The 57,671-nt window shown below is 63.1% G+C and carries 47 protein-coding genes and 2 pseudogenes (1 of these 49 running past the window's edge); 28 read left to right on the top strand and 21 right to left on the bottom strand.

Annotated elements, in window-relative coordinates; all coding sequences use genetic code 11:
- A protein-coding gene (locus tag GC127_RS04735; protein ID WP_151976777.1) for an NAD-dependent epimerase/dehydratase family protein crosses the window boundary here: on the top strand, positions 1-679 show its 3' end. It extends 1,427 nt beyond the left edge of the window; only the last 679 of its 2,106 coding nucleotides appear in the window; the start codon falls outside the window, past its left edge; its stop codon occupies positions 677-679.
- A 166-nt stretch (positions 680-845) separates the two neighbouring features.
- Entirely contained in the window at positions 846-1,910 is a 1,065-nt protein-coding gene (locus GC127_RS04730; RefSeq protein ID WP_151992554.1) for a CpsD/CapB family tyrosine-protein kinase, read from the top strand.
- 22 nt (positions 1,911-1,932) lie between these two features.
- Here GC127_RS04730 and GC127_RS04725 read toward each other — a convergent pair whose 3' ends face one another.
- The 6 genes from GC127_RS04725 to hutG form a co-directional block, all read right to left on the bottom strand.
- The gene (locus GC127_RS04725; protein WP_151976775.1) at positions 1,933-2,853 is read right to left on the bottom strand and encodes a tyrosine recombinase XerC; all 921 of its coding nucleotides are present in this window, start codon (positions 2,851-2,853) and stop codon (positions 1,933-1,935) included.
- A complete protein-coding gene (locus tag GC127_RS04720) occupies positions 2,850-3,557 on the bottom strand; it encodes a DUF484 family protein (RefSeq protein ID WP_081507566.1) in 708 nt (235 codons plus the stop codon). The genes GC127_RS04725 and GC127_RS04720 overlap by 4 nt, the downstream gene beginning before the upstream one ends.
- A 76-nt stretch (positions 3,558-3,633) precedes the next feature.
- Positions 3,634-4,305, bottom strand: a complete 672-nt coding sequence (locus tag GC127_RS04715; RefSeq protein WP_151976774.1) for a class I SAM-dependent methyltransferase — start codon at positions 4,303-4,305, stop codon at positions 3,634-3,636.
- Positions 4,302-6,335 carry a TRAP transporter permease gene (locus GC127_RS04710; protein ID WP_151976772.1) on the bottom strand — a complete coding sequence of 678 codons (2,034 nt, stop codon included), beginning with the start codon at positions 6,333-6,335 and terminating at the stop codon, positions 4,302-4,304. The genes GC127_RS04715 and GC127_RS04710 overlap by 4 nt, the downstream gene beginning before the upstream one ends.
- A gap of 84 nt (positions 6,336-6,419) precedes the next feature.
- Positions 6,420-7,433 carry a TAXI family TRAP transporter solute-binding subunit gene (locus GC127_RS04705; RefSeq protein ID WP_151976770.1) on the bottom strand — a complete coding sequence of 338 codons (1,014 nt, stop codon included), beginning with the start codon at positions 7,431-7,433 and terminating at the stop codon, positions 6,420-6,422.
- A 128-nt stretch (positions 7,434-7,561) separates the two neighbouring features.
- Positions 7,562-8,374, bottom strand: a complete 813-nt coding sequence (gene hutG, locus GC127_RS04700; protein ID WP_151976769.1) for an N-formylglutamate deformylase — start codon at positions 8,372-8,374, stop codon at positions 7,562-7,564.
- Positions 8,375-8,630: 256 nt separating this feature from the next.
- Between hutG and GC127_RS04695 the strand changes: the two genes are divergently transcribed.
- Entirely contained in the window at positions 8,631-9,668 is a 1,038-nt protein-coding gene (locus GC127_RS04695) for a hypothetical protein (RefSeq protein ID WP_008279360.1), read from the top strand.
- 38 nt (positions 9,669-9,706) lie between these two features.
- On the opposite strand, the pseudogene uraD reads toward GC127_RS04695, so the two are convergent.
- A pseudogene (uraD, locus tag GC127_RS04690) lies at positions 9,707-10,213 on the bottom strand (2-oxo-4-hydroxy-4-carboxy-5-ureidoimidazoline decarboxylase); the annotation flags it as partial.
- Positions 10,214-10,325: 112 nt separating this feature from the next.
- On the opposite strand from uraD, the gene uraH reads away from it, so the two are divergent.
- The 3 genes from uraH to GC127_RS04675 all read left to right on the top strand — a co-directional run bounded on the left by uraH (position 10,326) and on the right by GC127_RS04675 (position 13,462).
- On the top strand, positions 10,326-10,670 hold the full coding sequence (gene uraH, locus GC127_RS04685) for a hydroxyisourate hydrolase (protein ID WP_151976765.1): 345 nt from the start codon (positions 10,326-10,328) through the stop codon (positions 10,668-10,670).
- 54 nt (positions 10,671-10,724) lie between these two features.
- Positions 10,725-11,537: a TIGR00282 family metallophosphoesterase gene (locus GC127_RS04680; protein ID WP_008279357.1), complete on the top strand. Its 813-nt coding sequence runs from the start codon at positions 10,725-10,727 to the stop codon at positions 11,535-11,537.
- Positions 11,538-11,683: 146 nt separating this feature from the next.
- Positions 11,684-13,462, top strand: a complete 1,779-nt coding sequence (locus GC127_RS04675) for an SLC13 family permease (protein WP_198133563.1) — start codon at positions 11,684-11,686, stop codon at positions 13,460-13,462.
- A 3-nt stretch (positions 13,463-13,465) separates the two neighbouring features.
- On the opposite strand, the gene bchJ is transcribed toward GC127_RS04675, so the two are convergent.
- Both bchJ and bchE read right to left on the bottom strand, forming a co-directional pair.
- Positions 13,466-14,062 carry a bacteriochlorophyll 4-vinyl reductase gene (gene bchJ, locus GC127_RS04670; protein WP_151976763.1) on the bottom strand — a complete coding sequence of 199 codons (597 nt, stop codon included), beginning with the start codon at positions 14,060-14,062 and terminating at the stop codon, positions 13,466-13,468.
- On the bottom strand, positions 14,055-15,716 hold the full coding sequence (gene bchE / locus GC127_RS04665) for a magnesium-protoporphyrin IX monomethyl ester anaerobic oxidative cyclase (protein ID WP_151976761.1): 1,662 nt from the start codon (positions 15,714-15,716) through the stop codon (positions 14,055-14,057). Before bchE ends, bchJ begins: the two co-directional genes overlap by 8 nt.
- Before the next feature lie 154 nt (positions 15,717-15,870).
- Here bchE and GC127_RS04660 point away from each other — a divergent pair, with 154 nt between their 5' ends.
- A complete protein-coding gene (locus GC127_RS04660; RefSeq protein ID WP_008279353.1) occupies positions 15,871-16,611 on the top strand; it encodes a YebC/PmpR family DNA-binding transcriptional regulator in 741 nt (246 codons plus the stop codon).
- 94 nt (positions 16,612-16,705) lie between these two features.
- Here GC127_RS04660 and GC127_RS04655 read toward each other — a convergent pair whose 3' ends face one another.
- Together GC127_RS04655 and uvrB are read right to left on the bottom strand one after the other, a co-directional pair.
- Complete coding sequence (locus tag GC127_RS04655; RefSeq protein WP_151976759.1) at positions 16,706-17,077, bottom strand: DUF305 domain-containing protein; 372 nt, start codon at positions 17,075-17,077, stop codon at positions 16,706-16,708.
- Positions 17,078-17,341: 264 nt separating this feature from the next.
- Positions 17,342-19,540 carry an excinuclease ABC subunit UvrB gene (uvrB, locus tag GC127_RS04650; RefSeq protein ID WP_037296948.1) on the bottom strand — a complete coding sequence of 733 codons (2,199 nt, stop codon included), beginning with the start codon at positions 19,538-19,540 and terminating at the stop codon, positions 17,342-17,344.
- 128 nt (positions 19,541-19,668) lie between these two features.
- Here uvrB and GC127_RS04645 point away from each other — a divergent pair, with 128 nt between their 5' ends.
- The 13 genes from GC127_RS04645 to GC127_RS04585 all read left to right on the top strand — a co-directional run bounded on the left by GC127_RS04645 (position 19,669) and on the right by GC127_RS04585 (position 32,849).
- Positions 19,669-20,886 carry a GTP-binding protein gene (locus GC127_RS04645; RefSeq protein WP_151976757.1) on the top strand — a complete coding sequence of 406 codons (1,218 nt, stop codon included), beginning with the start codon at positions 19,669-19,671 and terminating at the stop codon, positions 20,884-20,886.
- Positions 20,887-20,904: 18 nt separating this feature from the next.
- Positions 20,905-21,516 (top strand): DUF1826 domain-containing protein, encoded by a 612-nt coding sequence (locus GC127_RS04640; RefSeq protein ID WP_254699997.1) that lies wholly within the window; start codon positions 20,905-20,907, stop codon positions 21,514-21,516.
- Positions 21,506-21,796 carry a DUF6525 family protein gene (locus GC127_RS04635; RefSeq protein ID WP_151976753.1) on the top strand — a complete coding sequence of 97 codons (291 nt, stop codon included), beginning with the start codon at positions 21,506-21,508 and terminating at the stop codon, positions 21,794-21,796. The genes GC127_RS04640 and GC127_RS04635 overlap by 11 nt, the downstream gene beginning before the upstream one ends.
- 318 nt (positions 21,797-22,114) lie before the next feature.
- Positions 22,115-24,055, top strand: coding sequence for an acetate--CoA ligase (gene acs / locus GC127_RS04630; protein WP_151976751.1), 1,941 nt, complete (start codon positions 22,115-22,117; stop codon positions 24,053-24,055).
- 13 nt (positions 24,056-24,068) lie between these two features.
- On the top strand, positions 24,069-24,755 hold the full coding sequence (locus tag GC127_RS04625; protein WP_151976749.1) for an adenylate kinase: 687 nt from the start codon (positions 24,069-24,071) through the stop codon (positions 24,753-24,755).
- A gap of 68 nt (positions 24,756-24,823) precedes the next feature.
- Positions 24,824-25,084, top strand: a complete 261-nt coding sequence (locus tag GC127_RS04620) for a DUF4212 domain-containing protein (RefSeq protein ID WP_037296723.1) — start codon at positions 24,824-24,826, stop codon at positions 25,082-25,084.
- Between the two features lie 15 nt (positions 25,085-25,099).
- Complete coding sequence (locus tag GC127_RS04615) at positions 25,100-26,863, top strand: sodium:solute symporter family protein (RefSeq protein ID WP_151976747.1); 1,764 nt, start codon at positions 25,100-25,102, stop codon at positions 26,861-26,863.
- A gap of 118 nt (positions 26,864-26,981) precedes the next feature.
- On the top strand, positions 26,982-28,820 hold the full coding sequence (locus tag GC127_RS04610; protein WP_008279341.1) for a DUF294 nucleotidyltransferase-like domain-containing protein: 1,839 nt from the start codon (positions 26,982-26,984) through the stop codon (positions 28,818-28,820).
- 3 nt (positions 28,821-28,823) lie between these two features.
- Positions 28,824-29,330, top strand: a complete 507-nt coding sequence (locus GC127_RS04605; RefSeq protein ID WP_008279340.1) for a hypothetical protein — start codon at positions 28,824-28,826, stop codon at positions 29,328-29,330.
- A gap of 30 nt (positions 29,331-29,360) precedes the next feature.
- Positions 29,361-29,744, top strand: coding sequence for a response regulator transcription factor (locus GC127_RS04600; RefSeq protein WP_008279339.1), 384 nt, complete (start codon positions 29,361-29,363; stop codon positions 29,742-29,744).
- Positions 29,737-31,803 carry an exonuclease domain-containing protein gene (locus GC127_RS04595; RefSeq protein ID WP_151976745.1) on the top strand — a complete coding sequence of 689 codons (2,067 nt, stop codon included), beginning with the start codon at positions 29,737-29,739 and terminating at the stop codon, positions 31,801-31,803. The genes GC127_RS04600 and GC127_RS04595 overlap by 8 nt, the downstream gene beginning before the upstream one ends.
- Before the next feature lie 70 nt (positions 31,804-31,873).
- A complete protein-coding gene (locus tag GC127_RS04590; RefSeq protein ID WP_008279337.1) occupies positions 31,874-32,173 on the top strand; it encodes a hypothetical protein in 300 nt (99 codons plus the stop codon).
- Between the two features lie 202 nt (positions 32,174-32,375).
- A complete protein-coding gene (locus tag GC127_RS04585) occupies positions 32,376-32,849 on the top strand; it encodes a CoA-binding protein (RefSeq protein WP_151976743.1) in 474 nt (157 codons plus the stop codon).
- Between the two features lie 6 nt (positions 32,850-32,855).
- Here the strand turns inward: GC127_RS04585 and GC127_RS04580 are convergent, their stop codons facing one another.
- The 7 genes from GC127_RS04580 to GC127_RS04550 form a co-directional block, all read right to left on the bottom strand.
- Entirely contained in the window at positions 32,856-34,154 is a 1,299-nt protein-coding gene (locus tag GC127_RS04580) for a Wzz/FepE/Etk N-terminal domain-containing protein (protein ID WP_151976741.1), read from the bottom strand.
- Between the two features lie 227 nt (positions 34,155-34,381).
- A complete protein-coding gene (locus tag GC127_RS04575) occupies positions 34,382-35,041 on the bottom strand; it encodes a 4'-phosphopantetheinyl transferase (protein ID WP_151976739.1) in 660 nt (219 codons plus the stop codon).
- Positions 35,038-39,549, bottom strand: coding sequence for a MupA/Atu3671 family FMN-dependent luciferase-like monooxygenase (locus GC127_RS04570; RefSeq protein WP_151976737.1), 4,512 nt, complete (start codon positions 39,547-39,549; stop codon positions 35,038-35,040). Before GC127_RS04570 ends, GC127_RS04575 begins: the two co-directional genes overlap by 4 nt.
- Entirely contained in the window at positions 39,546-40,508 is a 963-nt protein-coding gene (locus GC127_RS04565; RefSeq protein WP_151976735.1) for a glycosyltransferase, read from the bottom strand. The genes GC127_RS04570 and GC127_RS04565 overlap by 4 nt, the downstream gene beginning before the upstream one ends.
- Positions 40,505-46,894, bottom strand: coding sequence for a type I polyketide synthase (locus GC127_RS04560; RefSeq protein WP_254699996.1), 6,390 nt, complete (start codon positions 46,892-46,894; stop codon positions 40,505-40,507). The genes GC127_RS04565 and GC127_RS04560 overlap by 4 nt, the downstream gene beginning before the upstream one ends.
- A gap of 104 nt (positions 46,895-46,998) precedes the next feature.
- Positions 46,999-48,366 (bottom strand): oligosaccharide flippase family protein, encoded by a 1,368-nt coding sequence (locus tag GC127_RS04555; protein WP_151976731.1) that lies wholly within the window; start codon positions 48,364-48,366, stop codon positions 46,999-47,001.
- 78 nt (positions 48,367-48,444) lie between these two features.
- On the bottom strand, positions 48,445-49,287 hold the full coding sequence (locus GC127_RS04550) for a glycosyltransferase family 2 protein (protein WP_151976729.1): 843 nt from the start codon (positions 49,285-49,287) through the stop codon (positions 48,445-48,447).
- Between the two features lie 92 nt (positions 49,288-49,379).
- Between GC127_RS04550 and epsE the strand changes: the two genes are divergently transcribed.
- A complete protein-coding gene (gene epsE / locus GC127_RS04545) occupies positions 49,380-50,597 on the top strand; it encodes an exopolysaccharide biosynthesis GT4 family glycosyltransferase EpsE (protein ID WP_151976727.1) in 1,218 nt (405 codons plus the stop codon).
- Here the strand turns inward: epsE and GC127_RS04540 are convergent.
- The gene (locus GC127_RS04540) at positions 50,582-50,839 is read right to left on the bottom strand and encodes an accessory factor UbiK family protein (RefSeq protein WP_008279327.1); all 258 of its coding nucleotides are present in this window, start codon (positions 50,837-50,839) and stop codon (positions 50,582-50,584) included. The two genes, epsE and GC127_RS04540, sit on opposite strands and share 16 nt — an antisense overlap.
- A 95-nt stretch (positions 50,840-50,934) precedes the next feature.
- Here GC127_RS04540 and lgt point away from each other — a divergent pair, with 95 nt between their 5' ends.
- The 4 genes from lgt (at position 50,935) to GC127_RS23230 (ending at position 54,012) form a co-directional block, all read left to right on the top strand.
- Positions 50,935-51,825 carry a prolipoprotein diacylglyceryl transferase gene (gene lgt / locus GC127_RS04535; RefSeq protein ID WP_151976725.1) on the top strand — a complete coding sequence of 297 codons (891 nt, stop codon included), beginning with the start codon at positions 50,935-50,937 and terminating at the stop codon, positions 51,823-51,825.
- Positions 51,822-52,883 (top strand): class I SAM-dependent methyltransferase, encoded by a 1,062-nt coding sequence (locus GC127_RS04530; protein WP_151976723.1) that lies wholly within the window; start codon positions 51,822-51,824, stop codon positions 52,881-52,883. The genes lgt and GC127_RS04530 overlap by 4 nt, the downstream gene beginning before the upstream one ends.
- Positions 52,880-53,635: a peptidoglycan editing factor PgeF gene (gene pgeF / locus GC127_RS04525; protein WP_008279324.1), complete on the top strand. Its 756-nt coding sequence runs from the start codon at positions 52,880-52,882 to the stop codon at positions 53,633-53,635. Before GC127_RS04530 ends, pgeF begins: the two co-directional genes overlap by 4 nt.
- A gap of 245 nt (positions 53,636-53,880) precedes the next feature.
- On the top strand, positions 53,881-54,012 hold the full coding sequence (locus GC127_RS23230; RefSeq protein ID WP_257788533.1) for a hypothetical protein: 132 nt from the start codon (positions 53,881-53,883) through the stop codon (positions 54,010-54,012).
- A 4-nt stretch (positions 54,013-54,016) separates the two neighbouring features.
- On the opposite strand, the gene GC127_RS04520 is transcribed toward GC127_RS23230, so the two are convergent.
- Both GC127_RS04520 and GC127_RS04515 read right to left on the bottom strand, forming a co-directional pair.
- Positions 54,017-54,430 (bottom strand): VOC family protein, encoded by a 414-nt coding sequence (locus GC127_RS04520; protein ID WP_151976721.1) that lies wholly within the window; start codon positions 54,428-54,430, stop codon positions 54,017-54,019.
- Positions 54,427-55,455, bottom strand: coding sequence for an FAD-binding oxidoreductase (locus GC127_RS04515; RefSeq protein ID WP_151976719.1), 1,029 nt, complete (start codon positions 55,453-55,455; stop codon positions 54,427-54,429). Before GC127_RS04515 ends, GC127_RS04520 begins: the two co-directional genes overlap by 4 nt.
- A gap of 64 nt (positions 55,456-55,519) precedes the next feature.
- On the opposite strand from GC127_RS04515, the gene mnmD reads away from it, so the two are divergent.
- The 3 genes and pseudogenes from mnmD to GC127_RS04500 form a co-directional block, all read left to right on the top strand.
- A complete protein-coding gene (gene mnmD, locus GC127_RS04510; protein ID WP_151976717.1) occupies positions 55,520-56,197 on the top strand; it encodes a tRNA (5-methylaminomethyl-2-thiouridine)(34)-methyltransferase MnmD in 678 nt (225 codons plus the stop codon).
- Positions 56,198-56,207: 10 nt separating this feature from the next.
- Entirely contained in the window at positions 56,208-57,074 is an 867-nt protein-coding gene (locus GC127_RS04505; RefSeq protein ID WP_008279319.1) for a DMT family transporter, read from the top strand.
- A gap of 149 nt (positions 57,075-57,223) precedes the next feature.
- Positions 57,224-57,671: pseudogene (locus GC127_RS04500) on the top strand (dihydropyrimidine dehydrogenase); the annotation flags it as partial.

Below are 57,671 nucleotides of genomic sequence, written 5' to 3'. Positions count from 1 at the left end.
CTATACCGGCACGATTGCCTCTTATGACATGTCCAACCCGCAGACGGTCATCACCGAATCGACGCCCTTCGCGCAGGATATGACCGACCGCAATCTCTACGCCCGCTCCAAAGCGGAATGCGAGCGGCGGCTTTTGGAGATGCAGCGTGATCACGGCCTGCCACTGACCATCGCACGACCGGGTATTGTGGTGGGGCATGGCGGTCCGTTGCAACATTGGGGCATTGGGCGTTGGCATGGGGCCGGTGCTGTGCGGCTTTGGGGGACGGGGGATAACCCCCTGCCTTTCGTTCTGATCGGCGACGTTTCCGACGCGCTGATCCGCATGGGCGAAAGTGTGGCCGCGCCGGGGCAGTCCTTTAACCTCGTCGGCGATGTTCCCCTGACAGCGCGCACATACTTTAATGCCATCCATATGCGGTTGGGTGCGGGAATTCGCGTGAGTTCGGGCAATCTGACGGCGATGTGGGCGGCGGATGCGGTCAAATCGGCGCTCAAGACCTATGCCCTGCGCCGCCCTGGTGTGATCCGGGCCTCGTTGCGCGACTGGCAATCGCGGGCGCATTACGCGCAGTTCGACAACGCTAAGCCCAAGGCGCTGTTGGGCTGGAAACCGGTGTCGAACCGCGAAGAATTCTTGCAAGAGGCCGTGGACCGTGCCGGGCTGATTGGGTTCTGAACAAGGAGATGGGGCATATAATCCTGCGGTTTTGGTCGCATTGTTGCCGGAATCTCTGGGCATACCCGTTCCAACGGGCAGGAGACCTTGCAATGGCAGGACAGGCCATCCTTAGCAGATACACAGGCGCGCGCCTTGGCGCGGGGCTGTGCCGTGGGATGTGGTCATGAGCCTGACGCGACATGAAGAATATATGCGCCGCCGCGCTGCGCGCCGGGCCGCGCTAGAGGCTGAGGCAGAAGAGAACGCGGCGCATTTCCCTGAAATGCCAGTGGCGGAGCCGACAGAAGAAGAGGCACCGCTTGCCCTAAGCCCCGAATCGCTGAACATTCCTGAGCCTGAGCCTGAGCCTGAGCCTGAGCCTGAGCCTGAGCCTGAGCCTGAGCCTGAGCCTGAGCCTGAGCCTGAGCCTGAGCCTGAGCCTGAGCCTGAGCCTGAGCCTGAGCCTGAGCCTGAGCCGGTTGCTTTGGCCGCTTTGGAGACCCCGGCAGACTCGCGCCCCGCAGCCTTGCTTTGGCCTGCGTTGCGCCGTGTCGTGCTTGATCCCAAACATCTGGCCAAGCACCGGCTCATTTCCGCCACGCGTGAGGATCCTGCGCATGTGGCCTTTGACGTGCTGCGCACCAAACTCTTGGCGGCGCTGCGCGCCCATGGTTGGCACCGGGTGGCGATCACGTCGCCCACGCCCGATTGCGGCAAATCCTTTGTTGCGGCCAATCTCGCGATCAGCCTGTCGCGGCAATCAAGTGTGCGCACCGTTCTGATGGATATGGATTTGCGGCGCCCCTCGCTGGCCCAAACCCTGGGCCAGCCCGATCCCGGTCGCATGGCCGGGTTTCTTAGCGGGGATATCCCGTTGCAACGCTTTCTGACCTGTCCTGAGGATAACCTGCTCAATATCGGTCAAACCCTCGCCATGGGTCTTAATGACCGGGCAGAGCCCTATGCCGCCGAAATTCTGCATGCGCCGGAAACCGGTGAGGTGTTGCAGGATATGTATCACCACCTTGCCCCGGATGTGGTGATTTTCGACATGCCGCCCGCACTCTATTACGACGATGTATTGGGGTTCCGCCCGCAATTTGACGGGGTGCTGATCGTGGTTGGCGGCGGTCGCACGACCGCGCAGCATATCCGCGATGTGAAGGCGCGGTTTGGTTCGGATACGCCGCTCTTGGGCGTGGTTATGAACCGGGCCGAGGGTGAGAGCATCGCGAAATACGGGTATTGATCGGGGCCAAGTGATGCCGGCGCTACCCGCCCCCCTGCGGATGAGCGCGGGCGTAGACCTCCATCAGTCGGGCGGTGTCAACGCCCGTATAGGCCTGTGTGGTCGAGAGCGAGGCATGCCCCAAAAGTTCCTGAATGGCACGTAGGTCGCCACCCGCATTCAAAAGATGCGTTGCAAAGCTGTGGCGCATGGCGTGGGGCGTGGCGGTGGCGGGCAGGCCAAGCTGCGCGCGGGCCTGTTCCATAACCTTCTGGATCAGGCGCGGGCTGAGCGCACCGCCGCGAGCGCCCAAGAAAAGTGGGCCATTGCGAGGGATGTCATAGGGGCAGAGGCGGGCATACTGTGCCACCGCCGCGCGGGCAGGCTCAATCACCGGCACCAGCCGTTCCTTGCCGCCTTTGCCAATGATGCGCAAAACCTGCCCCAGCGGCAGGTCTGCGCCGGTTAAGCTCAGCGCTTCGGATATCCGCAACCCGCAGCCATAGAGCAGGGTCACGACCGCCTGATCCCGTGCGGCGATCCATGGCGTGAGGCTCTGCGCGTCGAGCGTATTGATCATGTCCGATGCCGCTTCGGGCGAAAGGGGGCGGGGTAATTTGCGCTGGAATTTCGGCGAACGTGTTGCGAGAACGGCGGTTGGTTCAAACCCTTCGCGCTCGGACAGCCAGCGATAGAAACTCTTGACCGCCGAGAGTTTCCGCGCGAGCGAGCGAGGCCCGACATCGCCGCCACGGGTATGGGCCATCCAGGCCCGCATGTCAGAGGTGGTGATGCGAGAGAGCGCGCCCAAGCCCTGTGTTTCGCCATTGTGCAGTGTCATGAAGCGCAGGAAGTCGCCAACATCGCGCGCATAGGCATCAATTGTATTGGCGGCGGCCCCCTTGAGCGCCTTTTGCGTGGCCAGCCATGTCGACAGCGCGTCGCGGGCGGCCTCTGAGATCATGACAGCCAGCGGCGCATGGTGCGCTCGAAAACTCCCGCGAAAAAGGCCAACAAATCCGTGCCCTGTTGCGGGCTGAACTGATGCGGGTCTTCGGCCCCCATGGCGAGCATGCCGGGCAGACGGTCTGCACCGAAATCGAGCAATAGGCACGCCTCGGAGCGCAGATAGGGTGCCTCGCGGCCATAGACGCGCATGTCACCCTCCTCAATCTGGCGCAGGGTCACCTGACGCGCGGGCACATCGCGACTGCCGATGAGATAGGATCTGATAAAGCCGGGTTCAGCGACCGACAAAACATCGCCGAGACGGCGCACCGCGGGATCGCTGTCATTTTGCACGGATTCGAGCACGAGGCGCACGGCGTCCACCCGCAGGATATGCGCCACTTCGCCGCCAAGATCCCGTAGGAAGGTTTCAAATTCGACAGGGTCAAGCATGCGCAAGATGGCGCGATGCACCTGATTGGTGCCCGCTAGGTTTTCATACGCCGCCGCGATCACCGAGCGATGCGTGTCTTCAAGCCGGTCAAGCCGCGCTTCGAGCCTATCCATCGCAATGCCGCGCAGGTCCACGATATTGCCGCCCATCGCCCGCTCGTTGGCGGCGATCAGGGCACGCATCAGATCTTGATCCTCGAGGATCAGATCTGGTTGCGCGATGATATGTTCGCGCAGGGCATCATTCATTTCGGGCTTGCTGCTCATTCCGACCTCTTTCGGGTTTGCAGCACCTTAACAGATGCAAAAATAATATGCCGCAAGAAAATGCAGCGGCGGCAAGTCAACGGATCGGCCGCGCGGTATAGAGCACCTGACCGCGCGGTAGGCGCAGGGGGCTGCGCGCCGCCTGCCAGCCGGTGACATGGGCCATATGGTCCACATCCTCGGGCAGGATGTGATAGGGCGGGCGGGTGTCATGGGTCACAACGCCGTCCGGTTGACGATAAGCTGTGGCGGCATGCGTGGCGTCCGGGGCAAGGAAGACGGTAAAGAAAAACGCCTCGAGCCGGTCAAAGCGGCGCAGATTGGTCAGCGCGCGCCGCAGATGCGCCATGGGCAGATGCGGGAACACCGCAAACGCTATGGCATGGGTGATGCACCCCGGCACGCCGGGAAAGTCGAACCGGGTATCTTCGATCAGGTGACCGGGGCTGAGGCGTGCGGGGTCTGTCAGCTCTGCCGCATGCCCTGCGAGCATAAGGGCGCGCGAGGCATCCGTGGCCCAGTAATGCCCCGGCTCGAGATAGGGCACCGCCTTGCATCCCAGCCGCAATGATCCCGCGCCGATGTCCAGCAGGTGATGATGCGGCAAGAGGCCTGCATCGCGAAGAAGGGCCATCTGCACTCGTCCGGTTTCCTCCCACCGTCCGCCCACCACGTCACGATGCCGCCCGGCGGCAATCGCCTCGGCGTGAAAGCCGTCCACGTCATAGGGGTTTTGCGGGGCTTTCATTCGGGCAATGCCGCGCTGAGGCGCGCTTTGCGCCATTGCAAGACGAGGATGGGTGACCAGAGCAAGAGGCCAATTGCCATGGTCGTAAGCCCCGGCGCGATGAAGAAAAGCGAGGTCAGCCCCACGGCCCAACGTTCCCATCCGCGCATCGGGGCAAGCAGATAACCGGAAAAGGCTGCTCCGAGCCCGCCAATCCCCAGAATCGCGCCTATCAAGGTGATGGAAAAGGCGGACCATGTGAACCCATCCGTCACCAGCAAGAGAGCGGGTGAATAGACAAACACGAAAGGCACCAGCGCCTTGGCGATGCCAAGACGAAACGCGGTGTTGCCAGTGCGAAACGGATTGGCCCCGGCGATGCCTGCCGCCGCATAGGCCGCAAGCGCCACAGGGGGTGTGATGTCGGCCAGAACGCCGTAGTAGAAGACAAAGAAATGCGCCACCAGTGGCTCGACCTGCAACTGCGCGAGGGCAGGCGCTGCGACCGCCACAAGGATGATATATGTGGCTGTCGTTGGAATGCCTGCGCCCATGATGATGCAGGATACCGCGATCAGGATGAGCGAAACAAAGAGCGCCCATTGTTGCAGGCTGAAGTAACTGAGCAACCACATTTCGCTGAGCATTGCGCCCATGTCGGTTGCGGTTTGCACCACCACATAGCCCAGACGAAAGCCGACGCCGGTGAGGGTTACAACGCCGACGACCACGCCCACCGTGGCGGCGGCGGCCCCCACAGCCAGCGTGTTGCGCGCGCCGTCCGCCAAGGCCTGCCACAGGTCGCGCAGCGTCAACCGATTGACCGGGTTGAGAATGCCCACCACGACACAGGCGATGATACCATAGACAGCGGCGAAATCCGGCGATTTGCCGCTGAGGATCAGGTAGACAAGGATGCCAAGCGGGATGATCGACAGCCAGTGCTGGCGCAGCACCAAACCCGCCTTGGGCAGTTCATCGGCGCGCAATCCGCGCAGGCCCAGCTTGCGCGCCTCAAGATGCACCATGATGAAGATGCCGAAATAGTGCAGCATGGCCGGGAAAAGGGCCGCCGCCAGAATGTCACGCAGCGGGATTTCCAGATATTCCACCATGATAAAGGCTGCTGCGCCCAAAATCGGTGGGGTGATCTGGCCGCCGGTCGACGAAGTGGCCTCGACCGCGCCTGCAAAATGGGCGGGATAGCCCACGCGCTTCATCGCCGGGATGGTGAGCGCTCCGGTGGTCACGGTATTGGCGATGGACGAGCCCGAGATGGTCCCCATGAAGGCCGAGGAAAAGATCGCCACCTTTGCCGGGCCACCGGCGTAACGGCCAGCGATGACCATCGCGAGGTCGATGAACAACTGGCCAAGGCCGATGCGCGTGGCCAGCACGCCAAAGAGGATGAAGAGGAACACATATTGCGCCATCACACCGATGGCGATGCCGTAGATGCCTTGGTTGGTCATGTAGAGGTGATTGATCAACCCTTCCCAACTGGCCCCGCCATGTTTGAGCGCGCCGGGGGCGTAGGGGCCGAAAATGGCGAAGGCCACAAACACAAGTGCGATGATCGGCAGGGTCGGACCGACTGAGCGGCGCGTAGCCTCGAGCGTCAGCACAAAAAGGGCCGTGCCCATCAGCACATCCAGCTCTGAAGGGTTGCCAACCCGGACCGAGAGCGCGGCAGGGGGCAAGAGAGGCAGGTACATCGCCGCCGCCACCGCCATGATTGCAAAAACCAGATCGAGAAGCGGCACGCCGGAAATCCGATACCATGTTGACGCGGGCAAGGCTGTGCTGGTGCTGCGCCGCCATGAAAAGAGCAGGAAGACGAGGCCCAACACGAAGGACAGGTGAATGCCCCGGTGCAGCACTTCGCGCACAAGGCCAAAGCCCGAGGCGTAAAAATGATAGGCCGACATCGCCACAAGGCTGACCGAGACCAGAATGGCAATGCCGCGCCCGGTGGGGCGAAACGCCAGTTCGGGATCGTATTTGCGTTCGATCTCGTGCAGCTCTTCGGCGGTGAGGTCGGGATCGGCCATAGGGTCTGTCCTGCTGTGGGGGGCGAAAAGGAAATCCCGGCCACCGGGGTGCGGCGGCCGGGATTTGGGGTCAGGCGCGGCGGATCACTTGATCAGCCCGGCCTCTTTGTAAAAGCGTTCGGCCCCGTCGTGTAGAGGAACGCCCACGCCGCTGATCGCGGTGTCGAGGGTAATCGTTGTGCCCTTGGCATGGCCCACATCGAGAAGGATGCGCGAGTTTTCATTCCAGAGCGCCTTGGTGATTTCATAAATCAGGTCGGGGTCTTCATCGGCAGAGGTGAACCACTGTGCCCCGACCGAGACGGTTTCCGTGGCGCCGACCCCTTCATAGACCCCTTCGGGAATCGCGCTTTGCGAGAAGAAGTTATATTTGGCGGTCAATTCTGCCGCGCCCTCGCCTGCGATGGGCACCAATTTGATATCGGCGGCAGAGGCCAGTTCCACCAAAGAGCCTGCCGGATAGCCTGCGACAACAAAGAAGGCGTCGATCTTGCCGTTGCGCAGCGCTTCGGAGGCGGCATCGCCCTTGAGCGCCTCGGCGGTCACGTCGTCAATCGAGAGGCCATTGGCCTCAAGGATAAGACCCGCATCAACATAGGTGCCCGATCCCGGCTCGTCGAGCGAGACACGCTTGCCCGCGAGATCCTTGACGCTCTCGATGCCGCTGTTGGCGAGGGAAACGAGGTGGATATGCTCGTCAAAAAGCGCTGCGATGGTGCGCAGTTTCTCGGCGGGGGGCTGGCCCGCCATCGTGCCGGTGCCGGTATAGGCCCAATAGGCTACATCCGACTGGGCAAAGCCGGAGTTGCGCAGGCCGGACATGATTGCGTTGACGTTGTCCACCGATCCGCGTGACGACACGGCAGAGGCGATGAGGCCCTCGACACCGCAGCTTCCGCCTTCTTCGCAGGGGCGCGACCCGGGCGGTTTGGAGATGGCATTGGCGAGGACGCCGCCCACCGGGTAATAGGTATAGGCGGTGCCGCCGGTCCCGATGGTAAAGAATTTGAGGTCCTGTGCGAGCGCGCCCGTGGCCATTCCGACCGCAAGCGCCGCCCCGACGATGAGGCCGCGTGCGCCCCTGACAAGCTGTTGCATCTGTTTCTCCCTGATTTGGCAGGGCGCAGTCCTGCGTGTTCCCCGCATTGTAGCCAGCATTCACAAGGAATACTGCGATCAGGCTATGCAAACCGCCCTGCCAAGGCAAGGCTGTTACCGGCAAGGGCTTAGGCGTGCGAAGCGCTCAGATCGAGCGTTGCAATCTCGCGCAGCATCGGGGCCAGCACAGCGCGTAAATCCGTAGCGCGGTCTGGGGCATAGTCCCACGGGGCCGCTTCGTGCATATATGTGGCTTGCGCCAGTTCCATCTGTATGGCGTGCAGCCCGTCCTTGGGGCGGCCATAGTGACGCGTGGTCCAGCCGCCGCGAAAACGTCCGTTGGTGACGGTGGTGTAGCGGGATGCTGCATGGCAATGGCGCTCTGTCAGGGCGGCAAGTGCTGGGGCGCAGGTGGCCCCGTCGTTGGTCCCGATGTTGAAATCGGGTAACCGCCCGTCAAAGAGAAACGGGATTTCCGAGCGGATCGAGTGACAATCATAGAGGATGGCAAAGCCGTGCCGTCTCTGTACCCGGTCAAGTTCAGCGCTGAGTGCCGCATGATAGGGGCCATGGAATTGGGCAAGCCGCTCTGCGGTATCGGCCTCGGTCGGGGGGGTGGACCAGAGGGGCGCACCGTCAAAATCGGTCAAAGGGACTAGGCTCGTGGTGTTTTGTCCGGGATAAAGGCTTGCCCCAGACGGATCGCGATTGGCGTCGATGACATAGCGGTGAAAGCGCGCGGCGACCACGCTCGCCTCTGGCACGAGACCATCATAGAGCCGGTCGATATGCCAATCCGTATCGCTGAGTGCGCGCCCGGTGTCGTTGAGCCGCGCTGCAATATCCGCTGGCAGGTCGGTGCCCGCATGGGGCATGGCCAGCACAAGGGGGCTTTCGCCCGAATGCACCGAGACAACGCTGTCGGTGGCGGAGGCTGGCACGTGCGTCTTTCCTTTCAAAGGGGCTTAGCGGCAATATGCTTGTACATAATAATTGAGTCAAGGTGGGGGCCCATGGCAACCGTGCGGGGATTGTCGCACGGTTTGTTGCCGTCCAACGCCCGTTGCGGGCGCAGATAGGCGCAATCATCCCGACTGGCGCGCGAAATCCGGCGTCATGGCGTCGCACTCTTGCGATTGCCCGCCTCTGCCCCGGCGTGCTAGCGTGCTGGAAATAAAGGCAGGCAGCCCCCGGAACATGAAAAAGACGGCACTGACCAGATATCAGAGGCTTGAGGCGGCGGGCCTTTGGCGGGCCAATCCGGACGCGCAGCGGGTGGATGTGATCGTCTCTGTTGGCGAGGCGACACTGACAATTACCGACATGCGCGAGCGGGTTCAGGCGCATTGGTCGATCGCGGCGGTGGCGCGCGCCAATCCGGGGCAATACCCGGCCATCTATAACCCCGATGGTGATCCCGGCGAGACGCTGGAACTGGCCGAGGACGAGGCCGACATGATCGCTGCCATCGAGACATTGCGCGGCGCTGTGGCGCGGCAACGACCCAAACCGGGGCGGCTCAGGCTGGTTGGCATGCTGGCAAGTGTGGCGGCGGTTGCGGCGCTGGTGCTTTTTTGGCTGCCGGGGGCCGCGCGGCAGCACGCGCTAGAGGTGGTGCCGATGGTCAAGCGGGCCGAGATCGGCCGCGCGCTGCTGGGGCATCTGCAACGGGTGACCGGGCCGGTCTGCGAGGGGCCGGGCGGTGCCGCGGCCCTTGCGCAGCTGGCGCGCCGCCTCCCGTCACGCGCGGGAGGCGCGGCAGAGTTTCTGGTGGTGCGCGGCGGTATCGAAGGGGCCTTGCGCCTGCCGGGCGGGGCGGTGCTGATCAATACCGATCTGGTTGAGGATCATAACGAGCCCGATGTTTTGGCGGGGCACATCATCGCCGCCTATCTACGCGCAGAGGCGCATGACCCCCTGTCCAAGCTGTTGGAAGAGGGGGGGCTGTCGGCGACGCTGCGACTATTGGCAACCGGGCTCTTGCCCGACGATGTGTTGCGCGCCCATGCCGAACGCCTGATGCGCGATGCGCCCGAGGCGGTGGCCCCTGATGCAATGCTGGCAGGGTTTGCCCAGTGGCAGGTGCGCGCACGCCCTTATGCCTATGCGGAGGACATCACCGGGGAAACGACGGTCACGTTGATCGAGGCAGACCCCTTTGCCGGCACCGCGCCGCCGCCGCCCTTGCTCAGCGATGCCGATTGGCTGCGTTTGCAGGAGATTTGCGGCGGCTGATCCTAGTCTTCACGTGTCAGGCGCGGATGCGGCCTGCGTCACGGCAGCATGTCTTGCAGCCGCCAAAAGGCAATACGCTCCACCTGACGACAGGCCTCGGCCTGTTCCGTGGCGCTGTCTTGATCGACGCGGCGGGCAAAAGCATCTCTGATCCCCGCCTTGTCATGGTCGCGCACGGCGATGATGAAAGGAAAGCCATGGCGCGCGATATAGGCGGCATTGAGGCGCTCGAACGCGGCGCGCTCGGCATCGGTCAGCGCATCGAGCCCTGCGCTGGCCTGCTCACGGCTCGAGGCAGCAGTAAGCCGCCGTGCCTGTGCCAGCTTGCCCGCAAGGTCGGGATGCGCGCGCAGCACAGTTAACCGCTCCACCTCTGTTGCGTCGCGAAAGACACGGCACAAGGCATCATGCAGGCCCAAAGCGCTATCATGGCGGGGGGATATTCCCAGATCATAGGCGCGCTCGGCTATCCACGGCGAATGCTCGAACACGCCGCCAAATTGGGCAACGAAGCGGTCACGGTCCATTTGCGAGGGGCGGTCTTGGGTCACGGGCATTCCTTCGACATGGGCTTGCGGCATTTCTGGGGTTGATCTTGGGGCCGTTCCGTAAGGAGATACAGACATCGTTCGTCATGTCACGCAAGGAGCCCCCGAAATGTCAGGCTATTTGACGACACATGTGCTGGATACCGCGCGCGGCTGCCCGGCGCCGGGGCTTTTGATCTGCTTGAGCCGGATCACGGATAGCGGGCCGGTGCTGCTCTGTGAAAGGCGCACCAATGCGGACGGTCGAACCGATGGACCTATTCTGACCGAGGCCGACTTTGCCGCCGGACCCTATGAATTGCTGTTTCATGCAGGCGAGTATCTGCGTCTCATGGGCGTAGAGAGTGGCTTTCTCGATCTGATCCCAATCCGGTTCAGTATGACGCAAGCGGTGCATTATCATGTGCCCCTGCTGCTCTCGCCCTATGGCTACACGACCTATCGCGGCAGTTGAGGGGGCTGCATTGGCCCTTGCCCTTGGCGTGGCAGGGGCCTAACACAATGACCCATGAAAATACTATTTCTCGGTGATGTGATGGGGCGCGCGGGGCGTGCGGCGGTGGCGGAACGGCTGCCCAAGCTGCGTGACGCGTGGAAGCTCGATTTTGTGGTGGTCAATGGCGAGAATGCCTCGGGTGGGATGGGTTTGACGGCGGCACATGCCAAAGACCTGTTCGAAGCGGGGGCAGATTGCGTGACCTTGGGCGATCATGCCTTTGACCAAAAGGACATGATGCAAGCCGTCGAGCGTGAGGGCCGTTTGATCCGTCCGCTCAATTATGCCAAGGCGGCACCGGGGCGCGGACACCGTGTGTTTACCGATGGGCGCGGGCGCAAGGTGCTGGTGGCACAAGTTCTGGGTAATGTTTTCATGCGCCGCGCCTATGACGATCCATTTTCGGCAATTGACGCGATATTGCGGGTGCATCCCCTGGGGGGCGCGGTGCAGGCTGCGGTGGTCGATATGCATTGCGAGGCCACATCGGAGAAAATGGCGATGGGGCATTTCTGCGATGGCCGCGCAAGCCTTGTGGTGGGCACCCATACCCATATCCCTACGGCGGACGCGCAGATTTTACCCGGCGGCACCGCGTTTCAGGGCGATGCAGGCATGTGCGGCGATTACCTGAGTGTGATCGGCATGGATAAGGCCGAACCGATGCGCCGCTTTGTCACCGGGATGACCAAGGATCGGTTTACTCCTGCTATGGGCGCGGTCACGGTATCCGGCGTCTATATCGAAACCGACGACGCCACAGGCCGCGCTACGCGTATTGAAATGGTGCGCCAAGGCGGGCGATTGGAACAGTCTGGCCCCTGAGGTGGCGATAAATGGTACAAACCCGGCAACTGGTGGTTCGTGTTGTGCATCCTTTCCCTTCTTCCCGGCAATAGGACATATGGCGCTTGCCGCCCCTCGACGGATCGGGGAAACTTGCGCAGGGCCATGAAAGGTGCGTTTAAGTGATTGAGATGCTCGGCGTATCCCAGACCGGTCAGGCGTTGCTGACGCTGCTGGTTGTGGCGGCCATGTTCGTGCTTTTTGTGCGCGAAATCTATCCGACTGAGGTGGTGGCGATTGCGGGCGTGGCGGTGTTGCTGGCCCTTGGTGTGCTGCCCTATGGCGCGGCGCTTGACGTCTTTTCCAACCCCGCGCCTTGGACCATTGCAGCGATGTTCATCGTCATGGGGGCCTTGGTGCGCACTGGCGCGCTGGATGCTTTTACCACGCTGGCCGACCAGCAGGCCAAGCATAACCCGCGCCTTGCGATTGCGATGCTGCTCATTTCGGTGGTGATCGGATCTGCCTTTATGAACAATACCCCGGTTGTCGTCGTGATGATCCCGGTGTTCGTGCAACTGGCGCGCACGCTCAAGATACCTGCATCCAAGCTGCTGATTCCACTAAGTTATGCCGCGATCCTTGGGGGCACCACAACGCTGATTGGCACCTCGACCAATCTCTTGGTTGATGGCGTGGCCCGTTCGGCGGGCATGGCCCCATTCACAATCTTCGAGGTGACGCCGCTTGGGATTGTGCTGGTCATTTGGGGGGCGATCTATCTGCGATTTTTCGGTCCCTTCCTTTTGCCCGCACGCGACAGCATGGCGGACTTGTTGTCGGACCGATCCAAGATGAAATTCTTTACCGAGGCGGTCATCCCCCCGGAAAGCAACCTGATAGGCCGTGACGTGACCGGTGTGCAGCTTTTCAAGCGGGAAGGTGTGCGGTTGATCGACGTGATCCGGGGGGATCAATCGCTGCGTCGTAATCTGGCAGATGTCACCCTGCAGGTCGGCGACCGGGTGGTTCTGCGCACGCAGATGACCGAGCTTTTGAGCCTGCAACGTAACAAGAGCCTCAAGCGGGTTGATCAGGTTTCGGCGGTGGAGACGACCACGGTTGAGGTGTTGATCACGCCCGGCTGCAAGATGGTGGGCCGTTCCTTGGGCGCACTGCGGTTGCGGCGGCGGTATGGGGTCTATCCGCTGGCGGTGCATCGCCGTAACCAGAACATCGGGCGCCAGCTGGATGAACTGGTGGTGCGTGTGGGCGATACCCTGCTGCTGGAGGGTGCGCCTGAGGATATTCAGCGCCTCTCGCGCGAGATGGAGATGGTGGATGTCTCGCATCCGTCGGCACGGGCATTTCGGCGTGGGCATGCCCCGCTGGCGGTGCTGTCGCTCGCGGGCATCGTTGTGCTGGCAGCGCTTGGCGTTGCGCCCATTCTGGCGCTTGCGGTGATCGCGGTGGCCATGGTGCTTTTGGCGCGCTGCATTGACGCCGACGAGGCTTTTTCGTTTATTGACGGGCAGTTACTAGCGCTTATCTTTGCCATGCTGGCCATCGGCGCGGCGCTGCAGACCTCGGGCGCGGTCGAGTTGTTGGTGGGCGGCATTGCCCCCACATTGTCGGTTATGCCGGGGTTCTTGGTGGTCTGGGCGATTTACCTTTTGACCTCATTCCTCACGGAACTGATCAGCAACAATGCCGTGGCTGTGGTGGTCACGCCGATTGCAATCGGGTTGGCGGATGCCATGGGCATCGACGCGCGCCCGTTGGTGGTGGCAGTGATGGTGGCGGCAAGCGCGAGCTTTGCAACGCCAATCGGCTATCAGACCAACACGCTGGTCTATGGCCCCGGCGGGTATAAATTCACCGATTTCCTGCGGGTGGGTATTCCGCTCAACCTGAGCATCGGCCTTTTGGCCAGTGCGCTGATCCCGCTTCTCTGGCCACTCTGAGGGCTAATGCCGCCAGTCAATCTCGAACCGACAGGCGGAGGCCCCCGTAGCGCAGCACGTGGTTTCGATGGCCTGAGAACGTGGGTGAACGAGCCGGGAAAAAAGCCGCTCGAACACCGCGGCGTGCCAATGGCAAAGCGGGGCCGTTGCGTGCTCGCCCCGAATGATCGGATTGTCGGCGAGGGTAAAAACCACCGGCGGGCCAGACTTTGCGGCCAAAGTGCCCGTGCCGCAGAATGTCCAGCTATGGGCCAGGATGGCGCGGGTCAGGATCGGGGCTGCGACACGCGCAGGCAGAGTGCGCAGAAGGGTCTGGGCGGCGCGTGGGATGCGATGGGCGAGGATGTAATCGCCCGTGCCTTGACCAGCGGCGATGGAGATTTTTCGCGCATTTTCAGGGTGTTGCTGCCGCAGCGCGCCATGCAGCGCCGCAACGCGAGCCTCGTTGATCATGGCGTTTGAATCCGGCAGAGGATCAAATCCCAGAGGCGCAAAAAGGGCACGGCGGGTATCCGCCCCCACGATGCGGTCCATCGCGGGGGCCAGTTGCAGGACCGCATTTGGGCCGATGCGGGCCGTTATCTGACTGCCGTCAGGCATCCATCTGCTGCGTACTGCCGCCGCAGGCGCGGACCTCGGCCCCATTTGGCATCTTGAACCCTTCGTTGCGCTCGGACGCGCGGTCCTTCATCTGGGTGCGCACCGCTTCGCGGCGTTCCGCCGCGCGGGCGGCTCGGTCGGCGCTGGCTTCCCAATCCTCCATCTGTGCCTCGGCGATGGTGCGGGTTTCGTCAAAGTCGAACGTGACCGAGTTCTTGGTCTGGGGCCCCCAATAGCCTGCCTTGCCCAGATCATAGAAGGTGCGGCTGACGCCAGCCTTGAGAAACGCCTTGAGACAGCCCAAGAGATAGCGCCGCCGATAGCCGGTGCCGCGCCATGGATAGTGAAAAAGCGCCTTGCGCATGTAGAAGCGGCGATAGTTTTTCATCACCCCGTCAAGGAGTTCGCCGCGCGTCATGGTGGCCGGTTTCATAATTGGTGTGACAAAGTTATATTTCGAGAAATCAAAGACTTCGACCTGATCTCGGAGTTCCTGAAAGAGCGGTGTAAAGGGCCAAGGCGTATACATTGCCCAGTTGGCCAGATCTGGTTGCCAGTCCCAGGCCATCTGAAAGGTTTCCTCCAGCGTTTCGGGGGTCTCATTGTCCAGACCGACGATGAACTGAGCTTCGGTAAAGATATCCGCCTCGCGTAGCAGCTGGATCGCCTCTTTGTTCTGGGCGACGGTGGTTTCCTTGTTGAACTGGTCGAGTTTGAGTTGCGCTGCCGCTTCGGTGCCAAGGCTGACATGCACCAGCCCCGCTTTGCGGTAGAATTTCAGCAAGTCGCGGTCACGGTAGATGTCTGTGACGCGGGTGTTGATGCCCCATTGCACGCGGCGTGGCAGGTCTCGGGCGATCAATTCCTCACAGAATTGCACAAATTTCTTTTTGTTTATCGTAGGTTCCTCGTCTGCGAGGATAAAGAAGCCAACACCGTGGTTGTTCACAAGGTTCTCGATCTCGTCCACCACTTTTTTCGGGTCGCGCACGCGGTAATCACGCCAGAATTTCCATTGGCTGCAGAAGGAACAGGTAAAAGGACAGCCGCGCGCCATGTTGGGGATGGCCACGCGCTTGCCCAAGGGGACGTAGATGTATTTCTCCCACTCCAAGAGCGACCAGTCGGGGTTGATCGCGTCAAGGTCCTTGACGGTTGAGGCGGCGGGGGTGGCGGTGATCGTCTCGCCGTCTAGATAGGCCAAGCCTTTGATTGATTTCCGTTTTTCAAGCCATTGGCCAGAGTCTGCGGCGCGGATGAGGTTGAGGAATATTTCCTCGCCTTCGCCGCGCACGATCACATCGACCCAAGGGGCCTCGGACAGGACCTGTTTATACATGAAGGTCGCATGCACGCCGCCCAGAACCCGCAGCGCATCTGGCACCACCTCTTGTGCGAGTTTGAGGATGTTTTCCGCGACATAGATCGAGGGGGTGATTGCGGTGACCCCCACAACATCTGGGTTCAGATCCCTGAGACGGGCGCGCAGGCTGTCATCGTCAAGGTGGTTGGTCATGGCGTCGATGAATGTGACATCCGTATACCCTGCGTCGCGCAGGTGCCCCGCCAGATAAGCGACCCAGGCCGGTGGCCAACTGCCGGCGATTTCGGCCCCGCCGGAATGGTAATTGGGATGGATCAAGACGATGCGCATGGCGGGACTCCCTGTGTATCGTTTTAGGTTACAGTATAATGTGTCTAATAAAATTGACATAAATCAAACCACACCACGGTGGGGCGGGGCGTTGCCCTGCGTGCGGCAAGCGTATAAAAGGCGGCAGATTCCCGGATATGCAGGAGAAGGCACTATGGCCGGCCATTCCAAATGGGCGAATATTCAACACCGCAAGGGGCGCCAAGACGCCGTGCGGGCGAAACTATTCTCCAAGTTTTCCAAAGAGATAACCGTTGCTGCCAAGATGGGCGATCCCGACCCGGACAAGAATCCGCGCCTGCGTCTGGCAATCAAGGAAGCCAAGGCGCAATCCATGCCCAAGGACAATATTGAGCGCGCCATCAAAAAGGCGATGGGGGGCGATGCCGAGGATTATGAAGAAATCCGCTATGAAGGGTACGGCCCCAATGGTGTGGCAATCATCGTCGAGGCGATGACCGACAACCGCAATCGCACCGCGTCGAACGTGCGTTCGACCTTTACCAAGAACGGCGGCAATCTGGGCGAGACCGGCAGTGTCGCGTTTATGTTCGAGCGCAAGGGTGAGGTGACCTATGCGGCGAGCGTGGGCGATGCTGATACGGTGATGATGGCCGCGCTGGAAGCTGGGGCAGAAGATGTGGAATCGGGTGAGGATGGCCACACCATCTGGTGTGCGGATACCGATCTGAGCGAGGTGGCCTCGGGGCTGGAGGGGGCCTTGGGCGAGAGCACATCGACCAAGCTGGTGTGGAAACCCACCACCACGACCGAGATGGACCTTGAGAGCATGCAGAAGCTGATGAAGCTGATCGAGGCGCTGGAGGATGACGACGACGTGCAGCGCGTCACCACCAATTTCGAAGCCTCGGATGCGGTGATGGAACAGCTATAAAACGCGGGCGTGCGCGTAAGGTTTGTACGGTTCTTACAGGGATTTGGTACAAACCTTACGCGGCGCTTTGAGGGGGGCTGAAAGGCCCGCCAACTTAGTGGCCCAGTTCGGTGAGGCGCGCGCGCATCCAAGCGATCTCTGCCTCTTGTACGGTGATCACATCCTCGGCCAATTTGCGCACCTCCGGGTCCTTGCCATGTTCGAGAACGATCCGCGCCATGGCGACGGCCCCCTCGTGATGCGGGATCATGCCGCACAGGAAATCCACATCGGCGTCGCCGGTAAAGTCGATGTCCATCGCGCCATGCATGGCGGCGTTCGCCTCGATATAGGCTTGGGTCGAGGCGGGCAGGCCGTGGGTCGCATGCGCGGAGTGGTTGCTGTGTTCCGTGCCGTGACCATGGCTATCGGCGAGGGCCGGTGAAAGGGTGAAAGCCAGCAGAGCGGCAGTCAGGGGGATGCGCATCGGGTTTGTCCTATCTGTGGTGACTGAGGGAGAGATAGGAGCTTCCCCCTGCTGGAAGGCAAGAGAGGATGCGCGAAAAGGTGAGTGCAGAGTGCGGGGTGTTAAGCAGGTAGGGTGCGCCTTCATTGCGCACCGGGTTGATTGGGGAGTGGTTGGTTGGTGCGCAATGAATGCGCACCCTACGGGCGCTGGAGGATGAGGCGGTCGTGGAGCCAGACCTCAGACGAGAGGGGGAAGGCCGCAGGTGCGCAATGACTGCGCACCCTACCGCCCTCGCCGCTTTACATTCCCCCCGCGCTGCCCCGGGCGGCCCGCTGTTGAGCGGCCGCGCCCTTTGACGGCTTCGGCGCTTGCGGCTTCGACGGCGGATTGACGGGCCAGAGGGTCGTCGGAGATTGCCAGATCCACGGCCTCTAGGCGCTTGACCTCGTCGCGCAGGCGGGCGGCTTCTTCGAACTCCAGATTCTCGGCAGCTTTGCGCATATCCGCGCGCAGGCCATCGAGCACGGCTGCGAGGTTTGCCCCGGCCAAGGGTTTGTCGACCTGCGCCGTGACGCGGGCCATGTCCACGTCCCCCTTGTAAAGCCCGGCCAGAATATCCTCGACATTCTTGCGCACTGTGGCGGGGGTGATGCCATGCGCCTCGTTATAGGCGATCTGTTTATCGCGGCGGCGGTTGGTCTCGCCCAAGGCGCGCTCCATCGAGCCGGTGATGCGGTCGGCATACATGATGACGCGGCCTTCGGCGTTGCGGGCGGCACGGCCGATGGTCTGGATCAGCGAGGTTTCGGACCGCAGGAAGCCTTCTTTGTCGGCATCGAGAATGGCGACAAGGCCACATTCGGGAATGTCCAAGCCTTCGCGCAAAAGGTTGATGCCAATGAGCACGTCAAACGCGCCCAAGCGCAGGTCGCGCAGAATCTCGATCCGCTCGATCGTGTCGATATCAGAGTGCATGTAGCGGACGCGGATGCCCTGTTCGTGCATGTATTCGGTCAAATCCTCGGCCATACGCTTGGTCAGGGTGGTGACGAGCACCCTGTAGCCATCGGCGGCGACGCGGCGCACCTCGTCCAAAAGGTCATCGACCTGGGTTTCGACAGGGCGAATTTCGACCTGAGGATCAAGCAGCCCGGTGGGGCGGATCACCTGTTCGGTAAAGACGCCGCCGGTCTGTTCCATTTCCCATGCCGCCGGGGTGGCGGAGACAAAGACCGATTGCGGGCGCATGGCATCCCACTCCTCGAATTTGAGGGGGCGGTTGTCCATGCAGGAAGGCAGGCGAAAGCCGTGTTCGGCCAGCGTGAATTTGCGCCGGTAGTCGCCTTTATACATGCCGCCGATCTGGGGCACCGAGACGTGGGATTCATCGGCAAAGACGATGGCCGTGTCTGGGATGAATTCAAAGAGGGTGGGGGGCGGTTCGCCGGGGGCGCGGCCCGTGAGGTAGCGGGAATAATTCTCGATCCCGTTGCAGACGCCGGTGGCCTCGAGCATTTCAAGGTCGAAGTTGGTGCGTTGCTCCAACCGCTGCGCCTCGAGCAGCTTGCCTTCGTTGACCAACTGATCAAGGCGCATGCGCAATTCGCGTTTGATGCCGATGATGGCCTGTTGCATCGTGGGCTTGGGCGTCACGTAATGCGAATTGGCGTAGATGCGGATTTTGTCGAATGTGTCGGTTTTCTCGCCAGTGAGGGGATCGAATTCGGTAATCGCCTCAAGCTCTTCGCCAAAGAACGACAGCCGCCACGCGCGATCCTCAAGGTGGGCGGGAAAGATTTCAACGCTATCGCCGCGCACCCGGAAAGAGCCGCGTTGGAACGCCTGATCGTTGCGGCGGTATTGCTGGGCGACGAGATCGGCCATGATGGCGCGCTGGTCGTATTGCGCGCCGACGGTCAGGTCTTGGGTCATGGCACCATAGGTCTCGACCGAGCCGATACCGTAGATGCAGGAGACTGAGGCCACGATGATCACATCGTCGCGTTCCAGAAGGGCGCGGGTGGCGGAGTGGCGCATCCGGTCGATCTGTTCGTTAATCTGGGATTCTTTCTCGATATAGGTGTCGGAGCGGGCGACATAGGCCTCGGGCTGGTAGTAGTCATAGTAGCTGACAAAATACTCGACCGCGTTTTCTGGGAAAAATCCTTTGAATTCCCCGTATAGTTGTGCGGCCAGCGTTTTGTTCGGGGCCAGGATGATTGCGGGGCGCTGTGTCGCCTCGATGATTTTCGCCATGGTAAAGGTCTTGCCGGTGCCGGTGGCCCCCAAGAGCACCTGATTGCGCTCGCCTTCATTGAGACCTTGGGACAGTTCGGCAATGGCGGTGGGCTGATCGCCCGCCGGTTCAAAATCCGAGGCCAGCAGGAAGCGCTTGCCGCCTTCGAGCTTGGGGCGGGATTTCACATCCGGCGCGGGATGGCTGAGCACGGCTGGGGTCTTGTCGGAATGGGCATAGGGCATGGGGCGCTCCTTGGGCTCGATGTCCACATTTGTTCTCTTTGGCGTTGGGTTCAAGCCCCAAAGCGGGTTGTGTTCGGGGGGATTAGTGATGTAATGATATAACATTATAAACGCAAATGGAGATGCCGATGCAACCCCGCGACCTGCGCTTGCCCGTGACCGTGCTTTCCGGATTTCTGGGGGCGGGCAAAACCACGCTTTTGAATGCGGTGCTGAATAACCGCGATGGCCGCCGGGTGGCGGTGATCGTCAATGACATGTCGGAGGTGAATATTGATGCCGACCTTGTGCGAGAGGGTGGTGCAAACCTCAGCCATACGGATGAGGCGCTGGTCGAGATGTCGAACGGTTGCATCTGCTGCACGCTGCGCGACGATTTGCTCAAGGAAGTGCGCAAACTGGCAGGTGAGGGGCGGTTTGACTATTTGCTGATCGAATCGACTGGGGTGTCAGAGCCGTTGCCGGTGGCGACCACGTTCGAATTTCGCGACGAGGCGGGCGAGAGCCTGTCGGATGTGGCGCGGTTGGACACGTTGGTTACGGTGGTGGATGCCGTGAACCTGCTCGAGAATTATTCCAGCCATGATTTCCTGTCGGATCGGGGCGAGGTGGCCGGCGAGGGCGACACGAGGACGCTGGTTGACCTGCTGGTCGATCAGATCGAGTTTGCCGATGTGATCGTTCTCAACAAGGTCAGTGATGCCGGGCCCGCGCGGCGCGATGCGGCCCGCAGTATCATCGTGGCGCTCAACCCGGATGCGCAGATCATCGAGACGGATTATGCGCAGGTCGATCCGGCGCGGATTTTTGACACCGGGTTGTTTGATTTTGCGACGGCGCATGATCATCCGCTTTGGGCCAAAGAGCTTTATGGCTTTGCCGAGCATGTGCCCGAGACTGAGGAATATGGGGTCAGTTCCTTTGTCTACCGGGCGCGGCGTCCGTTTGATCCGGCAGCCGTGCATGCGGTTCTGAATGGGCCGTTGCCGGGTGTGATCCGGGCCAAGGGGCATTTCTGGGTGGCGACGCGGCCCGAGTGGGTGGCGGAATTCAGCCTTGCAGGGGCCTTGAGCAAGGTGGGACCGCTGGGCACCTGGTGGGCGTCGGTGCCCGAAGAGCGCTGGCCCACGCATCCGCAGGCGCGGGACTATGTGATGCGGCATTGGGCGGCGCCCTATGGTGATCGGCGACAGGAGTTGGTGTTTATCGGCGCGGGCATGGACCAAGAGGCGATTACAGCAGCCTTGGATGCGGCGCTGGTTGGCAGCGAGACAGTCTTTGATCCGCTGGTGTTTCGCGGCTTGCCTGATCCCTTCCCGGTGTGGCGGCGGTCTGAGGCGGCGTGAGCGATGCGGGACCATGGCATGACGCTGGCCACTTCCGTGGCGCGGGGGGATAGCCCCGGTATCCTGCATCAGGTGACGAGGGCGGGACAAGCGGCGGCGATCTGGACGCGGCAGAGAGAGGCCGGGCTTGCCGAGTGGATTGACGGTGTGGCCGTGGAAAACTTGCCGCAGGCCCGATGCTATTGCACGGCGCAGCGTGCGCGTGCGGTGGCGCAGGCGGCCTGTGAGGGCGCAGGTTTGCCCATCGGGCGGGCGCGTGAGGCGTTGTGTGATGACATCGGCGCGCTGGCTGTCCTGTTTGGGCAGGTCATGGGGCGGAGCGCCTTGCATCTGCGGTTGGAGGTGGTGCGCGACTATGCCTGCCGCAAGTTTCATATGGATCAGGTTCCGGCGCGGCTGTTGTGCAGCTATCGCGGGGCAGGCACGGAATACGGGTTGATGCGGGCGCAGGGCGATCCGCAACCTGTGTGTCGAATGGCAACCGGGGATGTGGGCATTTTTCGCGGCGCGCTGTGGTTCGGGGACGAGATGAGCGGTGTGGTGCATCGCTCGCCGCCGATTGCCGGTTTTGGCGCGGCACGGCTTTTGTTGGTGTTGGACGTGTTGGGGGCGGCGCAGCATGGCCGGTAACCTGCGCAGCCCCGCCATACGCCGTCGGCGCGCCCATGGTCTGACCGAGTATGACCGCTTGCCGGGGCCTCTGCGCCGCTGGGTGGCACAGGCGGCGCTGCCGTGGTCGGCGCGGTCGGTGCGTGCGGTCTGGGCGCGGGCGTTGCAGGCGGCGGGGGGATGCGAGGCGGCGGCGTTGGCGCGTCTGAACCGGATCGAAGCGCGCGCGCTGGAGCGCGAGGCCTCTGTGGTTTGGGGGATGGGATATCCCACGCCAGACCTTACAGGTGACGAATCGTAGAGGGATTGTGACGCTGCGTCATACGATTCGGGCGCGGGGCATAGTGCCGCACCCACTGGGCACGCGTGGGTTTTGGAAGTGGGTCTGTCGCAATTTTGAGCACATGAGTCGTTTCAGGGCGGGCAAAAGGCCAGCAAAACAGCAGTGGAAAATTTATTTACAAAGCTGTGCCCCGATTAATGCAAGAAATTCACTGATCTTATGGGCGTTTGTCAGGATTTTGTTAATTTCTGCGCAATTTCGGCTAGGGTATGCGAAGGAATGCGGCAGAGCCTGTCACGAGGAGCAGGTGGCCGTTGGGATGGAGGATTTCAAGTCATGAGCGACGCAAACGCAACCGCAGGTGCAAAAAAAGCCGGATTTCACATTGATCAGGCCAAGTATGAGCGGATGTATGCCGATTCGATCAGTAACCCCGAAGCGTTTTGGGGGGAGCATGGCAAGCGGCTGGACTGGATCAAGCCCTACACCAAGGTCAAGAACACCTCGTTTGCGTATGACAATGTGTCGATCAAATGGTTTGAAGATGGCACGCTGAACGTGTCGGCCAATTGCATCGACCGGCATTTGGCAAAACGCGGCGATCAGACGGCGATCATCTGGGAAGCGGATGATCCCAACGAGACGCCGCAGCACATCAGCTATAAGGAACTGCACGCGCAGACCTGCAAGATGGCCAATGTGCTGAAGGCGATGGGCGTGGGCAAAGGTGACCGCGTCGTAATCTATATGCCGATGATCCCCGAGGCCGCCTATGCGATGCTGGCCTGTGCGCGGATCGGGGCGATTCATTCGATCGTTTTCGCGGGCTTCAGCCCGGACGCGCTGGGCGCGCGGATCAATGGCTGCGATGCCAAGGTGGTGATCACCGCCGACCATGCGCCGCGTGGTGGCCGCAAGACCAAGCTCAAGGATAACGTCAATCAGGCGCTGTTGCATGACACCTCGGATGTGAAGTGTCTTGTGGTGCAGCGCACCGGTGATCAGGTTGCATGGCGGCGTGATCTGGATTTCTGGTGGCATGAAGAGGCCGAGAAGGTCAGTGCCGATTGCCCGCCAGAGGAAATGAACGCAGAAGACCCGCTGTTCATTCTTTACACCTCGGGGTCGACCGGCATGCCCAAGGGCGTGGTGCATACGACGGGCGGCTATCTGACCTATGCGTCGATGACGCATGAGTATATTTTCGACTATCACGAGGGTGATATTTACTGGTGCACGGCCGATGTGGGCTGGGTCACGGGGCATAGCTATATCGTTTATGGCCCGCTGGCCAATGGGGCCACCACGCTGATGTTCGAGGGCGTGCCGACCTATCCGGATGCCGGGCGTTTCTGGCAGGTGTGCGAGCGCCACAAGGTGACACAGTTCTACACTGCCCCCACCGCCATTCGCGCGCTGATGGGCAAGGGCACCGGGCCGGTTGAAGGATCGGACCTGTCGAGCCTGCGCATTCTGGGGTCGGTCGGCGAGCCGATCAACCCCGAGGCGTGGAACTGGTACAATGAGAATGTGGGCAAGGGCAAATGCCCCATCGTGGATACGTGGTGGCAGACCGAGACCGGCGGCATTCTGATCACGCCGCTGCCCGGTGTGATCGACACGCCCAAGCCCGGTTCGGCCACCAAGCCGTTCTTTGGCGTGAAGCCCGTTGTGCTGGACGATCAGGGCAACGAGTTGGACGGCGAGACCTCGGGTGTTCTGGCGCTCAAGGATAGCTGGCCGGGGCAGATGCGCACCGTTTGGGGCGATCATAGCCGGTTTGTCTCGACCTATTTCGAGATGTTCAAAGGCTATTATTTCTCGGGCGATGGGTGCCGCCGCGACGCGGATGGCGATTACTGGATTACGGGCCGGGTGGATGACGTGATCAACGTCTCTGGCCACCGGATGGGCACCGCCGAGGTGGAATCGGCGTTGGTCGCCCATGCCACGGTGAGCGAGGCCGCCGTTGTGGGCTATCCGCATGACATCAAGGGGCAGGGCATCTATTGCTATGTCACGCTGATGGATGGGGTTGAGGCCACCGAGGCGCTGCGCACGGAACTGGGCAACTGGGTGCGTCAGGAAATCGGGCCGATTGCCAAGCCGGATGTTATCCAATGGGCACCGGGCCTGCCGAAAACCCGTTCGGGCAAGATCATGCGCCGTATCCTGCGCAAGATCGCCGAGAACGACTTTGACAGCCTTGGGGACACCTCGACGCTGGCCGATCCGTCGGTCGTGGACGAGCTGATTGCCAATCGCACCAAAGCCTGAGAGGGGACTCGTGATGGACGGAAGCGACACGCCCCGTAACGCCGCCAATCTTGTTCTGCTTGGACCGCCGGGTGCGGGCAAGGGCACGCAAGCCCGGATGCTGGAGGAGCAATTCGGGCTGGTGCAACTGTCGACCGGCGACCTATTGCGCGCGGCTGTGGCGGCGGGCACCGAGGCGGGTCGTGCGGCCAAGGCAGTGATGGAGGCGGGGGATCTGGTGTCTGACGCAATCGTCATCGCCATTCTGCGCGACCGTCTGGCCGAGCCGGACTGTGCCAAGGGCGTGATCCTTGACGGGTTCCCGCGCACCACGGTGCAGGCCGAGGCGTTGGATGGTCTCTTGGCGGAAATCGGTCAGGGCATCCGGTCGGCGATCAGCCTAGAGGTGGATGACGCGGCGATGGTGACGCGGATTTCGGGCCGCTACACCTGTGGCGGTTGTGGTGAAGGCTATCACGACAGCTTTAAGATGCCGAACGTTGCCGGCATCTGTGACAAATGCGGTGGCACCGAGATGAAGCGGCGCGCCGATGACAATGCGGAAACGGTGGAACAGCGGCTGCGCGCCTATCATGCGCAGACCGCGCCGTTGATTTCCTATTATGGATCGCGCGGCGTTCTGGCCCGCGTCGATGCGATGGCCGAAATCGAGGCCGTTGCAAGAGAGCTGAACGCCATCGTCGCCAAGGCGGTTGCGTAAAGGAGTGCCCGTGCCGGGATGGTCCCGGCGCGGTCTGGAGGAAGCCGTTATAAAAGGGAGGGCACGCTTTGTCCGATCAAGAAAGAGCGAACGCTTATTGGAAGGCCAATCTGCGTCTTATCACATGGAGCCTCGTGGTCTGGTTCTTTGCCTCGTTTGGCTTTGGCATTTTGCTGCGGCCCATGCTCTCGGGGATCGCCATTGGCGGCACCGATCTTGGGTTCTGGTTCGCGCAGCAAGGGTCGATCATCGTCTTTCTGATTTTGATCTTCTTCTACGCCTGGCGGATGAACAAACTCGATGCCGAACATGGCGTCGGTGAAGAATAAGTAGGGGGAGGGACAATGGATCAAACAACACTCAATATCATCGTCGTTGGCCTCAGCTTCGTGCTTTACTTCGGTATCGCGATCTGGGCCAAGGCGGGATCTACGGCTGAATTCTATGCTGCGGGACGCGGCGTGAATCCGGTCGTCAACGGGATGGCAACGGCGGCGGACTGGATGTCGGCGGCCTCGTTCATCTCGATGGCGGGTCTCATCGCCTTTGTCGGCTACAACAACTCGACCTTCCTGATGGGCTGGACGGGTGGTTACGTGCTGATGGCCATGCTGCTTGCGCCCTATCTGCGCAAGTTCGGCAAATACACGGTGCCCGAGTTCGTGGGCGACCGGTTTTACAGCAACAAGGCCCGCGTTGTGGCCGTTATCGCCCTGATCACCATGTCGGTGACCTATGTGATCGGTCAGATGGCGGGTGCCGGTGTGGCCTTCTCGCGTTTCCTTGAGGTGGACAACACCACCGGCCTTTTGATCGCGTCGGCTGTGGTTTTCGTTTACGCCGTTCTGGGCGGGATGAAGGGCATCACCTATACGCAGGTGGCACAGTATTGCGTTTTGATCGTCGCCTATACGATTCCGGCGATCTTTATCTCGCTGCAGCTGACCGGCCATGTTCTGCCGCAGTTGGGCCTGTTTGCTGAGCACACGGCGTCGGGTCAGTATCTGCTGGTGACGCTGGACGGCCTGCTGAACGATCTGGGCTTTAATCAGTATACGTCGGGGTCCAGCCCGTGGCTGATGGCGCTGTTCACCTTGTCGCTGATGATCGGCACCGCCGGTCTGCCGCATGTGATCATCCGCTTCTTCACCGTTCCCAAAGTGTCTGATGCACGTTGGTCGGCTGGTTGGGCGCTGGTCTTTATCGCGCTGCTGTATCTCACCGCTCCGGCTGTGGGTGCGATGGCGCGTCTGAACATCATGACCACCATGTGGCCGCAGGGTGTGCAGGGCGAAGCTGTGGCTGTGGACGAACTTCCCGATTGGTTCCGGACCTGGTCTGCCACTGGCCTCTTGGCTGTGGAAGACAAGAACGGCGACGGCAAGATCCAATACTACAACGAAAAGAGCGAAGCGATGACTGCGCTGGCGGCCGAGCGTGGCTGGCAGGGCAACGAGCTTGTCACCTTCAATCAGGACATTCTCGTGCTTGCAAACCCGGAAATTGCGGGTCTGCCGGGTTGGGTTATTGCACTTATCGCCGCAGGCGGTATCGCGGCAGCCCTCTCGACGGCGGCGGGTCTGCTCTTGGCCATCTCTTCGGCGGTGAGCCACGACCTGATCAAATCGACGATCAATCCCGGCATCTCGGAAAAAGGCGAGCTTTTGGCAGCCCGTATTTCGATGGCGGCGGCGATCTGTGTGGCGACCTATCTCGGTCTCAACCCTCCGGGCTTTGCGGCTCAGGTTGTGGCCTTGGCGTTCGGTTTGGCGGCGGCGTCGCTCTTCCCGACACTGATGATGGGCATCTTCTCGAAGCGGATGAACTCTGCTGGTGCAACCGCTGGCATGCTGGCCGGTCTGCTCTCGACCACGCTCTACCTGTTCCTCTACCTGGGTTGGTTCTTTATCCCCGGCACAAACATGTTGACCCCGGATCAATACCTGTTCGGTATTCCGCCGACCCACTTTGGGCCGATTGGTGCGCTGCTGAACTTTGGTGTTGCGTTCATCGTGGCAAGCATGACGGCAGAACCGCCGCAGGAAATTCAGGACCTGGTCGAAAGCGTGCGTATTCCGCGCGGTGCCGGCACGGCCGTGAACCACTAAGCAAGCAATGGACAGGGGCGGCGCGTGCCGCCCCTTTTCCCTCTGCCGCCCGCCGATATTTCCGGAAACCGGGTGCTTTTAGGTGATTTCCCACCATATCCGAGGAGAGCCGCGCCCGATGAGCGACGTCAAACCCGATCCCATTGACAGCCTGACACGCCATGCGCCGTTTTCCGGCTTGCCGCATGTGTTGCGCAGTGCGTTGGCCCCCAAGCTGGCACGGGTGGTTCTGGAGCAGGGTGTTGTGCTTTTTGAGAAAGGCGCGCCGCTGGCGGGGCTTTACGTGGTCGAGACAGGCGGGCTCGATATCGAAACGGGGCATGCCGATCTGGTGTCGCATCGTGGGCCGGGCGACATCATGGGCGAGCGCGGCCTTTTGCGCGATGGCAATGCGCTGCTGACGGCACGGGCGGCGGAACCCTCGGAGTTGGTCGTCGTGCCGCGCGAGGCGTTTCTGGACCTGATGGAGCAGTCGGATGAGATCGCACGCTGGTTCGCGCGGGCACGGCCCACGGCGCAGGGCGATGACGGCCCCTATGCCACGGGTCTGACGGCGCTACAGGTGTCGGATCTGATGACCGCGACGCCGATCACCTGCACCCCCGACGCCACGGTCAAGGATGTGGCGCGCCTGATGCGGGACAATGTGATTTCGTCGGTCGTGGTGATGGAGGGCGCGCGTCTGGCGGGCATTATCACCGTGCGCGATCTGGCCAATAAGGTGCTGGCCGAAGGGCTGGGCGGTGACATCCGCGTGGCGCAGGTGATGACGCCGGACCCGGTGACGATTGAGCCGGGGCGTCTAGGCCTAGATGCGTTGATGCTGTTGTCGGAACTCAAGGTCAATCACCTGCCGGTGGCGCAGGGTGGGCGGGTGCTGGGCATGATCGGCAAAACCGATTTGTTCCGCCAACAGGCCGCAACGGCAAGCCATATGGTCGCCGATATTGCCAGCGCTGACACAGCCGAAGACATGGCGCATGTCATGGAGCGAGTGCCGATGCTGTTGGTACAATTGGTACAGGCCGGGGTGCGGCCACAGTCGATCACGCGGCGCATTACCGATATCACCGATGCGATTACCCGGCGTTTGCTGAGGCTGGCAGAGCAGCAGCTTGGCCCGGCCCCGGTGCCCTACCTTTGGGCGGCCTGCGGCAGTCAGGGGCGGCGCGAGCAGACGGGGGTGAGCGATCAGGACAATTGCCTGATCATCGACGACAGTGTCCTGCCCGAGCATGATGCCTATTTCGCCGCGCTGGCCAAATATGTCAGCGACGGGCTGAACACCTGCGGATTTTTCTATTGCCCCGGCGATATGATGGCGACCAATCCGCGCTGGCGGCAGCCGCGCCGGGTTTGGCGGAGCTATTTCGCACGCTGGATCGCGCAGCCGGATACAGAAGCGCAGATGCTGGCCTCGGTCATGTTCGACCTGCGGGCGATTGCGGGGGAGAATGCGCTGTTTGACGATTTGCAGGCCGAAGTGCTGGCAAGTGCGCGCAAGAATTCGATCTTTGTCGCGCATATGGTGTCTAATTCGCTAAAGCATACGGTGCCCTTGGGCCTTTTGCGCGGATTTGCCCTGATCCGGTCGGGCGAGCATAAGAACACGATTGACCTTAAACATTCGGGCGTGGTGCCGGTGGTTGATCTGGGGCGGATTTACGCGCTCTTGGGATCGCTTGAGGTGGCGGGCACGCGCGAGCGGATCACGGGGGCACGGGCGGGGGCAGTGATTTCCGAGAGCGGTGCGCGCGATTTGCTGGATGCCTATGACCTGATCGCGGAAACGCGGTTGCGGCATCAGGCGGCGCGCATCCGCGCGGGGCGCAGCCCGGACAATTTCATGGCCCCCGCCGATCTATCGGACCTTGAGCGCAATCACTTGCGAGATGCGTTCATGGTGGTCAAGACCATGCAATCGGCCATTGCACAATCCAGAGGAGCACCGGGATAACTTATGTTTTTTGAATTGATCGCCACTTTCGCCGTTGGCATCGCCGCCGCCGGTCTGGCCCTTGTTGCGGGGCATCTGAGCCGGGGCCGGTTGCCGCGGTATTCCGCGCCGATCTTGGCGGGTATTGCGATGCTCTGCTATGCGATCTGGTCGGAATACACTTGGGCGGATCGCACGCTGAGCACCTTGCCAGAGAGTGTCGAAGTGGTGAGCGCTGTAGAAGAAGCAAGGTTCTGGAAGCCTTGGACCTATGTGGTGCCGCAGGTCACGCGGATGATGGTGCTGGACCGGGCCGGGGTTCAGACCAACCCGACGGTGCCGGAAATCCTGTTGGCGGATATCTATCTCTTTGGCCGTTGGGCCGTGCCGGTCAAGCGTCCGCAACTGGTGGATTGCGCCAAGGCGGCGCGAGCCGATGTAAGCGAGGCGGCGCTGGCCGATCCATCGCAGGCCGAGTGGCTGGTCGTTGGGGTGGAGGACCCCGTGATCACGGCACTTTGCCAAAGCTAAGTCAGTCGTAACCGGGAGAGGAGGCCCGTCATGCCTGAAAAAACCGTTCTGCTGGTGGAAGATGAGGATAATATCGCGCTGGCGCTTGAGCATCTGATCGGGCGGGCGGGATACCGGCTTCGGCGGGTGGCCACGGGCAATGCAGCCCTGGAGGCAATGGCCGAGGACCGGCCCGATCTGGTGGTTCTGGATGTGATGCTGCCCGAGCGGTCGGGCTATGAGATATGCCAGATGATCCGCGCCGATGCCGCCCTCAAGGGGATCAAAGTGCTGATGATGACCGCCGGCGGCGGCGAGGTTGAGCGCCGCAAGGGGCTGGCGGTTGGGGCGGATGCGTTTATGACCAAGCCCTTTGCCACCGCTGATCTGACCGCGCAGATCGGCGAGTTGCTGGCCGGGGCGGATCATGATTGAACGCCTGACAGCGCGTTTGGGCCTCAGGCTCCGGTTCGCGCTGTTTTTTGCTGCTCTTGGGTTGGGGGGCGCGGGGGTAATCGCGGGCGCGCTTTGGTTTGGCTATGCGCGGGCGGGCGGGCCGCTGGATGGCTATGTCATCGGCGGAATGGTTGCGACGCTGGGGGTGATGGGGCTTTCGGCGTGGATCGGTCTTTTGTTTGATGAGAACGTGGCCAAGCCCATTCTTGCGCTCGCCTCGGACCTGACCACGCGGGCGCGGGCCGATGTGGATTTGCAGATCAACGAGACGCAGGCCAAGCATTTGAGCACGCTGGCCCCTGCCGCCAATGCGATCAACGCAGCCCTTTCAGAGGCGCGCGCCGCGCGCGCCCGCGCGGTAGAGCGCGAGACGGCGCGGATTGCCCGCGAAAAGGCGCTGTTCGAGGCGCTGTTTCGTGATCTGGGCGAGGGGGCGGTGGTGGCCACGCCCGACAACCGCGTCATGCTTTATAACCGTATGGCGCAAGAGCTGTTGGGGGAGATTGGCCTTGATCGTCCGCTGTCGAATGTTCTGCGCCCCGAGCCCATTATGGAGGCACTGTCGCGGATGCAGGATGCGCGGGTGCGCGGGCGTATCGAGGCCGAGACATTCCTTGCGGCCTCTGCGAACGGCAAGCGGTTTCTTTTGGGCCGTGTGAGCCCGATCCTGTCCGATGAGGAACTATCGGGGCATGTGCTTATCTTCCGCGATGCGACCGAGGATCTAAGCGCGCATGCGCAGCAGGATCATCTGTTCAACAGGCTGTTGGAAGGGGTGCGCCGACCTGCGGCCACCATTGGTGCGTTGCTGGATGTGCTGCAATCCGCCGAGGATCTGCCCCCCGAGAGCCGCGCCAAGTTTCGCAAAGGGATCGAGGACGAAGTGGCGCGGCTGTTTGAGTGTCTGCGCGAGATGGGCGCGCTGCATGCCGGGATAAAATCCCGAAGCTGGCCGATGTCGCCGGTTGCTGCGGCGCATGTGTTCGACGGCTTGAGCGTGCAGGCGCCGGTGCCGCTAGGGGTGGTGCGCAGCGAGGCGATGCTGAGTTGCGATGGCTTTGCCGTGACCACGCTTTTGGGCGGCATCCTTGGGCATCTCGCAGAGGAGGGCACGCGCGACGGATTCAGCCTGAGTGCCGAGCCGGACGGGGCGGAAACGCGTCTGATCCTGAGTTGGCAGGGTGAGGCGGTGACGGATGGGCAATTGACCGGCTGGCTTAAGGCGCCACTGTCCACCGCCTATGGGGATTATTCGGGCCGTGATGCGCTGAGCGCGCATCAGACCGATGTCTGGGCCGAGGCGGGGGCAGGCGGGCATCGCATCGTGCTGCCTTTGGCCACCGCTGCGCCACCGCTGGAGCCGGGGGATGCGCGGCCCGAGTTTTATGATTTCAACCTGCCTGAGGTGGCGGGCGGGGAATTGGCCGACCGGCCCCTGTCTGACCTGAGTTTCGTGGTGTTTGACACCGAAACCACCGGCCTTTCGCCACGGGGCGGGGATGAGATCGTGCAGATTGCCGGGCTGCGTATCGTCAACGGGCGCATTCTGCGCGGCGAGAGTTTCGATATGCTGGTCAATCCGGGCCGCCCGATTCCGCCTGCCTCGACGCGGGTGCATCATATCAGCGATGACATGGTACAGGACGCGCCGGATATCATCGAGGCTGGGCGGCGGTTTCATGATTTTTGCCAAGGGGCGGTGCTGGTCGCGCATAACGCGCCGTTCGATCTGGCGTTTCTGCGGCTCAAGGAAAAGGTGATCGGGCGGCGGTTCGACAATCCGGTGCTGTGCACGGTGCTGATGTCGGCGGGGCTGTTCGACCATAGCGGGCAGCATACGCTGGATGCGCTTTGCGAGCGGTTCGGGATCACCATCCCGCCTGAGGCGCGGCATACGGCAATGGGCGATACGGTTGCCACGGCTGAGGTCTTTGTGCGGATGCTGGGCCTCTTGCAGGCCAAGGGTGTCACCACGCTGGGGGGCGCTATTGCTGAAGAGGGGCGGATGACCAAGATTCGCAAGGCGCAGAATTACTGAAGCCCGCAGGCCTGAGGCATTTTTGCGCCCGCCTCTTGGCAATCCCGCCCCCCTGACCGATATGGAACCTATGGGACACAAGATTGCGACCTGTTCATATTGCGGCACGCGTGCGGTTCTGGTGTTGGACCGGACTCGGCATGAGCTGGCCTGTTCGAGTTGTGGCGCGCCGCTGCATGAGATGAAGGCGATGCCCACGCGCGAGACTGGGGCTGTGCGGCCCAAAGCGCGACCGATGCCGCTGCCCCGGCAGGACTATGGGCCAGAGCGGCAGGTGCCGCCCCCTGCCCGCAAAGTGAAGCGCCGCAAGGGGTTTGGGCGGCGGATGCTTGAGGAAATCTGGGACACGGTCGAGGATATATTCGACTGACGCGAAGGCTGCGCCGGGCGCTCACATGCAGTCACAGGTATATTACAATCCCTTTATATTCTTAGAATCGGACCTACATTTGTCCCAGAGGCTTCGATACGGAACATCGTTGCCTTCTATCACTGTCCCTCGTTCCGCGACTGGCGCCCAAGTTGATAACTTGGGCGCTTTTTTCTGGGCGCAATCCGTGTTTGATAGGGCCATGAGCGAAAATTACAGCGATTCCCATCTGCGCGACATCCTGACACGCACCCGGCGTGTCGCGGTTATTGGCGTGTCCATGAACCCGGTGCGCCCGAGTTATTATGTGGCGCGCTACCTCAGCCTTAAGAAATACGCGGTGGTTCCGGTCAATCCGGGCCATGCCGGGGAGGTTCTGTTTGGACAGACGGTTGTGGCGGGCTTGAGCGATATTGAAGGTCCGGTCGATCTGATCGACATTTTCCGCCGATCCGAGCATGTCGGGCCCATCGTGGAAGAGGCGTTGGAGGTTTTGCCGGGGCTGCGCACGGTCTGGATGCAGATCGGGGTTGAGAATGCAGAAGCGGCCGAAATGGCGCGGGCGCGCGGCGTTGACGTGGTGATGAACCGCTGCCCCAAGATCGAGTATCAGCGCCTGTTCGGTGAGCTGCGCATGGGCGGGTTCAACACGGGCGTGATTTCGTCCAAGCTGTGAGCCGCATCAATTGCCGCCCAAAAGGCGCAGCGGCATCAGGCGTTCTTGGACCAGACGCACCACGATGGGCACGACCAACAGGATCATCAGGACCGTTCCCGCAATCCGAAGTGCGCGGCGGCGGCGCTCGTGCCGCAGGCGCACCACGGGGATTGTGACGACCGGCGTGATCTCAAGCTCTTTTTCCAATTGGGCGGCGCTGCGGATCGCCGGATTGAGAAGTTCGAGTGTGATGACAAGCGCCAAGCCCAAGACAAGGCTGGCCAGTGCCCCGGCGATCGCCAGTTTCTTGCGGCTGGCCGAGACCGGGAATTGCGGCGGAATGGCCGTTTCCAGAATTTCAAAGCGTTCCTGTTGCTGGCGCGACTCCAGCACGCTGGCCATTTCCGCCTCGACCCGGCTGGTGGTGATCGTGCTCAATTGGTCCTGCAATTGCGTTAGATCACGGGTGAGCGCGCCCAATTCCCGCTCGACGCGGGGGGCGGCGGCAAGGGCGGCCTCGTTCTGGGCGATGCGGGCCGAGACCAGCGCGCGCTGATCCGTCAATTGACCGATCTGGCGGGCAAACACCTCTTGCCGCTGACGGGTGGCTTCGGTTTCCAACGAGATGATCTGCTGGTCAAGGTCGAGCAGGGTTTCGTTCAGGGTGCGCAACTCTTCGCGCACCGGCGTGATGCTGGAGGGCAGCGATGCGCCGTTGGCGCGTTTGAAATCGGCGATCACGCCTTCGACTTCGGCGATCTGGGCGCTGACGCGGGCCTCTTCGGCGCTAAAGAAATCGAGCGTTTCGCGCACGAGGTCCATGCGCCGCTCGCGGTTCTGGGTGATCACGGTTTCAACGAAATCATTGGCCACCTCGGCGGCCTTGACCGGATCGTTGAGATTGACCGTCACGCTGAGACCGGAAGGCGCGGTTGCCGGGCCCATACCGGGAATGCCAACGGTAATCGGCGTGATCCGGGCGGAAATGCGCAGTTGATGCACCTTCTCGGCAAGCGGCATATTCGGGACATTGGCAAAGAGGCCATGCCGCTCGATCACCTTGACCAGATTGTCACGCGCCATCAGGCGCTGCTCGATCAGTTGCAGGCGGTGGTTGGCATCGGTGGCGATGGTCTGCCCGGTCAGATCGCGGCCCACTTGTGGCGATTCGATCTGGATGACGGCGGTGGCCTGAAATACCTTGGGCTGGTTGAGGGCGATGATGACCGAGAGGATCGCGCCCACCACACCCACAAGCGCGATAAGCCAGAGCCTGCGGCGCAGGAGCCGCATCACATCGGGCATGGATTGAATCGCGCTCATGGCTTGCCTATCGGTGTCGTTTCAAGGTCATCAACTTGGTCGCTGACAACAAAAAGCCGCTCGGGATGTTTCATGCTGACGGAAGGGCCCGCGCAGGCGGGCTACCATCCTATCAGCCGAATGCCCCCAAACGGCCCTGACAGATTTAGGTCTCAACTTGGCCACAATCTAGCAATCGTGCCACAATTTCGCCACAGGTTATTTGTCGAGCTTTGGAAACACTGTGTTCAGAGGCGGTGCAGCGTGACGAGGGCCGCTAGGATATCGCCGGTTTGCAGGCTGTGTCCGGCAAAGTGCGTGCCGCGGGCGAAGGGGGGGCAAGCGATCTGGAGTTGGGCGGAAAAGCGGTGCGATCCGTCAAAGGTGATTTCGAGGTCGTGGAAGGACAGCAGCCTGCGGCTTTGGGCATATTGCGCCTTGTAGGTGGCCTCTTTGGCGCAAAAGAGGCGGCGGGAGAGGAGGCCGCTGGGGTCTTGGGCCAATGCTGCGCGCTCGATCGGGGTGCAGATCGTGACTAGGATATCCTCGGGCAGGGGCAAGGCGGGTTCAAGATCAAGACCAAGCCCGGCCCAATGCTCGGACAGGCCCACCAAGGCCAGACAGGTTCCGGCGCTATGGCTGATCGTGCCGGTCACGCCCTGAGGCCAGAGCGGCGCACGGTCCGGGGCCATGGCAATTGCGGTCGGCGGAAGGCCGAGTATCGCCATCGCGGCGCGTGCGGCACGTCTGCCTGCCGCGAACTCACGGCGGCGTGCGGGCACCGCGCGGGCGATGGCGGCGGTCTCGATAGGCCAGAGGCCGGTTGCCTCTGCCGCAAGATCGCAGGCGGCCAGTGCCAGCCCCTTGGGCAAAAGCGGCCGAAGCGCCGATATCAGCGCCTCGCTCACCCGTGCCGTGCCGCGCGCATGGCGCGGCGGCGGGCCATGGCATCGGCCCGCGCATCGGCCCGACCGGGGGCCGGGGCCGCAGCGGGGGTATTGGCGGGCGTCGGGGCCACGTCGCCCCGCAATTCCGCCACACGTGCGGCCAGAGTGGCGAGTTTCGGGCAGCGGAAGATATCGGTGATGCTGAGCCGGTCGACCGCCAGCGTGCTGCGAATTTCGCGATGCGCCTGCACCGCCAAGAGCGAATGACCGCCCAGATCAAAGAAACTGTCCTGCGCGCCGATCTCGGACACGCCCAAGATCCGCGCCCAGATCGCCGCGATATCACGCTCTATCGTATTGGCAGGCGTGACCGGCTTGGGGGCGGCGGCGGGGCGGGGGGCCTTCACTTGCGTTTCCGGCGCAGGCAGCGCTTTGCGGTCCACCTTGCGGTTGGGGGTGAGGGGGAAGTGATCCAGCAGCATGACATGCGCCGGGATCATGTGGGCGGGCAGATGCGTGGCCAGATGCGCGCGCGCGGCCTCGGGTGTGGTTGTACCGCGCAGATAGGCGACAAGGCGCATGTCGCCGGGGGTATCCTCGCGCGCCAGCACCACCGCTTGTGCGACACCTGCGCAGCCCTCGAGTGCGGCCTCGATCTCGCCCAGTTCAATGCGGTAGCCGCGCAGTTTCACCTGCGCATCGGCACGACCGATGAAATCGAGCCGCCCGTCAGCGCGCCAGCGCACCAGATCGCCGGTGCCATAGATGCGCCCGCCCGTGCGAAACGGATCGGGGCGAAAGCGGTCTGCTGTCAGATCGTCGCGCCCGAGATAGCCGCGCGTGACGCCATCGCCGCCAATCCAGAGCTCTCCGGCTGTGCCGACGGGCACTGGCTGCATCTCGGAATCCAGAACATACGCCTGCGTATTGGAAATGGGCGTGCCGATGGGGCAGGGGCCGGGTGTGTCTTCGGCGGGGCCGGTGGTGGACCAGATGGTGGTTTCGGTGGGGCCATACATATTCTCGATGCGCGCGCGCGTGACTTGACGCAACTCTTGCACCAGAGAGCCGGGCAGCGCCTCGCCGCCCAGCATGAGATACCGCAGCCGCCCGAGGGCGTGGCGGGATTCGTCATTCATGGCGATCATGCGCGCCATGGACGGTGTGCATTGCAGATGCGTGACACCGTGGCGCAGGATTTGTGCGGCGATGGAAAAGTCATCGGGCGCGATGGCCCCCACGCGGTTCGAGCGTTCCAGCACGCGGGCGAGCGGGCGCAGCCCATCAAGCACCTGCCGCGCGGGAATGCCATAGTCGATGAGGCAGGCCACCTCATCCACGCCAATGCGTTTCAATCCCTCGACGCGCGCGACGCAATCCTCGACAGTGCCAAAAAGGCCGGACTCCTCGAAATAGCGCTCGAAGGCGAAATCGAGGATGCCGTCGAGTTCCTCTTCGCTGAGCGATCCGAGGTCCAATTCAAACGGGTTGCTCACACCCTGGGGGCGTTTGAAGGCGGGAAAGGCCCAAGCGTATTGTTTGATGAGGGCGGCGGCGGAGCGCAGATAATCCTTCATCGGTTCGCGCGCCACGCGCCGCGCCTCGTCGCGGGTTTCGGCCACATAGCTATGCAGCATCAAGGTCACGGTAAAGGCATCCGGATCATGGCCCGCCTCGCGCAGGGCGTTGCGGTAGAGCGTGATCTTGCCCGCCACCTCGTCAATGGATTGGCCCAAGAGATGCGTCAGCACATTGGCCCCATGTGCGCCCGCCTCGCGCCATGTTTCGGGGTTGCCGGCAGTTGTCACCCAGACGGGCAGCGCCTTGGACACCGGGCGCGGTTGCGTCACCACGGCGTGCAGCGTGCCATCGGCGCGGGGGAATTCCACCGCCTCGCCGCGCCAGAGGCGGCGCAGATCGCGGATCGCCTCGAACATCGCGGGCTTGTTGTTGGGCGGGGTATTTTGCGGGCGCAGGATGAAATCATCAGGGTGCCAGCCGCTTGCAATCGCCAGCCCGGCGCGCCCGTTGGTTAGGTTGTCGATCACTGCCCATTCTTCGGCAATGCGGGCAGGATGGTGGAGCGGGGCCACGCAACTGCCCGCGCGCACGGCGATGTTCTGCGTAACGGCAGCGACGGCTGCGCCGGTTACCGAGGGGTTTGGATAGGGGCCGCCAAAGGCGTGGAAATGTCGCTCGGGTGTCCAGACCGCGCAAAAGCCGTGGGTGTCGGCGAATTGCGCGCCCTCGAGCAGGGATTTGTATTTGTCGCGCCCGGAACCGTCGTCATTGCCCCAATAGTAAAGGCTGAATTGCATCCCCCGGTCAGAGGTGGCGAGTTGCCCCGACGAGACCAATGCGCGGCTTTCCTCGCCGCTGAGGATCACGGTGTAGCCGCGCGCGAGGGTGTAGAAGAGTTCGAGCACGGAAATGTCGAAATTGAGGCTGGTCACCGCAAGCCAGACCGCGCCCGGTTCTGCCGGGATACGGGTATCCATCCCGGCAAAGAAATTGCCGACGTTGCGATGCGTGACCATGACGCCCTTGGGGCGGCCCGTCGAGCCGGAGGTATAGATCACATAGGCCAGATCGTCAGGGCCTGCGCCGCCGTCAACCTCTGTGTCGGGTGCGTCGGCAAGGCGAGCGTCGGTGTCGAGCGTGAGGGTCTGCGCCGTTGGCGGTAGGGTATGGGCCACGTCAGAACGGGTGACGACCACACGTGCGCCACTGTCGCTGAGGTAGAGCGCCAGACGCTCGGCGGGATAGGCCGGGTCCATCGGCACATAGGCCCCGCCCGCCTTCCAAATGGCCAAGGCGGTGGCCAGCATATCGGCAGAGCGCGGCAGGCAAAGGCCCACCAACACGCCGGGGCCAACGCCCATCTGGCGCAGCACATGGGCGATGCGGTTGGCGCGGGTGTCTAGGGCTGCGTAGGTGAGGGTTTCGGCCTCGAATACCACGGCGCGGGCCTGAGGCGTTTTGGTGATCTGGGTGGCGATCAGGCGGTGCAGGGGGCGGGCGTCATAGGGGGTGTCGGTGCGGTTCCACGCCTCTGTGACCAGCTTGCGCTCGGTCTCGGGCATGGGGGCGCGGTCGCCATGGGCAAGCGCCTCGAGCCGCCGTGCCAGCAGATCGGCCATGGTGGGCGAGAGCCGCGCGGCGTCATAGGTGAGCGTGGGCCTGTCGGAAAGGTCGATGGTCAGCGCCGTGCCAGGGATAAGGCCGCGCCCCGCGAGACGCAGGCCGATATGCGGGGTTTGTGCGGCGTCAAGCGCCGGGTCACGGGCAAAGAGATCAAGCGCGAAGGCCCCGCGCGCCTCGGCCTCTGCGACGGCGTGGGGCAGGTCTGTTATGGCGTGGGGCAGGTCTGCTATTGCCACTGGCACCCAAGGGCAGACATGGCCCGGCCGGGCTGCGGCCTCGACCGCCGCACCTGCATAGGCGATATGCGTGGCCTCTGCGCCGCCCAAGCGCGCGGCCCAGAGGCCGATGGCCTCGAACGCATCGGCGGGCAGATCAAGCGGGCGGCGTTCTTCTGCGCCTGCACCGTTGCCCAAGGGCAGGGTGACGGGACGCATCGCGCGCAAAGCGCTGCGCCAATAGCCATCTTGCGGCGCAAGTTCTGTCAAAAAGCCGGTGACGGCATCGGTGGTCAGCACGGATCCCACGGCGATCTCGGTAAGATCGACCGCGCCACCCTCTGGCCCGGTCAGCGCGCTGAGCCGCAGCGCGCCCGAAGCGGTGGCAACGGTCAGGCGCGTGGCCTCGACGCTGAGAACCAGCCCCGGCGTGCCGCTGCCCGGCACGACCTCGGCCCGGCCCACGAGAAGCACGCGGTCGCCCGCAATGATCCGCGTCTTGTTGAGCGGGTTGGCATAGCCGCCGTGATCAAGCGCGCGCACCAGCCGCGCCAAGGATTCGGCGGGTTGGGTGAAATCGAGGCAGAGCCCCTCGGGGCGCTGATCGCGGGCGAAATAGCTGCGCGCGCTGAGGTCTTGGGTCTGCGCCGTGATGGCGCCCTGTTCGAGGGCCGTGATCACATCGGCAAAGCTGTCGAGCGCTGCGGCATAGCATTTCGCGTTGAGGGTAAAGGCGGTTTCATCCCCGGCGATGTCGACCATGCGCTGTGTCAGAATGCGCCCCTCGTCTACCCCGCCTTCGATCAGGTGCCAGGTGATGCCATGCTGTGCCTCGGCGTTCAGAATGGCCCAGACCGGCGCATTGAGACCGGCGTAGCGCGGCAGTGGGCCATCGTGGAAATTGACCGCGCCGCCTGTGGCGCGCGCCAGCACGGTTTGCGGCAGAAGATCGAGATTGGCGATGGACAAGAGCCAGTCACAGCGTAGATCGCCCAAGCGCTCGGCCAGCCCCGGACCGGGGGGCACGATGCGCAGCCCCTTGGCCTCGGCCCAAGCCGCCACATCCGCGTGGCGGGTGATCACCGCCGCGATGCCATGCCCACGCGCGAGCCAAGCCGTGCCACAGTGCAGGGCTAGGGATTCGTTGCCGATCAAGAGGGCCTGCATCATGGCTTGATCCTTTTTGGTCTGTTCAGCGCTGCGCCAAGATCGCCCAGCACCAGATCGCGCAGGAAATGTGGCGGGCTGCCTGCGCCCTTGCGGCGCAGAAGCCGCCAGAGCGTGCCAAGCCCGGCCCCCAGCACATGCGCCAGCGTGACAAGGGCGAGATAGGCGGCGCCGTGGTTCTTGGTGAAATAATAGCGGCGTGAGGCGAACCAATAGGCGGGCACGCGGTTCCATCCCTTCATGCCCGTGCTGACCGAGCCGATATGTTCGACCCGGCTGTTGGCGACAAAATCGGTGCGCCAGCCCGCGCGCGCGGCGCGCAGGCAGAGGTCGGTTTCCTCGAAATAGAGAAAGAACCGCTCGTCAAAGCCGCCGATTTGATCAAGCACGTCTTGGCGGATCATCAGGCTGGCCCCGGCCAGCCAATCGACGGTTTGTGTGGTCTGGGGCACGGGCAGGGGCACGGTGTGATTGCGCAAAAGGCGGCTGAAGGGGCCGATCCGCGCGGCCCCTTCGAATTCGCCCAAGATCGAGGGAAAGCGAAAGCAGGTGACATGCGCTGCCCCATCGGGGCCGTGGATATAGCTGCCTGCAAGGCCGGTTTTGGGATGGGTTTCCAGATGGTCGAGCAAGGCGGCGATCGCATCCGGGGCGGGAAAGGCATCGGAATTGAGGATATAGACGTAATCAGGCTGGGTGCCGTCGCTGAGACCGGCGCGCATGCCTGCGTTATTGCCCGCGCCAAAGCCGCCGTTATGCCCGGATTGCACCACGCGCACGCGGTCCCAATCGGCTGTGGCACCCTGCATCGTTTCGAACGAACCATCGCCGGAATTGTTGTCGACCAGCACGATTTCGCCGGCAATGCCCTGCATGGCGCGCAGAGCGGCCCCTGCCGCCTTGAGGCTCATGTCGGGTGTGCGCCAGTTGAGCACGATTGTAAGGACGCGGGGGGCAGTCATTCCGCGGCCTCACGGTGATCGGGGGCGGCGGGTAGGGATTCGGCTGCCGCGATCACCCGGCGCAGGCGCGCGGCCAGCACGCGCACATTGGGTTCAAGCACCATGGAGTCATGCGTTCCGGGCACCTCTGTCACCTGCACCTGTGGGGCAAAGCCGGACCAGTCATTGTCAGGCAGAACATAAGCGCGCTCGCTGCTGACCCACCGCCCGTCCGAGACCTGCCATTTGCCCACCAGCGGCGGGCGGAAGAGATGCAGCGCGCCCGCCCATGGCCGCACCTGATATTTCGCGATGGCGCGGTAAAAGGCGGCCTCGATGGCGCTGTCGTGGAAGTGATGCGCGTCGGTTTCTGACGCGGGTTTGGGGCGGCGTTTCGTGATTTCCCACGCCAGCCTGCGCGCCGCCCAACGCAGCGGATAGAGCGGGCCGCCAGCCTTGAGTTCCTGCCCTTGGATCATCAGCCGGTCGCGGCGCGAGAGGGGGCGGCGCAGTGGCAGCGGCGTATCGAGCATGACAATGAGTGCCACCTCTTCGCCCGCCGCGTGCAGTTGCTGCGCCATTTCATAGGCGGTGATACCACCGCCAGAAAAGCCACCCAAGAGATAGGGGCCGTGCGGCTGTATCTGCCGGAGTTCGCCGATCATGTCGGTTGCGGCCTCGGTCAGATCGTCGTGCGGGGCCGCCCCGCCATAAAGGCCGCGTGCCTGAAGGCCGTAGAAGGGCCGATCCTCGCCCAAGAGATGGGCCAGATGCCGCAGGTTCAGCACATTGCCGAACATGCCCGCGACAAGGAAGAAGGGGGTTTTCGGCCCGCCTTCGCCCCGGTGCATCGGCACCAGATGGGTAAAGCGGCGCTGCGGTTCTTGTGGTGCGGGCGCGTCTTGCCCGGCCTCTTGCGGGCCGATCTGCGCCTCGATGAGGGCGGCACAGGCGCGGATTGTGGGGGCCTCGAACAGGATCGAGATAGGAAGATCGACGCGATAGGCCTTGCGGATCATGCCAAAGAGGCGGACGGCAATCAGGGAATGGCCGCCAAGGTCAAAGAAGGAATCCTCGGCGCCGACCTGTTCCAGCCCCAGAAGGTCAGACCAGAAGCCTGCCAGTCGGGTCTCAATCTCGCCCTCGGGGGCGGTGAAATCACTGTCGAGATCGGGGCGTTCAAAGCGTTGGCCGGCGGTGTCGGGGCCTTCTGCGCCCGCCTCGGCCTGCGCGATAAGCGCGGGCAGGTCGAGCGAAGAGATGAGGATTTGCGGCGCGGGTTGCGCCAAGGCACGGCGAAAGGCCTCGGCCCCGTCGGCAGGGCGGATCCCCTCGCGCAGATTATGGCGCAGGCGCTCTTCAGCGGGGCTTGTCGGTGCGCTCTCGGTCTGGCCTTCGAACCGGACGTCGCTGGCGCGCGGGGCGGTGAGGGTTAGCCCGCCCGCCTGTTTGCGGATGGCATAATCAGTGATCTCGATCAGTACCCGGCCTGTGGCATCGCAAAGCGTGATGTCAAAGCGCGCGGTTTCGTCGCGTGCGCTGTTTTGGGCGGCGTTGCGGACATGAGACCAGACCTCCGCCCCCAAAGGGGCGTGGACGCTGAGCGACCCGTAGGACATGGGCACCCAGAGGTCTGCCCCGTCATAGCCCGCAATCAGCCCCATGGCCCAGCCCGTCGCGATATCCATCAGCGCGGGGTGCAGCATATAGCCTGCGGCAAGGTCGTGCTGGGCCGGTTCGGGCAGGCGCAGATGTGCCAGACCTTCGCCGTGTCCTAGCCCCATGGCACGCAGCACGCGCCAGCGTGGGCCGAACTCAAGATGCACCTCTTGCGGGGCTGGGAGGGCTGTATCGCCCGCTTCTTGCCAGGTTTCCATACGACTACGTATGGAAGCGATATCCAGCGTTTTGGGCGGTTTCAAGGGAAGCAGGCTCAGCCCCGCCTCGGCCAGTGTGACCCAGCCTTGCCGCCCGGCCTGTGCATGATCGCCCTCGATCCGGGTGGCATAGCCGGTGTCGTTACGGGTGAGGGTGAGGCGCATGTCGCGGCTGCCACCCTCGGGCATGTCGAAGGCGCGCAGGAACCACAGATCGTGGATTTCAAACGGGCCATCCTCGCCCTGCGCCCTCAGCGCCTCGGCGAGCAATTCCAGATAGCCGGTGCCGGGCAAGAGCGCCTGACCGGATTTGGTGCGGTGCTGATCGAACAGCCAAAGCCCGGCGTCATAGCGGGCGTGCAGCACCCGGTTTCCTGTTGCGTCATGGCTGGCCTCATTCACCAAGGGGGCCGCAACCGGCAGGCGCGGGGCGGCGATGGTCTCGCCACGTTGTTGGGCCACCGCTTCGGCGGCCATGCCCACTTCGGACCAGATACCCCAGTTGAGGGCAATCACGCGGGTTTTGTCGCCGGCGCGGCTCCGGGCATAGGCGTTGAGATAGGCGTTGGCCGCGACGTAATCCACCTGTCCCGCCGGGGCGGTCGCGGTGGAGGAGGAGGAAAACAGCACCAGCCAGTCGAGTGTGCCGTCTGGAAACACCTCGTCCAACACCTGCGTGCCGTGGATTTTCGGCGTGAACACATCCTCGATTGTGTCGGGGCTTTTGCTTAGGAGGGGGGCATCCTTGATCACGCCAGCGGCATGGATCACGCCATTCAGCGTGCCAAAACGCGCCTCGATTTCGGCGCGGGCGGCGTGCATATCCTCGATATTGCTGACATCGCCTGCCACGACCATGACCTGACCGCCCAAGCCTTCTAGCCGCTCGACCGCAGCGATGCGGCGGGCCAGCGGATCGCCTGCACCGCGCGTGGCCAGTGTGCGCGGCCAGTCGGCGCGGGGCGGTAGCGGGCTGCGGGCCATGAGCGCGATTTTGGCGGCGGACTGTGTGATGAGATCTTCGGCCAAGGTGAGGCCGATGCCGCCAAAGCCGCCGGTAATGAGAACCGTCTGGCCCTGTGCCAAAAGGGTTTGAGGGGGCAGGAGGGGGGCCGCGCGCCAGCCCGCCTCATAGCGGCGCGCGCCGCGCAGCGCCGCCACATGGCTGCGCGGCGGCTGCATCAGATCCTCGATCACCTGCGTCACCAGCGCCGCGTCGGTCCCGCGCGCAGGCAGCGCCAGATCAAGGCTTGCCGCTGTCACCCCCGGCAATTCGCGCGGGATCACCCGGAGCGGCCCCATCAGCGTGGCCTTGGCCGGATCGCGCAATCCCTCGTCGCGGACCTGCGCCGCGCCATTGGTGATCGCCGTGATGTGCAACGGGGTCGAGAGCCCCTCATCCGCCATGGCCTGTGCCAGAAAGAGCAGGCTGTAGAAGCCTTGTTCCTGCACGCGGTGGAAGAAACTAGAGCCGGGGCGGTGGCGGGCGTCTTGGGTGACAAGCCAGAAATGTGCGATGCGATTGGGCGCGCGCCCCTCGGCCATCAGCGCGCGGATCAGCGCGTCATAACCTTCGCGCCCGCGTTCCGGCGAAAGGGCGTAGCGGCCCGGTGCGAGTGCGGCAAAGGCATCGCCCGTCGCAACATACGTTACCGTATGTTTTGCGGCCTCCAGCCGTTTGCCCACGGCGGCGGCAAGCCCGGTGTCATCCTCGAAGATCAGCCATGTCTCGGGCGGCAATGCGGCCAGATCGGCATCGCTGGCAATTTCGACCTCGGCCAGATGCGGGCGCCAATGGGGCAGATAGCCCCAATCGGTCAGGTTGTCGCGGCGCGTGGGCCAGGTGTCTTGTTCGGGGTCGCGCGCCTTGCCGGGGGCGATGAAATAGGGTTTGTGCTGAAAGGCGTAAGAGGGCAGCGGCACGCGGGTGCGTAGCACCTCGCCCCAGATTTGATCCCAGTCGATTTCGACGCCCACGGCCCACATGCGCGCCAGCATCGCCATGAAATAGGCATCGTCGGCAATGTTGTCGTCGGGGTGACGCAGGGTGCCGATGACCTGATTGGCGCTGATCGCGCCATGCGCTTGGGCGAGGGAGCTTAGCGCCTTGCCCGGCCCTACCTCGAGAAACACGTGTTTGCCGCCCTCGGCCAGACGCCCCAGACCATCCGCGAAATGCACCGTGTTGCGCAGGTGGGCGACCCAATAGGCCGGGTCTGTCGCCTCGGCCGCTGTGAGGTAATCGCCGGTGCGATTGGACAGGATCGGGATTTGGGGTGCGTGCAGGGGGATGGAGTGCAGGTAGTCACCAAAGTGGCCCAGGATCGGTTCCAGCATGCGCGAATGCGCGGCGATGTCGATGGGAATGCGGGTGGTTTCGATCCCGTCCCCAGCCAGACGTGCGGCCAGATCATCCAGCGCCGCCTGTGGGCCAGAGGCCACGCTGAGGCCCGGCGCATTGACGGCGGCGATGTCGAGTGCCTCGCCCAGATAGGGGCGCAGCGCCTCGGCCCCGAGCGGCACGCTGAGCAATCCGCCCTTGGGGATAGTGTCAAACAACTGCCCGCGCAGATGCACCAGCCCGATGCAATCCTCAAAGCTGAGCACGCCCGCGAGACAGGCGGCGGTATTCTCGCCCATGGAATGCCCGATCAGGGCGGCGGGGGTTACGCCCCAGCTTTGCCAAAGCTGCGCCAGCGCGTATTCGGTGATCATGATCAGCGGCAATTGCACCGAGGGTTGTTTCAGCCGTTCGGCGGCGGAGGCCATATCGGCGGGCGCAGGCAGCCAGAGCGCGCGGATGTCGTAATCGAGTTTGGGTTGCAGCACCGCAAGGCCACGATCCATCCATTCGGCAAAGACCGGCTCGGTCTCGTAGAGGTCGCGCGCCATGCCGGCATATTGCGCGCCGCCGCCGGGAAACATGAACACGACATCGGGGGCATTGAGCGCCTCATGGGTGAAGACGCGGCGCGGATCGCCCTTTTCCAGCAGGGTTGCGGCCTCGTCATGGCTGCTTGCCACGACCACGCGGCGGCGTTCAAAGGCGCGGCGACCTTGCTTGAGCGTCCAGGCGATATCGGCCAAGTCCTGCTCGGGATGGGCGCGCAGATGTGCGGCAAGGCGGGCAGAGTTTTCCTCCAGCGCTGCTTTGGAGCGGGCAGAGATCACCAGCGGCTGAAACGGCCAATCGCTGGCCTCGGGGGCTGCGCGCGCGGGCGGTTCCTCCAGAACCACATGGGCGTTGGTGCCGCCCACGCCCAGTGAATTCACGCCCGCACGGCGGGGATGATCGCGGCGTGGCCAAGCGCTGAGGCGGTCATTGACCGCAAAGGGGCTGCCGTCAAAGGCAATCGCGGGGTTGGGGGCTTCATAGCCCAAGGAGGGGGGCATTTGCCCGTGATAGACCGCGAGCGTCGCCTTGATGAGGCTGGCCACACCCGCCGCCGTATCCAAATGGCCGATGTTGGTTTTGACGCTGCCGATGCGGCAGAAATCGACCGCTTGGGTGGTTTCGCGGAACGCTTGGGTGAGGGCGGCGACCTCGATCGGATCGCCCAGATAGGTGCCGGTGCCGTGGCATTCGACGTAATCGACGGTATCCGCTGTGATGCCTGCCACGGCCTGCGCCTCGGCCACGGCGGCGGCCTGACCGTCGACCGACGGGGCGAGATAGCCCGCCTTGGCTGCGCCGTCATTATTGACGGCAGAGCCCTTGATCACGCCCCAGATGTGATCGCCATCGGCTATGGCGTCGCTGAGCCGCCGCAGCACCACGACGCCTGCACCAGAGCCGAACACCGTGCCCTGCGCGCGGTGGTCAAAGGCGTGGCATTCGCCGTCGGGCGACAGGATCTCGCCCTCTTTGTAAAGATAGCCGCGCCCCTGCGGCATCTCGATGGTGACACCGCCCGCGAGCGCCATGTCACATTCGCCATTGAGCAGCGATTGCGCTGCCACATGCACCGCAACAAGCGAGGTGGAGCAGGCGGTTTGCAGCCCGAGCGATGGCCCCTTGAGATCAAGAATATGGCTGAGCCGGGTGGTCAGGAAATCCTTGTCATTGCCGGTGTGACGCAACAGGAACATGCCGACATCGTCGACCAGATCGCGGTTGGAACAGAGGTTGAAATAGAAATAGCTGCCCATGCCGCAGCCCGCGAAAACGCCGATGGCGCCGGGGAAATGCTCGGGCGGGTGACCGGCATCCTCGAGCGCCTCCCATGCCACCTCCAGAAACCGTCTGTGCTGAGGGTCAAGGATCGCGGCCTCTTTGGGGCCAAAGCCGAAGAACTCGGCATCGAACATCTCGAATCCGTCAAGGGGGGCGGCGAAGGGCACGTAATCGGGACGGCGGAGGGTCTGCGCGCCCTCACCTGCGGCCAGCAACTCGGCCTCGGTCATGCGGCGGATCGCGCGATGCCCGGCGCAGAGGTTTTGCCAATACTCCGCCACGTTCCGCGCCCCCGGCAGGTGCGCGGCCATGCCGACAATGGCAATCTCGGTGCCGTCGGGCGACGGTTGGGTCATGTCATCCGCCATCAAATCCACTGCTCAAATCATATCGGGTGCAGCATCGCCAGACAATGCGACTGTTTTGCGGCAGGCCCTTGGCGATAATGGTGTTTTCGCCCCTACCAGCCCGATAGCTGCGCCAGATCAGTGAGGGCTGCGCCATTGAGCCAAAGCGCCAATGCCGCCAGCCCCAGCCCTAGCGCTGTCATGGCGGCGTCATGGACCGGATCCCAGGCCCGCATGTGCCGCGCGAGCCAGATCACCACCGGATAAGCCAGCACCATCGCCGCACCATAGCCCAAGAGCGCGCCCATGAGGCCGCCCCATTCGAGACCCAGCAAGAGCGCCAGAATCATCGCCGCCGCCTTGGCCAGCGTCAGGATGAAAAAGCGCCGCGAATCCCCCGCCGCAAGCGAGGCCTGATCATAGGTCATCACGATGATCTGCGGCAGTTGCATGAGTGCCATCAGCACCACCACCGCGCCCGCCATGGCATAGCGGTCGTCATACATGATCCCGATCAGCCAGACGCCGAGGAGGGCAAACCCGGCCGATAGCGCCATAAGCCCGCCCGTCACTGCAAAGCGCATGCGCCGCAGTTTGGCGAAATTGGCGGCGCTCTCGTGGGGGGGGAGTTCGCGGTAGATCGGAATAAGCAGCCGCCATGTCAGCATATGGCCCAAGAGCATCGGAAAGGAGGCGAGGAAAAAGCCGATGTTATAGACGCCGAACACATCGAAGCTGAGGTATTTGCCCAAGATCAGCTTGTCCGCCTGATTGAACAGAAATCCGCAAATGGTGCTGAGGAAAATCCATTTGCCAAAGCGGATGAGTTCCGAGGCGGCCAGCCGTTCCCAGCCCATGCGGTTGCCAGCCCCCGGCAGGAAGAGCCAGAAAAGCACCAGCGCCACGCCCGCGCTGAGCACGCCCGACACCACCAGCGCCCAGACCGAGTGCCACCACCACGCCAGCGCCACCGCCGCCACGATGCCGGTGATCTGCACGGCGAATTCGATGGCGGTGACTCGGCCCCAACGCAGATGCCGTTTGGCGGTATCAAGCGCGGTAGGGTTGAACCCGGTGATGAGCAGTGACAGCCCGGCCACTGGCAAAAGCTGCATCAAGAGCGGTTCGTCATAGATCACCGCCACCGGCCAGGCCAAGGCACAGGCCACCAGCCAGAGGCCCGCGCCACGCAGCACCTGAATGGTCCATGCCGTGTTGAGAAAGGCGGGATCGTCGCCGCGTTTGCTCTGCATGATGGCGGGGCTTACGCCCACGTCAGAGAATTGCATAAGGCCTTGGATGATGACCGAGACAATGGCCATCAGGCCGAAGGCCTCTGGGAAGAGAAGGCGGGCAAGGATCAGGTTCGACGCCAGTCGCAGCACCTGCGCGCCGCCAAATCCCGCGACGGTCAGCGCAGAGGAGCGTAGAGCGCGTGCCAAAAGCCCGTCACCCGTGAATATCGCCTTGACCTGCTGCATTTGCCCCCTCTGCCTTTTGGGTGTTTCTTGTCCGAGATTTGCGGCCATTTGACGACCTTTGATTGAAATCTCGGGGATTTATCGCCCGCGCGCCCAATCCGTGCCGCCCCGCCGTGCGCGAACGGCCAAGGCCACGGCGACGTAAGCGAGAAAGCCCAGAGGCGCGCGCAGGGCGGCGCGCAGCACCCATCCCGGCCCACTTGGCCGCGCGTCGTCATTGGCGAGGAGCGCCGGGTAGCGCTGTGCAATCTCGGCCACGCCCGCATCCTGTCTGCGGCGCACCCGGACGAGTGCGCCGAACCCCTCGACAAGGGGCCAATCATAGCGCGCGGGCACCGCATGGCGTTCGCGGGGGGTGAATTGCAGCCGGGCAAAGGTGTCGTCCGAGATGATCCCCGGCCAATCGCCCCACCTTGCGCGGCCTGCGCGGTTCATCGCGAAAAGGCCGCAACCCGGAACGCCGGAGTGAAAAAAGGGCACTTGGCGATAGAAATTGGCATAGAGGCGGCTGAAGCGGTTTGTGGGGGCGGGGATGACCACCTGACCGCTTGCATAGCGTGGTTCGGGGCGGTCGAGGGCCTTGGCGATCTGGCGCAGGAGCGGGGGCGAGACCATCACATCGGCATCAAGATAGGCCAGCACCGCGCCCCGCGCCACGGCCTCGCCCGCGCTGAGCGCGCCGGGTTTGCCGCCCTGCGGCAGGTCGAGCAGGGTGAGGGACCAGTCGCGCGCCTGCGGGCGGCAGGCCTCGGCCTCGGCCAGGGTGGTATCGCGGCAGCCATTGGCGACCACGATCACCTCGGCCCCGCCCGGCACCGGGTCTGAGGCAAAGAGGGCGCGCAGGCAGGCCCCGATCATGCCCGCCTCGTTATGGGCGGGGATGATGACGCTGAGTTGGGGTGCGGTTTTGTCCGTCAACAAAGGGTTTCCAAATCCATCGCCCGCGAGCCTGTCCTGAGCCTGCGCGGCATGCTAGAGCTTATCCGACAAACTGGCGGCAAGCGGAACCGAAAATGCCTGATCCCCTCAACCTTGGCTATCTGGTGCCGCAGTTTCCGGGGCAGACGCATATTTTCTTTTGGCGCGAGATTGCGGATCTGGAGCGGTTGGGGGTTGTGCCGCATCTTTTCAGCACGCGGCCGCCGCCGCCCGGACTTGTCTCGCATGACTGGTCAGACGCTGCGATTGCGCGCACCACCTATCTGGGGCGGCCCACGCCCGGTCACGCGCTTGCGGGTCTCTTGCGCGCGCCGTGGTCTGCGATCCTGCGCGAAGGGCAGGGGGGCGAATTCCTTAAGGATGTGCTGATCTGCCTGCCTGCGGCGCGGGCGTTGAGTGCGGCGTGTCGCGCGCGGGGGATTGGCCATGTGCATGCCCATTCCTGCGGGCGTGCCGCGCTGATCTGTGCGCTGGCGCGGCTGATGGGGGGGCCAAGCTATAGCCTGACGCTGCATGGGGCGCTGTCGGATTATGGCCCCGGTCAGGGGTTCAAGTGGCGGCATGCCGGCTTTGCCACGATCATCACCCACAAGCTGATGGCGGAAATGCGCGAGGTCATCGGCCCTGACCTGCCTGCGGATGTGATGGTGCAGCCAATGGGCGTGGATACCGAAGATTTCAAGCGTGACACGCCCTATGAACCGCCACGCCCCGGCGCGCCTTTGCGGATTTTTTCCTGTGGGCGATTGCACCGGGTCAAAGGGCATCAGGATTTGCTGAGCGCCGTGCGGCTGTTGCTGGATCGCGGGATCGACGTGCAGTTGGATATTGCGGGCGAGGATGACGCGGGCGGCACGGGCTATCGCGCCGAATTGCAGGCGCATCTGGAGGCGTTGAATTTAGGTGCGCATGCCCGCCTGCTTGGGGCGATCAGCGGGCCAGAGGTGCGGCGGCACCTTTTGGCGGCGGATGTGTTTGCGCTGGCCAGTTGGCACGAACCACTGGGCGTGGCCTATATGGAGGCGATGGCCTGCGGCGTGCCGACGATTGGCACGGATGCTGGCGGAGTGCGCGAATTGATAGATTCGGGCGAGAGTGGCCTATTGGTGCCACCCAAAGCGCCGGAGGTGCTGGCCGATGCGATTGCGGCGCTGGCCGCTGATCCGGACCTCTGCGCGCGCCTGTCAGAGGCCGGGCGCGCGCGGGTTGTGCGCGATTTCCGTTCGTCCAAAGGGGCCGAAACGCTGATCGCGGGCGCGCGCCGGGCCTTGGCGGCTCAGGGGCGGTTTTGACCGCTGTTTGACTCCATCGCGTCAATCCGCGCCTTGAGCGCTTCGTTTTCTTCGCGCGCCTTCTGAGCCATGGCGCGCACAGCGTCGAATTCTTCGCGGGTGACGAAATCGCGGTCAGCGAGCCAACGGTCAATCAGCGATTTCATCGCGGTTTCGGCCTCTGCCCGCGCGCCTTGGGCCACGCCCATGGCATTGGTCATCAACTGGCTGAGATCGTCGAGCACTTTGTTACGGGTCTGCATCGGTTTCTCCGGCGTTACATTTGCTGTCTTATATGTGTTGCCGGGACCAGATCACAAGGTTGACTTGGCCCAGAGCCAGAGGCACAGAGACGCATATGCAGGCCATGATCCCCTTTCCCGACATTTCGCCCGAGATCTTTTCGATCTCGCTTTTTGGTATGGAGTTTGCACTGCGCTGGTATGCGCTGGCCTATATCGCGGGTATCGTGATCGGCTGGCGGCTGGTGGTGGCGAGCGTGCGCCGTCCGGGGCTGTGGCCGGGGGGTGTGGCGCCGATGCGGCCCGAGCAGGTCGAGGACCTGCTGACATGGGTCATTCTGGGGGTCATCCTGGGCGGGCGGCTGGGCTATGTGCTGTTTTACCAACCGGGCTACTACCTTGCCAATCCCGGCGAGATTTTGGCGGTTTGGCAAGGCGGCATGGCGTTTCACGGTGGCCTCATGGGCGTGGTGCTGGCGGTGTTGCTGTTTTCGCGCAAGCAGGGGATTGCGTGGCTATCGGTGGCTGATGCGCTTTGCATGGTGACGCCGGTGGGATTGCTGCTGGGGCGGATCGCGAATTTCATCAATGGCGAATTGTGGGGGCGGGCGACGGACCTGCCGTGGGGTGTGGTTTTTCCCTCGGCGGCGGCGCAGGATTGTGCCGGGGTTGTCGGGCTTTGCGCGCGCCATCCCTCACAGCTTTATGAGGCGCTGCTTGAGGGGTTGATCCTTGGGGCCGTGCTGTTGTGGCTGGGCTGGCGGCGCGGCGCGCTGCGGGTTCCCGGCACGCTGACGGGGCTGTTTTTCGCAGGCTATGGCGTCGCGCGGTTCATGGTGGAATTTGTACGCCAACCCGATGCGCAGTTTGTGGGTGAGGGCAACCCGCTGGGCTGGGCGCTTCAGCTGGGCGAATTTGGCCTGACCATGGGGCAGATTCTGTCGTTGCCGATGATTGCCTTTGGAATTGGCATGGTGCTCTGGGCGCGGCGCGCGCAGGCGGCATGAGCGGGCTGCGGGCGCATTTTCTGGTGCGGATCGCCGAGGCAGGGCCGATGAGCCTTGCGGATTATATGGCAGTGTGCCTGATGCACCCCGAGTTTGGCTATTACGCGACGCGTGATCCGTTTGGGGCGCGGGGCGATTTTATTACCGCGCCTGAAATCAGCCAGATGTTTGGCGAGTTGCTGGGGCTGTGCCTTGCGCAGGTGTGGCTGGATCAGGGACGGCCGGCGCGGTTTTTGCTGGCCGAGTTGGGGCCGGGGCGCGGGACGCTGATGGCGGATGTGCTGCGCGCGACGCAGCGCGTGCCGGGGTTTCGCGAGGCTGCCGAGGTGCATCTGGTCGAGGGATCGGCGGTCTTGCGCGCGGCGCAACGCCGGGCGATTGCGGGCGATGTGATCTGGCATGAGCGGGTTGAGAGCCTGCCGGAGGGGCCGCTTTACCTGCTGGCAAATGAGTTTTTCGATGCGCTGCCGATCCGGCAGTTTCAGCGGTCTGGCGAGGGCTGGCGCGAGCGGGTCGTGGGACAGAGCGCGGGCCAGTTGCTGCTGGGTCTGGGCGGGCCGGTGGCCCTGCCTGCGCTGGCCGAGCGGTTGGCGGACACGCGCGAGGGCGATATTGTCGAGACTTGCGGGCCTGCGGCGGCGGTCATGGCAGAGATTGGCGCGCGGATTGCGGCGCAGGGCGGTGCCGCGCTGATTGTGGATTACGGCGATTGGCGATCACTGGGCGATACGTTTCAGGCGCTCAAGGCGCATCAGCCGGTTGATCCCTTGGCCGAGCCGGGGGCGGCGGACCTGACCGCGCATGTGGATTTCGAGGCGCTGGCGCTGGCGGCGGCACCTGCGATGCACACGCGATTGACGCCGCAAGGGGTGTTTCTGGAGCGGTTGGGGATCGCGGCGCGGGCCGAAGCCTTGGCGCGCAATCTGAGCGGCCCGGCGTTGGAAACGCATCTGGCGGCATATCAGCGCTTGACCGGGGCAGAGGAAATGGGGACCCTCTTTAAGGTGATGGGCCTCTATCCCGAGGGGGCCGCACCACCACCCGGATTGGAGCCATGACGCTAGAAATTCTCACTGCTGACAGCCTGGCCCCGCTGCGCCACGGGTTTTTTACCCGCAGGGGCGGTGCGTCTTCGGGCGTGTTTGCTGGCCTCAATTGTGGCCCGGGTTCGTCGGATCAATCCGAGATCGTGCAGATCAACCGGGCGCGGGTGGCCGAGGCGATGGGGGTGGCCCCGGATCACCTGATCACGGTGCATCAGGTGCATTCGGCGGATGTGGTGACAGTGACGGGACCCATGGGGACGCGCCCGCGCGCCGATGCGATGGTGACGGATGTGCCGGGCGTGGCGCTGGCGGTTCTGACGGCGGATTGCCAGCCGGTGCTGTTTGCCGATGTGGCCAATGGGGTGATCGGCGCGGCGCATGCCGGATGGCGCGGCGCGCTGGATGGTGTGCTGGAGGCGACGGTTGTCGGCATGGAGGGTCTGGGCGCGGACCGCCGCCGCATCAGGGCCGTTATTGGCCCGTCGATTTCGCAAGCGGCCTATGAGGTGGGACCCGAGTTTATCGAGGCGTTTTTGGCAGAGGATTCGGACAATGCCCGGTTTTTTGCCAATGGCGAGGGCGGGCGGTATCAGTTCGATCTGCCGGGCTTTGGGCTGCACCGGCTGCGGCAGTCTGGCATCGGGCAGGCGGAATGGACGCGGCATTGCACCTATGCCGATCCCGAGCGATTCTATTCCTATCGCCGCACCACCCATGCCGGTGAGGCCGATTATGGCCGGCTGATCTCGGTGATCCGTCTCTGATTGGGGCGCAATTTGGGCCGAAATTGTGGGGCTATTCGGGCGGCATCGGGGATGCCCCAAGATGTCTTTGAAAAATTTTATTTAAATTCAATGGATTGAGATTTGGCTTGGATGGCTTGCATGCCCTGATCTTGTCTGAATTTTCACGATTTCCGTCAAACCTTGGCCCCAAACCGGCGGCATAGTTGCTGGTAACGAAACAATGAGCCCCGCAAATTGGGGCCAGAGGCCAGAGGTTAAGAGCCATGAAAGCACGTTGGTTGAAATCGGTTGTGAAGCACAGCAAAGAGGCCGCCGTTGCGCTGCCGTATCAGCGCGGTCAGCGCAAGGTTGCGGTGCGGATCGTGGAACTGCCCAAGGCGGTCAAGACGGCCTGAGCGATCAGGCGCTGCTCTCGGCCCTGTTCGACACCTCGATCAGATTGCCATCGGGATCGCGCAGATAGAGCGAGCGGATCGGGCCAGTGGCCCCGGAGCGGGGCAAGGGGCCAAGCTCGACCGTTACGCCAAGCGCTGCGAAATGCTGCTGCCAGTCCTCTAGCGGGGTTTCACTGAGAAAGCACAGATCGGCGCTGCCGGGTTGGACATGAGCCGCCTTGGGATCGAATTCCGCGCGCCATTGATGCAGGTTGATCTTCTGCGCGCCGAATTTGAGCGCCCAGCGTGTGCTGCCATCGGCGGGGTGAAACACCTCAGGCGTCATCCCCAGAACATCCCGGTAAAAGGCGCAGGTGGCCGCAATATCCGCCACGGTCAGCACAAGATGGTCAAGAGCGGCGAGTGTCGGCTGGGTCATAGGGACGCCTCTGGTTTGAAGTCATCGGGAATACTGTCGATGCCATCGAGCATCAGATCGGCCATGACCGCGCCCACCTTGGGGGCCATGCCAAAGCCGATTTTAAAGCCGCCATTCGCAACAAATTCGCCCGGTCGGAAGGGATGCGCGCCCAGCATTGGTGCGCGTGACCGCGAGCGCGGGCGCACCCCGGCCCATCGCGCGACCACGGGCGCACCGGCAAGCGCAGGCACCGCCGCCACGGCGCGGGCGATGACATCGTCAAGCTGGGCATCGGTGCTGGTGGGATCGTCATAATTGCGCTCTGAGGTGGAGCCGACGGCAGTTGTGCCATCCTCATGCGGCACGATATGCACCTGATTGGCGAAAATTTGCGGCTGATTGCGGGCGTCAAAGGCCAAAAGCGCGCCTTGCCCCTTAACCCCGTTGCCAACCGAGCGGGTATGCGCGGCGCTGAGCGCCTCGAGACCCGCGATGCCGGTGGCCCAGAGAATGCGACCCGTCATGGGGCCTTCGGTCACAACCTCGGCACCGCGCGCGTGCAGGGCGGCGACAAGGGCGGCGCAGGCCTGACGGGGATGCAGGCGCGCGGTGAGCGTGTCATGGATGATCTGGCCGGTGTCTGTTTCTGGGCACCACGGGCCGCTGGCGGGGATGATGCGCCATTCGGCCTGCCCCTGCCAGAGGGTTGCGGCGTTCTGGCTGCGCTCTTGCGCCAAGGCAAGGGCTGCGGCATCGGCGATGGGTTGCAGGCGGCCAAGGCTGGCATAACCGGGGGAGAGGTTCGAGACCTCGGCCACCTCGGCCCAGAACCCCGCGGCCATAAGCAGACTGTCGAGTTGAAACGCCTTTTTGCTATTCCAAAGCTCGGGCACATGCGGGGCCATGGCACCGACAATACCGCCCGACGCACCCGCGCCGGGGTCATGCGGGTCGATGACGCGCACACGTGCGCCGCGCCGCGCGCAAGACCACGCCACCGACAGGCCAAAGATGCCCGCGCCCATTACCGTGATGTCAACCATTGCCAATCCTTTGCCGTCGCGCGATGGTCGCGCGCGTTTTCGCCATGCTTTAGAGGATCGTGCCATGCAGGACCAGACCGCAGACCTGATCTGGCGCGAGGGTGAGGTGCCGGTATCGGTGCGGTTCGATGATCCCTATTTCAGTCTCGACAATGGGTTGGCGGAAACGCGGCATGTGTTTCTGGGGGGCAATGACCTGCCAGCGCGGTTTCGCGACGGGTTTCACATTGCGGAATTGGGGTTTGGCACCGGGCTGAACCTTTTGACCACGTTGGTGGCGTGGCGGGCGGCGGGCGTATCCGGGCGTTTGCACTTTACCAGTTTCGAGGCCTATCCGATGGCCCCGCAAGACATGCGCCGCGCGCAAGCCCGCTTTGCGGAACTGGCGGGGGTCGCGGCGGAACTGGCCCCGCATTGGCAGGGGCAGGCACAGCGGATCAGCCTGCCGGACCTGGAGTTTGCCCTGATTGCAGGCGATGCGCGCGAGACGCTAAAGGCTTGGCCGGGCAGGGCGGATGCCTGGTTTCTGGATGGGTTTTCCCCCGCCAAGAACCCCGAACTGTGGCAGCCAGAGTTGATGGCCGAGGTGGCGCGGCATACAGCGCCAAAGGGCACGGCGGCCACCTATACGGCGGCGGGCTTTGTGCGCAGGGGGCTTGAGGCGGCTGGGTTTTGTGTTACGCGGGATCAGGGATATGGCCGCAAGCGGCATATGACCACGGCCCGGAAAGACCACCCATGAAAGACCGCTCGTGACAGTTCAAAACACCCGCTTGGGCATCTGGTTGATGGTGCTGACCACGGTCATCTTTGCCGCGCAGGACGGCATTTCCCGTCACCTGGCCGAGAATTACAACGTGCTGATGGTGGTGATGATCCGGTTCTGGTTCTTTGCTGCCTTTGTGATGGTGATCGCCGCGCGCAAGGCGGGGGGACTTCGGGCCGCAGCCACCACATCGCAGCCCTTGATGCAGGGGTTTCGCGCCGTGCTGCTGGTGGCGGAAATCTGCGTGATGGTCTATGGCTTTACCCTTCTGGGGTTGATCGAGGTGCATGCGGTCTTTGCCTGCTATCCGCTGTTGATTGCTGCGCTTTCGGGTCCGGTTCTGGGCGAACGGGTGGGCTGGCGGCGGTGGTTGGCGATTGCGGTCGGGTTCATCGGCGTGCTGATCATTCTGGAGCCGGGGCTGGGCGTGATCGACCCCAAGGCGATTGTGCCTTTTATCGCCGCTTTGATGTTTGCGCTCTACGGGCTTTTGACGCGCTATGTGGCGCGCAAGGATACGGCGGCCACGAGTTTTTTCTGGACCGGGACAGTCGGGTCGGTTGCCATGACGCTGGCCGGGATCTGGTTCTGGGAGCCGATGACGTCGGATGCCTGGGCGTGGATGATCACGCTCTGCATCACCGGGGCGGCGGGGCATTACACGCTGATCAAATGCTACGAAGTGGCAGAGGCAAGCGCGGTGCAACCCTTTGCCTATCTGCAACTTTTCTTTGTGACGGGCATCGGGATTTTCATCTTTGGTGAAACGATTGCGCTGAATGTGGCCTTGGGCGGCGCGCTGGTGGTTGGCGCGGGTCTGTTTACGCTGTGGCGTCAGCGCAAGGTGGGGTGAGGCGCGGCCAAGGTTTGCCGCAATTTTCATCGGCTTTACCCTCTGAGCTTCTCAGGGGGTTCTTTTTCGCGCGGCGATAAATTTTACCAATTGATAAAATTTCGAATCGTGGAATACTGATCCTCAGCCATCCATGACCGGAGACAGCCATGAGAGACCGCCAACTCGCCCCCGGTATCGTCGCAGGCCGGCTTGATCCCGCCGCCTTGCAGGGCAACTTCACCGATTTGCATCCCCCCCTTGATGATCACGAGGCGCTGGTGGCGGCGGATCGCTGTTATTTCTGCCATGACGCGCCCTGCATCACCGCTTGCCCCACCTCGATCGACATCCCGCTTTTTATCCGGCAGATCGCCACCGGCACGCCCGAGGCGGCGGCCAAAACGATCCTGAGCCAGAATATCCTGGGCGGCATGTGCGCCCGCGTTTGCCCCACAGAGACCCTCTGTGAAGAGGCCTGCGTGCGTGAAGCGGCCGAGGGGCAGCCGGTGCTGATCGGGAGGTTGCAGCGCTATGCGACGGATACCGTGATGGACCAAGGCGTGCATCCCTTTACCCGTGCTGCGCCCACGGGACGGCGGGTGGCGGTGGTGGGGG

Source organism: Roseovarius sp. EC-HK134, assembly GCF_902498815.1.
GTDB classification, from domain to species: domain Bacteria; phylum Pseudomonadota; class Alphaproteobacteria; order Rhodobacterales; family Rhodobacteraceae; genus Roseovarius; species Roseovarius mucosus_A.
This window is presented reverse-complemented; position numbering and strand designations above follow the sequence as displayed.

What these genes read in the sequence shown, in the direction of transcription:
- GC127_RS04730 (WP_151992554.1), top strand. Translation starts at nt 846, where the DNA reads ATGAGCCTGACGCGACATGAAGAATATATGCGCCGCCGCGCTGCGCGC.
- GC127_RS04725 (WP_151976775.1), bottom strand. Translation starts at nt 2,853, where the DNA reads ATGATCTCAGAGGCCGCCCGCGACGCGCTGTCGACATGGCTGGCCACG.
- GC127_RS04720 (WP_081507566.1), bottom strand. Translation starts at nt 3,557, where the DNA reads ATGAGCAGCAAGCCCGAAATGAATGATGCCCTGCGCGAACATATCATC.
- GC127_RS04715 (WP_151976774.1), bottom strand. Translation starts at nt 4,305, where the DNA reads ATGAAAGCCCCGCAAAACCCCTATGACGTGGACGGCTTTCACGCCGAG.
- GC127_RS04710 (WP_151976772.1), bottom strand. Translation starts at nt 6,335, where the DNA reads ATGGCCGATCCCGACCTCACCGCCGAAGAGCTGCACGAGATCGAACGC.
- GC127_RS04705 (WP_151976770.1), bottom strand. Translation starts at nt 7,433, where the DNA reads ATGCAACAGCTTGTCAGGGGCGCACGCGGCCTCATCGTCGGGGCGGCG.
- GC127_RS04695 (WP_008279360.1), top strand. Translation starts at nt 8,631, where the DNA reads ATGAAAAAGACGGCACTGACCAGATATCAGAGGCTTGAGGCGGCGGGC.
- uraH (WP_151976765.1), top strand. Translation starts at nt 10,326, where the DNA reads ATGTCAGGCTATTTGACGACACATGTGCTGGATACCGCGCGCGGCTGC.
- GC127_RS04680 (WP_008279357.1), top strand. Translation starts at nt 10,725, where the DNA reads ATGAAAATACTATTTCTCGGTGATGTGATGGGGCGCGCGGGGCGTGCG.
- bchJ (WP_151976763.1), bottom strand. Translation starts at nt 14,062, where the DNA reads ATGCCTGACGGCAGTCAGATAACGGCCCGCATCGGCCCAAATGCGGTC.
- bchE (WP_151976761.1), bottom strand. Translation starts at nt 15,716, where the DNA reads ATGCGCATCGTCTTGATCCATCCCAATTACCATTCCGGCGGGGCCGAA.
- GC127_RS04660 (WP_008279353.1), top strand. Translation starts at nt 15,871, where the DNA reads ATGGCCGGCCATTCCAAATGGGCGAATATTCAACACCGCAAGGGGCGC.
- GC127_RS04655 (WP_151976759.1), bottom strand. Translation starts at nt 17,077, where the DNA reads ATGCGCATCCCCCTGACTGCCGCTCTGCTGGCTTTCACCCTTTCACCG.
- uvrB (WP_037296948.1), bottom strand. Translation starts at nt 19,540, where the DNA reads ATGCCCTATGCCCATTCCGACAAGACCCCAGCCGTGCTCAGCCATCCC.
- GC127_RS04645 (WP_151976757.1), top strand. Translation starts at nt 19,669, where the DNA reads ATGCAACCCCGCGACCTGCGCTTGCCCGTGACCGTGCTTTCCGGATTT.
- GC127_RS04640 (WP_254699997.1), top strand. Translation starts at nt 20,905, where the DNA reads ATGACGCTGGCCACTTCCGTGGCGCGGGGGGATAGCCCCGGTATCCTG.
- GC127_RS04635 (WP_151976753.1), top strand. Translation starts at nt 21,506, where the DNA reads ATGGCCGGTAACCTGCGCAGCCCCGCCATACGCCGTCGGCGCGCCCAT.
- acs (WP_151976751.1), top strand. Translation starts at nt 22,115, where the DNA reads ATGAGCGACGCAAACGCAACCGCAGGTGCAAAAAAAGCCGGATTTCAC.
- GC127_RS04625 (WP_151976749.1), top strand. Translation starts at nt 24,069, where the DNA reads ATGGACGGAAGCGACACGCCCCGTAACGCCGCCAATCTTGTTCTGCTT.
- GC127_RS04615 (WP_151976747.1), top strand. Translation starts at nt 25,100, where the DNA reads ATGGATCAAACAACACTCAATATCATCGTCGTTGGCCTCAGCTTCGTG.
- GC127_RS04610 (WP_008279341.1), top strand. Translation starts at nt 26,982, where the DNA reads ATGAGCGACGTCAAACCCGATCCCATTGACAGCCTGACACGCCATGCG.
- GC127_RS04605 (WP_008279340.1), top strand. Translation starts at nt 28,824, where the DNA reads ATGTTTTTTGAATTGATCGCCACTTTCGCCGTTGGCATCGCCGCCGCC.
- GC127_RS04600 (WP_008279339.1), top strand. Translation starts at nt 29,361, where the DNA reads ATGCCTGAAAAAACCGTTCTGCTGGTGGAAGATGAGGATAATATCGCG.
- GC127_RS04595 (WP_151976745.1), top strand. Translation starts at nt 29,737, where the DNA reads ATGATTGAACGCCTGACAGCGCGTTTGGGCCTCAGGCTCCGGTTCGCG.
- GC127_RS04590 (WP_008279337.1), top strand. Translation starts at nt 31,874, where the DNA reads ATGGGACACAAGATTGCGACCTGTTCATATTGCGGCACGCGTGCGGTT.
- GC127_RS04585 (WP_151976743.1), top strand. Translation starts at nt 32,376, where the DNA reads ATGAGCGAAAATTACAGCGATTCCCATCTGCGCGACATCCTGACACGC.
- GC127_RS04580 (WP_151976741.1), bottom strand. Translation starts at nt 34,154, where the DNA reads ATGAGCGCGATTCAATCCATGCCCGATGTGATGCGGCTCCTGCGCCGC.
- GC127_RS04570 (WP_151976737.1), bottom strand. Translation starts at nt 39,549, where the DNA reads ATGATGCAGGCCCTCTTGATCGGCAACGAATCCCTAGCCCTGCACTGT.
- GC127_RS04565 (WP_151976735.1), bottom strand. Translation starts at nt 40,508, where the DNA reads ATGACTGCCCCCCGCGTCCTTACAATCGTGCTCAACTGGCGCACACCC.
- GC127_RS04560 (WP_254699996.1), bottom strand. Translation starts at nt 46,894, where the DNA reads ATGACCCAACCGTCGCCCGACGGCACCGAGATTGCCATTGTCGGCATG.
- GC127_RS04555 (WP_151976731.1), bottom strand. Translation starts at nt 48,366, where the DNA reads ATGCAGCAGGTCAAGGCGATATTCACGGGTGACGGGCTTTTGGCACGC.
- epsE (WP_151976727.1), top strand. Translation starts at nt 49,380, where the DNA reads ATGCCTGATCCCCTCAACCTTGGCTATCTGGTGCCGCAGTTTCCGGGG.
- GC127_RS04540 (WP_008279327.1), bottom strand. Translation starts at nt 50,839, where the DNA reads ATGCAGACCCGTAACAAAGTGCTCGACGATCTCAGCCAGTTGATGACC.
- lgt (WP_151976725.1), top strand. Translation starts at nt 50,935, where the DNA reads ATGCAGGCCATGATCCCCTTTCCCGACATTTCGCCCGAGATCTTTTCG.
- GC127_RS04530 (WP_151976723.1), top strand. Translation starts at nt 51,822, where the DNA reads ATGAGCGGGCTGCGGGCGCATTTTCTGGTGCGGATCGCCGAGGCAGGG.
- pgeF (WP_008279324.1), top strand. Translation starts at nt 52,880, where the DNA reads ATGACGCTAGAAATTCTCACTGCTGACAGCCTGGCCCCGCTGCGCCAC.
- GC127_RS23230 (WP_257788533.1), top strand. Translation starts at nt 53,881, where the DNA reads ATGAAAGCACGTTGGTTGAAATCGGTTGTGAAGCACAGCAAAGAGGCC.
- GC127_RS04520 (WP_151976721.1), bottom strand. Translation starts at nt 54,430, where the DNA reads ATGACCCAGCCGACACTCGCCGCTCTTGACCATCTTGTGCTGACCGTG.
- GC127_RS04515 (WP_151976719.1), bottom strand. Translation starts at nt 55,455, where the DNA reads ATGGTTGACATCACGGTAATGGGCGCGGGCATCTTTGGCCTGTCGGTG.
- mnmD (WP_151976717.1), top strand. Translation starts at nt 55,520, where the DNA reads ATGCAGGACCAGACCGCAGACCTGATCTGGCGCGAGGGTGAGGTGCCG.